Origin of the sequence: Streptomyces sp. NPDC006368, assembly GCF_040612535.1 — a bacterium.
GTDB lineage: Bacteria > Actinomycetota > Actinomycetes > Streptomycetales > Streptomycetaceae > Streptomyces.
Genome location: NZ_JBEXQK010000020.1, coordinates 1 through 56,532 on the forward strand (window position 1 = coordinate 1; position 56,532 = coordinate 56,532).

The 56,532-nt window shown below is 73.3% G+C and carries 51 protein-coding genes and 1 pseudogene (1 of these 52 only partly in view); 26 read left to right on the top strand and 26 right to left on the bottom strand.

All coding sequences use genetic code 11. The features are described 5' to 3' along the window. From ABZZ38_RS16990 to ABZZ38_RS17005, 4 genes are all read right to left on the bottom strand, one after another. Positions 1-286, bottom strand: a 286-nt coding sequence (locus ABZZ38_RS16990) for an ABC transporter ATP-binding protein (protein ID WP_356740454.1), incomplete at its 3' end; no start/stop codon positions are given. A 40-nt stretch (positions 287-326) separates the two neighbouring features. After that, on the bottom strand, positions 327-1,379 hold the full coding sequence (locus tag ABZZ38_RS16995) for an iron ABC transporter permease (RefSeq protein WP_356740285.1): 1,053 nt from the start codon (positions 1,377-1,379) through the stop codon (positions 327-329). A gap of 29 nt (positions 1,380-1,408) precedes the next feature. Beyond that, entirely contained in the window at positions 1,409-2,362 is a 954-nt protein-coding gene (locus ABZZ38_RS17000; protein WP_356740456.1) for an iron ABC transporter permease, read from the bottom strand. A gap of 8 nt (positions 2,363-2,370) precedes the next feature. Further along, positions 2,371-3,348: an ABC transporter substrate-binding protein gene (locus ABZZ38_RS17005; RefSeq protein ID WP_356740287.1), complete on the bottom strand. Its 978-nt coding sequence runs from the start codon at positions 3,346-3,348 to the stop codon at positions 2,371-2,373. Positions 3,349-3,493: 145 nt separating this feature from the next. On the opposite strand from ABZZ38_RS17005, the gene ABZZ38_RS17010 reads away from it, so the two are divergent. The 3 genes from ABZZ38_RS17010 (at position 3,494) to ABZZ38_RS17020 (ending at position 7,057) form a co-directional block, all read left to right on the top strand. Then, positions 3,494-4,708 (top strand): hypothetical protein, encoded by a 1,215-nt coding sequence (locus tag ABZZ38_RS17010; protein ID WP_356740458.1) that lies wholly within the window; start codon positions 3,494-3,496, stop codon positions 4,706-4,708. Positions 4,709-4,821: 113 nt separating this feature from the next. Continuing rightward, positions 4,822-5,583 carry a hypothetical protein gene (locus tag ABZZ38_RS17015; protein WP_356740289.1) on the top strand — a complete coding sequence of 254 codons (762 nt, stop codon included), beginning with the start codon at positions 4,822-4,824 and terminating at the stop codon, positions 5,581-5,583. Between the two features lie 502 nt (positions 5,584-6,085). Beyond that, a complete protein-coding gene (locus tag ABZZ38_RS17020; protein WP_356740291.1) occupies positions 6,086-7,057 on the top strand; it encodes a DUF4185 domain-containing protein in 972 nt (323 codons plus the stop codon). Between the two features lie 50 nt (positions 7,058-7,107). On the opposite strand, the gene ABZZ38_RS17025 is transcribed toward ABZZ38_RS17020, so the two are convergent. From ABZZ38_RS17025 to ABZZ38_RS17040, 4 genes are all read right to left on the bottom strand, one after another. Beyond that, on the bottom strand, positions 7,108-7,500 hold the full coding sequence (locus ABZZ38_RS17025) for a hypothetical protein (RefSeq protein WP_356740293.1): 393 nt from the start codon (positions 7,498-7,500) through the stop codon (positions 7,108-7,110). 278 nt (positions 7,501-7,778) lie between these two features. After that, positions 7,779-8,993: a hypothetical protein gene (locus ABZZ38_RS17030; RefSeq protein ID WP_356740295.1), complete on the bottom strand. Its 1,215-nt coding sequence runs from the start codon at positions 8,991-8,993 to the stop codon at positions 7,779-7,781. 141 nt (positions 8,994-9,134) lie between these two features. Then, complete coding sequence (locus tag ABZZ38_RS17035; RefSeq protein WP_356740297.1) at positions 9,135-10,271, bottom strand: hypothetical protein; 1,137 nt, start codon at positions 10,269-10,271, stop codon at positions 9,135-9,137. 10 nt (positions 10,272-10,281) lie between these two features. Then, complete coding sequence (locus ABZZ38_RS17040; RefSeq protein ID WP_356740299.1) at positions 10,282-11,025, bottom strand: GntR family transcriptional regulator; 744 nt, start codon at positions 11,023-11,025, stop codon at positions 10,282-10,284. A gap of 150 nt (positions 11,026-11,175) precedes the next feature. Between ABZZ38_RS17040 and ABZZ38_RS17045 the strand changes: the two genes are divergently transcribed. Together ABZZ38_RS17045 and ABZZ38_RS17050 are read left to right on the top strand one after the other, a co-directional pair. Continuing rightward, positions 11,176-12,054: a (2Fe-2S)-binding protein gene (locus ABZZ38_RS17045; RefSeq protein WP_356740301.1), complete on the top strand. Its 879-nt coding sequence runs from the start codon at positions 11,176-11,178 to the stop codon at positions 12,052-12,054. Positions 12,055-12,254: 200 nt separating this feature from the next. Continuing rightward, a complete protein-coding gene (locus ABZZ38_RS17050) occupies positions 12,255-13,385 on the top strand; it encodes a DUF2637 domain-containing protein (RefSeq protein WP_356740303.1) in 1,131 nt (376 codons plus the stop codon). A gap of 69 nt (positions 13,386-13,454) precedes the next feature. Here the strand turns inward: ABZZ38_RS17050 and ABZZ38_RS17055 are convergent, their stop codons facing one another. The 3 genes from ABZZ38_RS17055 to ABZZ38_RS17065 form a co-directional block, all read right to left on the bottom strand. Beyond that, positions 13,455-13,868, bottom strand: a complete 414-nt coding sequence (locus ABZZ38_RS17055; protein ID WP_356740305.1) for an ATP-binding protein — start codon at positions 13,866-13,868, stop codon at positions 13,455-13,457. Positions 13,869-14,093: 225 nt separating this feature from the next. Further along, positions 14,094-15,836 (bottom strand): pyruvate dehydrogenase, encoded by a 1,743-nt coding sequence (locus ABZZ38_RS17060; RefSeq protein WP_356740307.1) that lies wholly within the window; start codon positions 15,834-15,836, stop codon positions 14,094-14,096. 37 nt (positions 15,837-15,873) lie between these two features. Beyond that, entirely contained in the window at positions 15,874-17,268 is a 1,395-nt protein-coding gene (locus ABZZ38_RS17065; protein WP_356740309.1) for a protein phosphatase 2C domain-containing protein, read from the bottom strand. A gap of 439 nt (positions 17,269-17,707) precedes the next feature. Here ABZZ38_RS17065 and ABZZ38_RS17070 point away from each other — a divergent pair, with 439 nt between their 5' ends. After that, a complete protein-coding gene (locus ABZZ38_RS17070) occupies positions 17,708-18,694 on the top strand; it encodes a helix-turn-helix domain-containing protein (protein ID WP_356740311.1) in 987 nt (328 codons plus the stop codon). 98 nt (positions 18,695-18,792) lie between these two features. Then, the gene (locus tag ABZZ38_RS17075; protein ID WP_356740313.1) at positions 18,793-19,275 is read left to right on the top strand and encodes a DUF456 domain-containing protein; all 483 of its coding nucleotides are present in this window, start codon (positions 18,793-18,795) and stop codon (positions 19,273-19,275) included. A 221-nt stretch (positions 19,276-19,496) separates the two neighbouring features. Here the strand turns inward: ABZZ38_RS17075 and ABZZ38_RS17080 are convergent, their stop codons facing one another. The 5 genes from ABZZ38_RS17080 to ABZZ38_RS17100 all read right to left on the bottom strand — a co-directional run bounded on the left by ABZZ38_RS17080 (position 19,497) and on the right by ABZZ38_RS17100 (position 25,649). Beyond that, positions 19,497-20,846, bottom strand: a complete 1,350-nt coding sequence (locus ABZZ38_RS17080; protein WP_356740460.1) for an AlkA N-terminal domain-containing protein — start codon at positions 20,844-20,846, stop codon at positions 19,497-19,499. 91 nt (positions 20,847-20,937) lie between these two features. After that, the gene (rsgA, locus tag ABZZ38_RS17085) at positions 20,938-22,053 is read right to left on the bottom strand and encodes a ribosome small subunit-dependent GTPase A (protein ID WP_356740315.1); all 1,116 of its coding nucleotides are present in this window, start codon (positions 22,051-22,053) and stop codon (positions 20,938-20,940) included. Positions 22,054-22,375: 322 nt separating this feature from the next. Continuing rightward, the gene (locus ABZZ38_RS17090) at positions 22,376-23,650 is read right to left on the bottom strand and encodes a cation:proton antiporter (RefSeq protein ID WP_356740317.1); all 1,275 of its coding nucleotides are present in this window, start codon (positions 23,648-23,650) and stop codon (positions 22,376-22,378) included. 1 nt (position 23,651) lies between these two features. Further along, a complete protein-coding gene (locus ABZZ38_RS17095; protein ID WP_356740319.1) occupies positions 23,652-24,122 on the bottom strand; it encodes a TrkA C-terminal domain-containing protein in 471 nt (156 codons plus the stop codon). Between the two features lie 348 nt (positions 24,123-24,470). Next, positions 24,471-25,649, bottom strand: coding sequence for a YihY/virulence factor BrkB family protein (locus ABZZ38_RS17100; protein WP_356740321.1), 1,179 nt, complete (start codon positions 25,647-25,649; stop codon positions 24,471-24,473). Between the two features lie 17 nt (positions 25,650-25,666). Here ABZZ38_RS17100 and ABZZ38_RS17105 point away from each other — a divergent pair, with 17 nt between their 5' ends. From ABZZ38_RS17105 to ABZZ38_RS17175, 15 genes are all read left to right on the top strand, one after another. Continuing rightward, entirely contained in the window at positions 25,667-27,304 is a 1,638-nt protein-coding gene (locus tag ABZZ38_RS17105) for an acyl-CoA dehydrogenase family protein (protein ID WP_356740323.1), read from the top strand. Between the two features lie 279 nt (positions 27,305-27,583). Then, positions 27,584-28,912 carry a GAF domain-containing protein gene (locus ABZZ38_RS17110; protein WP_356740325.1) on the top strand — a complete coding sequence of 443 codons (1,329 nt, stop codon included), beginning with the start codon at positions 27,584-27,586 and terminating at the stop codon, positions 28,910-28,912. A 13-nt stretch (positions 28,913-28,925) separates the two neighbouring features. Then, complete coding sequence (locus ABZZ38_RS17115) at positions 28,926-29,492, top strand: GNAT family N-acetyltransferase (RefSeq protein WP_356740327.1); 567 nt, start codon at positions 28,926-28,928, stop codon at positions 29,490-29,492. Positions 29,493-29,669: 177 nt separating this feature from the next. After that, entirely contained in the window at positions 29,670-29,753 is an 84-nt protein-coding gene (locus tag ABZZ38_RS17120; protein ID WP_312846103.1) for a putative leader peptide, read from the top strand. A 127-nt stretch (positions 29,754-29,880) separates the two neighbouring features. Continuing rightward, positions 29,881-31,578, top strand: coding sequence for a nitrite/sulfite reductase (locus ABZZ38_RS17125; RefSeq protein ID WP_356740329.1), 1,698 nt, complete (start codon positions 29,881-29,883; stop codon positions 31,576-31,578). Positions 31,579-31,606: 28 nt separating this feature from the next. Continuing rightward, positions 31,607-31,786 carry a hypothetical protein gene (locus ABZZ38_RS17130; protein ID WP_356740331.1) on the top strand — a complete coding sequence of 60 codons (180 nt, stop codon included), beginning with the start codon at positions 31,607-31,609 and terminating at the stop codon, positions 31,784-31,786. Further along, positions 31,783-32,499: a phosphoadenylyl-sulfate reductase gene (locus ABZZ38_RS17135; protein WP_356740333.1), complete on the top strand. Its 717-nt coding sequence runs from the start codon at positions 31,783-31,785 to the stop codon at positions 32,497-32,499. The genes ABZZ38_RS17130 and ABZZ38_RS17135 overlap by 4 nt, the downstream gene beginning before the upstream one ends. Further along, the gene (cysC, locus tag ABZZ38_RS17140; RefSeq protein WP_356740335.1) at positions 32,481-33,059 is read left to right on the top strand and encodes an adenylyl-sulfate kinase; all 579 of its coding nucleotides are present in this window, start codon (positions 32,481-32,483) and stop codon (positions 33,057-33,059) included. Before ABZZ38_RS17135 ends, cysC begins: the two co-directional genes overlap by 19 nt. 94 nt (positions 33,060-33,153) lie before the next feature. Further along, on the top strand, positions 33,154-34,092 hold the full coding sequence (gene cysD / locus ABZZ38_RS17145) for a sulfate adenylyltransferase subunit CysD (protein WP_356740337.1): 939 nt from the start codon (positions 33,154-33,156) through the stop codon (positions 34,090-34,092). Between the two features lie 2 nt (positions 34,093-34,094). Next, the gene (locus tag ABZZ38_RS17150; protein WP_356740339.1) at positions 34,095-35,426 is read left to right on the top strand and encodes a GTP-binding protein; all 1,332 of its coding nucleotides are present in this window, start codon (positions 34,095-34,097) and stop codon (positions 35,424-35,426) included. 229 nt (positions 35,427-35,655) lie between these two features. After that, the gene (locus ABZZ38_RS17155; RefSeq protein WP_356740341.1) at positions 35,656-36,765 is read left to right on the top strand and encodes an aliphatic sulfonate ABC transporter substrate-binding protein; all 1,110 of its coding nucleotides are present in this window, start codon (positions 35,656-35,658) and stop codon (positions 36,763-36,765) included. Between the two features lie 37 nt (positions 36,766-36,802). Next, a complete protein-coding gene (locus tag ABZZ38_RS17160; RefSeq protein WP_356740343.1) occupies positions 36,803-37,594 on the top strand; it encodes an ABC transporter ATP-binding protein in 792 nt (263 codons plus the stop codon). Continuing rightward, positions 37,581-38,471 carry an ABC transporter permease gene (locus tag ABZZ38_RS17165; protein ID WP_356740345.1) on the top strand — a complete coding sequence of 297 codons (891 nt, stop codon included), beginning with the start codon at positions 37,581-37,583 and terminating at the stop codon, positions 38,469-38,471. The genes ABZZ38_RS17160 and ABZZ38_RS17165 overlap by 14 nt, the downstream gene beginning before the upstream one ends. A gap of 8 nt (positions 38,472-38,479) precedes the next feature. Beyond that, a complete protein-coding gene (locus tag ABZZ38_RS17170; RefSeq protein ID WP_356740347.1) occupies positions 38,480-39,217 on the top strand; it encodes a sirohydrochlorin chelatase in 738 nt (245 codons plus the stop codon). 44 nt (positions 39,218-39,261) lie between these two features. Then, positions 39,262-40,110 carry an aldo/keto reductase gene (locus ABZZ38_RS17175; protein WP_356740349.1) on the top strand — a complete coding sequence of 283 codons (849 nt, stop codon included), beginning with the start codon at positions 39,262-39,264 and terminating at the stop codon, positions 40,108-40,110. Here ABZZ38_RS17175 and ABZZ38_RS17180 read toward each other — a convergent pair. From ABZZ38_RS17180 to ABZZ38_RS17210, 7 genes and pseudogenes are all read right to left on the bottom strand, one after another. Beyond that, the gene (locus ABZZ38_RS17180; protein WP_356740351.1) at positions 40,100-40,465 is read right to left on the bottom strand and encodes a nuclear transport factor 2 family protein; all 366 of its coding nucleotides are present in this window, start codon (positions 40,463-40,465) and stop codon (positions 40,100-40,102) included. The genes ABZZ38_RS17175 and ABZZ38_RS17180 overlap by 11 nt on opposite strands. Continuing rightward, positions 40,458-41,009, bottom strand: coding sequence for a DUF1697 domain-containing protein (locus ABZZ38_RS17185; RefSeq protein ID WP_356740353.1), 552 nt, complete (start codon positions 41,007-41,009; stop codon positions 40,458-40,460). The genes ABZZ38_RS17180 and ABZZ38_RS17185 overlap by 8 nt, the downstream gene beginning before the upstream one ends. An 83-nt stretch (positions 41,010-41,092) precedes the next feature. Then, positions 41,093-42,286: a S8 family serine peptidase gene (locus ABZZ38_RS17190; protein ID WP_356740355.1), complete on the bottom strand. Its 1,194-nt coding sequence runs from the start codon at positions 42,284-42,286 to the stop codon at positions 41,093-41,095. 366 nt (positions 42,287-42,652) lie between these two features. Beyond that, positions 42,653-43,002 (bottom strand): annotated as a pseudogene (locus tag ABZZ38_RS17195) (nucleotide disphospho-sugar-binding domain-containing protein); the annotation flags it as partial. Between the two features lie 57 nt (positions 43,003-43,059). After that, entirely contained in the window at positions 43,060-44,358 is a 1,299-nt protein-coding gene (locus ABZZ38_RS17200) for an extracellular solute-binding protein (RefSeq protein WP_356740357.1), read from the bottom strand. Then, the gene (locus tag ABZZ38_RS17205) at positions 44,358-45,200 is read right to left on the bottom strand and encodes a carbohydrate ABC transporter permease (RefSeq protein ID WP_356740359.1); all 843 of its coding nucleotides are present in this window, start codon (positions 45,198-45,200) and stop codon (positions 44,358-44,360) included. Before ABZZ38_RS17205 ends, ABZZ38_RS17200 begins: the two co-directional genes overlap by 1 nt. Continuing rightward, positions 45,197-46,186, bottom strand: coding sequence for a sugar ABC transporter permease (locus tag ABZZ38_RS17210; RefSeq protein WP_356740361.1), 990 nt, complete (start codon positions 46,184-46,186; stop codon positions 45,197-45,199). The genes ABZZ38_RS17205 and ABZZ38_RS17210 overlap by 4 nt, the downstream gene beginning before the upstream one ends. Positions 46,187-46,347: 161 nt before the next feature. Here ABZZ38_RS17210 and ABZZ38_RS17215 point away from each other — a divergent pair, with 161 nt between their 5' ends. Beyond that, positions 46,348-47,199 (top strand): aminoglycoside phosphotransferase family protein, encoded by an 852-nt coding sequence (locus tag ABZZ38_RS17215; RefSeq protein WP_356740363.1) that lies wholly within the window; start codon positions 46,348-46,350, stop codon positions 47,197-47,199. Between the two features lie 38 nt (positions 47,200-47,237). On the opposite strand, the gene ABZZ38_RS17220 is transcribed toward ABZZ38_RS17215, so the two are convergent. Both ABZZ38_RS17220 and ABZZ38_RS17225 read right to left on the bottom strand, forming a co-directional pair. Continuing rightward, positions 47,238-47,951 (bottom strand): 3'-5' exonuclease, encoded by a 714-nt coding sequence (locus ABZZ38_RS17220; RefSeq protein WP_356740365.1) that lies wholly within the window; start codon positions 47,949-47,951, stop codon positions 47,238-47,240. Positions 47,952-48,113: 162 nt separating this feature from the next. After that, positions 48,114-49,358, bottom strand: coding sequence for an SAV2148 family HEPN domain-containing protein (locus ABZZ38_RS17225; RefSeq protein WP_356740367.1), 1,245 nt, complete (start codon positions 49,356-49,358; stop codon positions 48,114-48,116). 390 nt (positions 49,359-49,748) lie between these two features. On the opposite strand from ABZZ38_RS17225, the gene glgX reads away from it, so the two are divergent. Together glgX and treY are read left to right on the top strand one after the other, a co-directional pair. Further along, positions 49,749-51,869, top strand: coding sequence for a glycogen debranching protein GlgX (gene glgX / locus ABZZ38_RS17230; RefSeq protein ID WP_356740369.1), 2,121 nt, complete (start codon positions 49,749-49,751; stop codon positions 51,867-51,869). Positions 51,870-52,201: 332 nt separating this feature from the next. Next, entirely contained in the window at positions 52,202-54,541 is a 2,340-nt protein-coding gene (gene treY, locus ABZZ38_RS17235; protein WP_356740371.1) for a malto-oligosyltrehalose synthase, read from the top strand. Positions 54,542-54,551: 10 nt separating this feature from the next. Here the strand turns inward: treY and ABZZ38_RS17240 are convergent, their stop codons facing one another. Further along, positions 54,552-55,109, bottom strand: coding sequence for a DUF1707 and FHA domain-containing protein (locus ABZZ38_RS17240; RefSeq protein ID WP_356740373.1), 558 nt, complete (start codon positions 55,107-55,109; stop codon positions 54,552-54,554). Between the two features lie 172 nt (positions 55,110-55,281). Here ABZZ38_RS17240 and treZ point away from each other — a divergent pair, with 172 nt between their 5' ends. Continuing rightward, a protein-coding gene (gene treZ / locus ABZZ38_RS17245; protein WP_356740462.1) for a malto-oligosyltrehalose trehalohydrolase crosses the window boundary here: on the top strand, positions 55,282-56,532 show its 5' portion. 495 nt of this gene lie beyond the right edge of the window; 1,251 of the gene's 1,746 nt are visible here — the first part of the coding sequence; its start codon is at positions 55,282-55,284; the stop codon falls past the right edge of the window.

Genomic DNA, 56,532 nt, shown 5'->3' on the forward strand with positions numbered 1-56,532 from the left:
CGGGTACGGCGGGGGCCTGCTGGTGCAGCAGGGCGACCCGGCGGGCGGCGGCGCGGCGCGACAGCCGCCCCAGGTCGTCGCCGTCGAGCACGACCCGCCCGGCCGCGGGTTTCAGCAGCCCCGCGCACAGCCGCAGCAGGGTGCTCTTGCCGCAGCCGTTGAGGCCGACGAGGGCGACCGACTCCCCCGCGCCCACGTCCAGATCGACGCCCGACAGCACCTCACGGCCCGGGTACCCGAAGCGCAGCCCTTCGGCGCGTACCGCGCCCTTGACCGCGTGGTCCACCACAACGCTCACGCCCACTCCCGCTTCCACTCCAAGCTCCTCACTCCCACTCGTCGCCCGCGGTGCGCCGGCGCGCCACGAGCAGCAGCAGCGCCGCGCCGACGCAGGTCGTCAGCGCCCCGACGGGTACGCTCAGCCGGTCCGCGTCCAGGACCCGCGCCGCCACCTGGGACACCCACTGGGCCGCCGCGTCCGCGCCGCCCACCACCACCGAGCCCAGCAGCGCCGCGCCGGGCAGCGCCACCCGCAGGTCGGCGCCGAACAGGGCGAGCGCCAGGTGCGGCACCAGCAGCCCGACGAACCCCAGCGCCCCGACCGCGGAGACCGCCCCGGCGGTCAGCGCCACGGCGCACACGAGCGCGGCGACCCGCGCCCGGCCGGTGTTCAGCCCGGCCGCCGCCGCCTGTTCGTCGCCGCAGCGCAGCAGGGTCAGCGGCGCGGCGAGCCCGCAGGCCGCCGTCGCCCAGAGGGCCGCCCAGGGCCACAGCAGGTGCCAGTGCTCCCACACGCGGCCCTCGGTGGAGCCGACCAGCCACTGGACGACGCTGCCGAGTTCGCCGGGGGCGACCAGCAGCACCATGGCGGTCAGCCCGGCGAGCACCGCCGAGACGAGCACGCCGTGCACGGCCATCTGCGCGGGATCGCCCTTCTGGCGCCCGGCGAGCAGCCACAGCAGCCCCGCCCCGGCGAACCCGCCCAGGCAGGCGGCGGTCACCACCGCCGCCGGGGACTCCCAGCCGGCCAGGCCCAGACCGGTCGCGGCGACCGCGCCGAGGACGGCGCCCGGGGTGACGCCGGTGACCTCGGGGCCGGCGAGCGGATTGCGCAGCGCCGACTGGAGGACCGTGCCGGCCAGCCCGAGTGAGGCGCCGGCGACCAGGGCCACCAGGGTGCGCGGCAGGCGCAGGTGGAGGACGACGTGCCGGGCCGTGGGGTCGCCGCCGCCGCCCAGCACCTCCCAGACGCCGGAGGCGGGCACGGCCCGTCCGGCGACGAGCCCGGCCCCGGCTGCGGCCACGGCGGCGACGGCCAGCAGCGGGAGCAGCAGGGCTCCCCTCCGCGCGGACGTCGCCACCCCGGCAGGTCGCGTCATCGCCGGGCGCCCGGGGCTTCGCGTGTACGTCACCGCCGTGCCCCCGCCTTCAGCAGGGCGACGCCGGCCGGGACCCCCAGGAGGGCCGTCCACGCGCCGACCGGGGTCTCGATCGGCGCGAGGACGAGCCGGGCCGGCTGGTCCGCGCACACCACGACCAGGGCGCCCCAGACCGCCGACCACGGCAGCCAGCCCACGGCGTCCGCGTCCGGGCGCAGCCGCCGCGCCAGGTGCGGCGCCAGGAAGCCGGCCCACGCGACGGGGCCGCACACGGCGACGACCGGCGCGATGAGCAGGACGGAGATCGCGAGCGCGGCGAGCCGGGCGCGCCGTACCCGTACCCCCAGGGCCTGGGCGTCGTCGTCGCCCAGCCGCAGGACGCTCAGCACGGGCGCGCAGAGCACGAGGGCCGGTACGGCGACGACGAGCCAGGGCCACAGGCCGGTCACGTCGTCCCAGGTGCGGGCGGAGAGGGAACCGAGCAGGTAGCGGTAGATGAGCTGGAGGTCGAGCTGGTCGGCGAGGACCATCAGGACGAGCAGCGCGGCCTGCAGGGCGGCGGTGACGGCCGCTCCGGTGAGGAGCACGGCCGAGGGGCTGCGCCCGAACCCGGCGGCGAGCAGCGTCAGTGCGCCACCGGCCGCCGCCCCGATGAGCGCGAGCAGCGGCTGGGCGGCGAGCGGCACGGACAGGGTGAGGACGAGCGGGGCGGCGACACCGAGCGCGGCGCCGCTGGAGACGCCGAGCATCTCGGGGACGGCGAGCGGGTTGCGCAGGGCCTCCTGGAGGACGAGCCCGGCGGCCCCCAGACAGGCCCCGGCGACGAGCGCCAGGACGAGTCGGGGGAGCCGCAGTTCGGTCACGATGACGCCCGCGATGCCGTCGCCGCCGAGCGCGGTCGGCGGCACGTACGGCGTGCCGAGGCAGAGGGCGCACGCGGTGACGGCGAGGAGGATCGCGCCCACGGCCGTGGCGTGGCGCAGGGAGGTGGTCACTTCAGCGCGGCCGTCGCCTCGTCGAGCACGATGCCCAGCGACCGGGTGCCGCGGCCCTTGGCCCAGACCTCGGAGTCGACCTCGTGGACGTCGCCGTTCTTCACGGCCGGGATGCGCGACCAGAGCGGGTTGCGTGCCAGCTTGTCGGAGAGCTTGCCGTCGGAGGCGCCCCCGAAGGAGAGGGTTTCGACGAACATCACGTCGACGTCGCGGGTGAGGATCTCCTCCATGCTGTAGGTGCCGTCGACGCCGCGGCTCTTCCACGGGTAGTCGGCGATCTTCGGGAGGAGTCCGGCGGTGACGTCGTTGCCGGGGGTGGCGACGCCGAAGTTCTCGTCGCTGCCGAAGATGATCAGCGCGGTCTTGTCGCTCCGGGCGCTCTCGGCCTTGGCCAGCTTGGCGCGGAAGGCCTTCTCGGCGGCCTCGCCCCGGGCGGTGCGTCCGGTGAGGGCGGCGAGGTCGCGCAGGTAGCGGACGCTGTCCTCCCAACTGCCGGGCTGGACGGGCCAGAAGACCGTCGCGCCCTTGAGCGCGGGCGCCAGCTTGCCGTGCGTGTCGGCCAGGCCGATCACGAGGTCCGGCTTGTACGAGAGGATCGCCTCCGCCTCGGGCGCGAGGAAGCCGCCCGGTACGACGGGGATCGCGGCGGCCTTCTCCTTGCCGAGGAACTTCGGGTGGGCGAGCAGGCGCGAGTTGGTGGCCGCGGGCGTCATGCCGAGCTCGGCGAGCATGTCGTCGCAGAGCGCGACGAGGCAGACGACGCGACGCGGGACGGCCTTGGTGGTGACGGTGACGCCCTTGACGTCGGTGAGGGAGCGGGCCGCGGTGATGGGTTCGACCGTCAGGTCGGTCTTCGCCGCCGCCTTGTCGCTCTCCCCGGCCGGTTCGGCGGTGGTTCCGCAGCCGACGAGCAGCGTCCCCATGACGGCCGCGGCCGCCCAGCGGCGCACGGTCCCCAGAATCCTGCGTGACATATGGCTCTCGGTTCTCCGTCTCGGTCCCGGGGCGGCGGGAGGCGTGCGGCGAAGGCGCCCCGGGATCGGCCCCTGCCGCACAGATGCGCCACATGATAATCATTATCAATAAATGAACGATCCCACCACCCCTTCGGAGCCCGTCATGCCTCTCCCGCCGCGCCTGCTGGTGGCCGATCAAGTAGCAGGATCGATACGGGTGTTGAACCTGCCCGACGGCCGGGAGGCCGGCGTGGTCGAAGGCCGTCACCTCGCCGAGCACGCCGGCTTCCTGGCCCTCCCGGGCGACCGGTGGGCCTTCGTGGACGACCTCGCCGGCGAGCTGGTCGTCCTCGACCCGTACGGACCGGACGCCGGCCGCCCGCTGATCGCGGCGACCGCGCCCGTGGCGACCCCGGCCGAACACCTGGCGGCCGACCCGTCGGGGCGCCGGCTCGCGGTCACGACCGGCCTCGGGCGGAGCTGGGAGCCCTGGTCGGACCTGCTGACGGCGGTCGACCTCGACACCGGGAGGGCCGTCCGCGTCCGCACCCGGGCCGGCGAACCGGGCGTGACCCTGCTCGACGGGCCCGGCGGCCCCCTCGTCGTCCTGCGCCACCGCGAGCCCGGCACCCTCACCGCGTACCGCTACGCCGACCTCATCGCCGCCCCGCCCGCGTGCCCGGCCCTGCCGCCCGCGTACGAGACGGACCTGCCCGACCACGACGGGCACGGCGACGCCCACGACCCGCGCACCGGACGGCTGTTCGCCGCCGCGGGCTCCGGGGTGCACCGCGCCCGCCGCGACGGCGACCGGCTCGTGACCGAGGAGCCGCTGCCGTGGGCGGGGCCCGGGCGCGGCTACTACCTGCGCCTCGACCCGGTCCGCCGGGTGCTGTGGTCCTGTGTGCGCGGCGGGCCCACCGACCCCGGACGGTGGCCGGAGTGGACCAACGACGCCTGGTCCCACGCCCTCGACACCGGCCGCACCGACCGCGTCCCGCTCGGGCCCGGCCTGGTCTTCCGGCTCGCGATCGCCGCGCACCACGTGGCGTACGCGCGCGTGCACCCCGACGGGGACGAGCTGATCCTGCTCGACCGCATGGAGCCCCGCGTCGTCGCCCGGCGCCCGCTGCCGCCCATGGACGGCGCGCCGAAGCCCGGCGGTACGCCCTGGGACGGGGTGCAGCGCCGGGCGATCGCCGCCTCACCCGGCGCGCCGCTCATCGCCGTCACCCGGGGCGGGCATGGCGTGGTTCACCTTTTCGACGGAACCGAACCCGTCGCCGCGCTGACCGTCCCGACCCCGCTCGACGACGGCGGTCACCTTGCGCTGATCGCCCCGGGGGACGGCGCGGACGGCGATCCGGTGGGCCGCTGATTGTGAATCAATTCACCTGACCTCTTGGCCGGGTGTGCCGATCCGTGCTGAGATTCGCTCGGACTCAACAGCTCGATGGCGCGCTCGGGGAGGGCAATGTGGCGCATACCGCCATGTCTGGTTCCGGAACAGCCGAAAGCGACGATCCCCTCCAGACCGCGGTATGGCGGCTGCGCTCCCGCGGCTGTTGGACCGACGCGGCCGCCCTCCTCGCCACTCGGGCGACCGACCCCGCGGTGGCGCTCCAGCGCGCGTCGCTGCTGATCGAACGGTGCCTGTACACCGAGCAGGGGTGGCCGGAGGCGGAGGACGCCCTGCGCGCGGCGGAGGCGCTCGCCCAGGAGGACGAGGAGCGCGGCGCGGCGGCCTGCGAGCGCGGCTACCTCGCGTACGCGTCGACGCTGCTGGGTGTACGGGACCGGGCCGACGAGGCCCGCGCGGCGCTCGGCCGCGCCGCCGCGCTGATCGACCCGAGCGCGCCGGGCCGCCCGCTGCTGGATTTCCGGCGCGGCCTGGTCGCCCAGAACCTCGCCGACTCGCCGCAGGCCGCCCGCGCCGCCTACCGCCGCGCCCACGAGGGCGCCGCCGCGCGGGACGACCGGCTGCTGCTCTCGTTCACCTGGCGGCACCTGGCCGGACTGGCGCTGCGGGAGGGCGACTTGGCGGAGGCGCGGCACGGCTTCACCGAGTCGCTGCGGCTGCGCGAGGAGCTCGGCTACCTGGTCGGTACGGCACCGGCGCTGGCGGCGCTCGCGGAGGCGGAGCCCGAACCGGAGGCGGCGCGGCTGCGCGAGGAGGCGCGGCGGCTGTTCCGGCTGCTGGACGGTGTGCCGACGTGGCTGGCGGCGCAGCTGGCACCGCAGGCAGCCGCCTGACCGGCGTCGCCACGGCCGGGCGTTGCAAGGGCATCCAGCGCCGGCACCGGGACGAGTTCCCGTGCGCCAACGGCCCGGTGTTCCGCAACCCGGGGACGAACCGCTGGTCCCCTCGGTGCTTCCGCAGCGCCGCGATTCGGTCGTGGTACGGGGGATGACCATGGGAGGGCCCGGAGCTGCGTCTCCGGGCCCGCCTCTCACGTGCGGTGGCGCGGAGCGGCTACAAACGGTGCATCAGGTTCCGGACGGGGCCCGGAAGACCATCGGAGGGATCTTGGCTGCACCTCGGGCACGGCACGGCCCCCTGTTCCGTCGCCGCGGCGGAGGGTCGCCGGTCCCGCCCGACGAACGACGGGCCCCGCCGGCGCGCATGAGCCGGGCGGGATTCCTGAGAGGGGCCGCCACCGCCGGAGCGGCGCTTCTCGGCGATTCCCTGCTCGGCGCCCCCGCGCACGCGGCGCGTGCCCGTCCCGCGGCCCGTGCGCCACGCGAGGGAGACAGCATGCTCAACGTCACCAAGGTCGCCGATCTGACCGGCCCCGGCATCACCACACGGTTCCGCATGGAGGCCACCGACCTGGGCGTGCCCGTCCGCGTACCCGACGGCCGGCTCCTGTTCGTCTTCGGTGACACCTTCGAGGAGGCCAGGGTCGGCGGTGGCTGGTGGCGCTCGCCGGTGGCGCTGTACGGGCATCTCGGCGCCCCGGGCGGCCAGGTGGTCTGGACGGGCGCGGTGGGCGGACGCCACGCCCGGCAGCTCTGGCCGTACGACCACAACGGGCCCGAGTACTCCACCGTGGTGCCGTCCGATGTGATCACCCTCGGCGACACCGTGTACCTGCACGCCATGGTGAACAAGGGGCTCGGCACCGTGGTGCGCACCGAGATCTGGCGATCGGACGACTCGGGCGCGACCTGGGTCCACACCGGCGCCGTGTTCCCCCCGGGCCTCCACGGCGGCATGTTCCAGCTGCTCACCTGGGCGCTCGGCGACGACGGTCACGTCCATGTCCTGTCGACCGGTTTCCAGCGCGACAAGCCGGTCATCCTGCACCGGGTGCGCCCGGAGCGGCTGACGGACCCCGCCGCGTACGAGCCCTGGGGACTGGCCGGCGGCAGCTGGGCCTGGGGCAACCCGCCCACGCCGGTCCTGGACGGGCGGTTCGGCGAGATGTGCCTGCGCCCCCTCGACGGCCGGTGGCTCCTGACCTGGTTCAACGAGGGGGACTACCGCATCGACGGCCTGGTCGCGGACCATCCCGCGTCGGACCTGCGCGCCGCGCACCGCCGCACGCTGCTGTGGGGCACGGCCTGGGGCCAGGAGGACGACACCCATGTGGCGCAGTTGTACGGCGGCTACGTCATCCCCGGCTCCACGCTGGACGACCTCCACCTGTCGGTGAGCCAGTGGAACACGGCGGCGGGCTGGCCGTACCGGGTGACGCAGTTCCGCGTCCGGGGTTTCGCCCGCTGACACCCGCGGAGCCATGCGTCGTGGGCCCGGCCTCTGTTCTTCGGGGCACGTCACGCGTGGATTCCGGATCTCACGTCGTGATCACCGCGGGGAGGGCTGACGTGGACCGGGGGACGCTCGTCGCGGCGGTCAGCGGTGGGTCTCTGGCCATTTCCGGCACCCTTCTGGCGGAACACCTGCGCCATCGCCATGAGGACGACCGCGGGGCCGGTGAACGGCGGCGGGCCGTGGACATCGAGTTCATCACCGCCGCTGAGGCATGCCACGCCCGGTTGCGCCGGATCGCCCAGGCCCCCGGCGCCGAAGCCGGCCTGGACGGGGCCACCCGTGCGGCACTGAGCGATGGAGCGATCCACGAGGCGCGCGAACGTCTGTTCATCGACGCGACCACCACCGTCGCCAGTGCCGGGCAGGCGATGTTCGAGCGGCTCCGCGCTCTTCAACGCGTGGTCGCGGCGGGCGCCGAGCCGACGTCACCCCCGCCTTCCACGCGGCCTACCACTCCTACATCGGCAAGGTCTGGGCCTACCGGGTCGCGGTGCGCCAGGAGCTGGAGGGCCAGTCCCTCTCGCCCGCGGCGTTCGGATGGGACAGGTGGGACGGCAGGGACCGATGCCCCATGTGCCGGGGGTCGGTCGTCACCGGTACGTGAACGTCGCCACCGGTAGGTGCGCGCGGTGTTCCCGCACAGCCCGTGCCCCGGGGACCGTCATGGGGACCGTCAGCCGTCGACCGCCGTCGTGATGTCGGCGGGGGACTTGCCCTTCGCCCCGGTGCAGGACAGTGCGAGGTCCTCGTCCGCGCGGGCGGTGCGCTCCAGGGCGTCGGAGAGGCAGCTCTGGAGGGCCTGCTGGCCGTAGTGGTTGGGGTGCAGGGACTCGGCCTGCTCGGAGGCCGGGAGTGCGGTCCTGGAGCGCTCGAAGTAGCGGGCCCACTGGGCGTCGGCGGCCGACGGCAGGTAGACGTGGCCGCGCGTGGTGACCTCCGCCTGGTGGGTGTCCTTGTGGCAGACCTCGTGGCCGCTGTTGATCCGCCGTACGTCGAGGAAGCCGACCTTCTGGGCCGTGGCGGCCTTCTTCAGCGCGGCCGACAGGGCGGGGTAGACCTGGGTGTCCAGCCACGCGAGGTCGCGGTTGTAGAAGGGGCAGCCGAAGGTGCCCCAGCGCGTCCAGCTGTTCTCGTCGCCGACCGTCGTCGCCGGGTCGCCCGGGGCGAGGGTGGCGGGGTAGCTCTGGAGGATGATCCGGGCCGACGAGCCGGCGTCGGCCAGGACGGCCTTGATCCGTCCGACCGTGTCGGCGGCGTCCTTCTCGACGGACTCGACGCTTTTGAGCATGGGTCCGGTGATCGAGGGATTCACCGAGCAGTACGCGTTCGTCTTCCACGACTCGGCGCACTTGCGGATGGTGTCGGGGAGGGCGGCGCCGCCGACCGAGAGCACCACGTGGCCGACCTTGATCTGCGGCATGGCCAGGAGGTCCTTGAGCTGCTCCAGCTGGGGCCGCTCGCTCTTGTACGGGTCGCTCAGCACGTTCTTGGTCTGCGCGCCGGAGCAGGCGAGGTTGGCCGTGAACTCCACCTCGCCGTGCGGGCTGGGTGCCTGCTTCGCGGCGAGGATCTCGGCCGTGTCCGAGCGGTGGCACCCGGCCTCGCGGGGAGGGTAGATCGAGTCGAGGGTGAGCCCGTCGGCCTTCACCCGGTCCGTGGCCGCCTTCGCCTCGGCCGGTACGCCGCCCTTGGACCAGTCGCCCTCCGCGTTCCCCTTCCACCGGGCCGCTTCACCCGCGATGAAGCTGTCGCCCATGGCGACGGCGTACACGTCGTCCGTGTTCCGCGCGGAGGCGGGGGCCACCGCCGTGAGGGCGGTCAGGGAGGCGGGGAGCACCACCAGGGCGCAGAGCGCGGCGGTGCGGTGGCGGCGTTTCGGGGAGGGCATGGGCGGCGTCCCTTCGGGGCGGGGTCGGGTCGACTGGATCCTGACCACCGCGACACCCTCAGTGTGACGCACAGACGTCCGCTCACTCGCACGAGCGTTCCCGGCGCCTGCGTCCGGCGTAAGGCGTGGACGTGAGGCCCGTCAGCTGGGGCTCAGGGCCAGCAGCGCGTCGTCCAGTCCGACGACGAGGGCCCCGTCACCGGTCACGGCCACGGCGCGGATCCGCGGGCCGGGGCGGAAGGTCAGTGCCTCGCCCGTGCCGAGGCGGCGGAGCTCGGCCAGGCCGTCCGCCCAGGCGACCGCCAGCAGCCCGTCCGCCGTCGCGTGCAGCGCGACCACGGGGTGGCGGCGCTCGGTCACCGGCGCCCGGTCGGGCGTCCGGCCGGGCCGCCAGGCCCGTACCGTGCCGTCCGCGCCGCCGCTGTACGCCACGGTGGGCGCCGTCACGGTGGGCGCCCCCGCCGTGGTCGCCGTCAGGGCGGTGACCCGGCCGGAGTGCAGCGCCTCCTGGTGGACGCCGTCCAGGCCGAAGGCGTGGACCGTGCCCGTCCGGTCCCCGGCCAGGATCCTGCCCCCGCCCGCCGCGAGGGCGGTGGCCGGGTGCCGGGCGAGGGTGGCGGTCACGGCCCGTGTCAGCGGTGTCGGTGCCCCTTCGCGTACGTGCGGACGGCCCCGCTCGTCCAGGACCAGGCGCGTGCCGTCCGCGAGGCACGCGACGGCCAGGGCGCGTTCGGCCGGTACGACGAGCCGGCCGCCGCGCGTCGTGGTCAGCGCGGTGCACGGCCGGCGGGTCGTCCGGGCGAGGCTCCAGGGCGCTCCGGCGGACAGTTCGGTCAGCGCCGGGCGCAGGCGCGGATCCGCCGTGTCGTCCAGGGCGGTGAGGAGGACGAGGGCGCGGTCGGCCGGGTCCTGGTCGCGGATGACGGACTGCCCGGCACGCAGCCACGCGGCGCGCAGGCCGCCGTGGCCGTCGTCGTGGCCGTCGTCCGCCTCGTACGCCGCGGTGGTCGACACCGGGTCGGCCGCGCACACGGCGGCCGGGTCGTCGAGGTCCGCCGGGCTGACGGGTTCCGGAGGCGCGGGCGGCGGTCCGGTGAGGTCGACGCGGATGTGGCCGAGGTCACGCAGGGCGGCGGCCAGTTCGGCGGCCTCGGGCGGCAGCCGCACCCGTACCGCGCGCGGCGGGGCGGCCAGCAGGGCCGACAGGAGTTCGCCGGGCGTCCCGGCGACCACGCCCAGCTGGTTCGCCAGCGCCCAGACGGCGCCGCGCACGCCCATGCCGGTCCCGTCAGCCTTTGGCGCCGGTGAAGTGTTCGCGTACCAGGGACTGCACCACCGGCAGATCCCGGGCGATCAGCGCGTCGAGCAGGGCGCCGTGTTCGGCCGCGTCCGCGACGAGGTCGGCCCGGCGGGTGGGCGGCCGGCCGGTGAGCGGCCACTGGGAGCGGCGGTGCAGGTCGTCGGCGAGGAGGACGAGCTGTTCGTTGCCGGCCAGGGTGAGGACGGCGCGGTGGAAGGCGCGGTCGGACTCGGCGTAGTGGGCGCGGTCGCCGCGGGCGGCGGCTGCCGCGGTGGCCTCGGCGAGCGGGCGCAGCTCGCTCCAGCGGGCGGCGGGCACGGTGCGGGCGAGCCGCAACATGACGGGGACCTCGATCAGGGCGCGGATCTCGGCGAGCTCGGCCAGTTCGCGCGGGGTGCGCCGGGAGACGCGGAAGCCGCGGTTCGGGACGACTTCGACGGCGCCCTCCAGCGCGAGCTGCTGCATCGCCTCGCGGACGGGGGTGGCGGACACGCCGAAGCGCGTCCCGAGGGCGGGCGCCGAGTACACCTCGCCGGGGATCAGTTCGCCGCTGACGAGGGCCGTGCGCAGGGCGTCGAGGATCTGGCCGCGGACGGAGTGCCGCTGCACGAGCCGGGGGCCCGGCGCGGGGGGTTCGCTGTGGGTGTGCTCGCCGCGCGCTTGTTCGGGGACGCGGCCCGCGGCATGCGGCTGTGACGGCTCGGCCGTCCCGCGCGCTCTGCCCTGCTCCACTCGGGTCCTCCTGGTGCCTGGTGCCAGGGCCCGGCTCGTGGTGGTAGGGGCCCCCGTGCACCATAGGCGCACGGAGGCGCAGTTCAAATACGGATCAGATCGGGTAAGGTAAGGCTTACCTGCAAACGATCGTGATTCGGTGGTCCCTGCATGACCGTCCCCGCCGTGCTCCCGGCTCCCGCTTCCGCCCCGGCCTCCACGGCCCCGCCGTCCCCCGTCGCGGACTCCTACGCCCGCCTCGCCGAGGTCTTCCCGGGGCTGCGGGTGCGTGTGCTGGCCGAGCGTGAGACGGAGCCGCGCGGCGAGGGCTGGGTGGGGGCCGACGAGCTCGCGAGCGGCGGGCCGGCCCTGGACGCGTTCCTCGCCTGGGACGACGCGCAGGTCCAGCAGGACTACGGACAGCGGGCCCGCCCCGATGTCGTCGCCAGCTTCGGCCTGCACCGGTACGCCTGGCCTGCCTGCCTCCTCGTCACCGTGCCGTGGTTCCTGCACCGCCGCGTCCCCCGGGTACCCGTCGCGGACGTGGCCTTCCAGCGCGCGATGGGCCGGATGACCGTACGGGTGCGGGAGTTCGCGTGCCTGCCCGGTGACCCCGCCGCCGCGCTGCCCGGCGCCCGGGTCGTACCGGACGAGGAGGCGCTGCGCGCCGAGGTGCGGGCGGCCGTCGCCGCCCACCTGGAGCCGGTGCTGGAGGGGTTCGGGCCGCGGATGCGGCGCGGGAAGCGCGCCCTGTGGGGCATGGCGACCGACGAGATCGTCGAGGGGCTCTGGTACGTCGGCCACCTGCTGGGCGAGGAGCGGCGCGCGATGGCGGAGCTGTCGCTGCTCCTGCCGGGGTCGGGCACGGCCAAGCCGTACGTGGGCACGGCGGGCTTCCGTGAGCTGACGGGGCCGGGCGGCGAGGCGCTGCCCACCCGTGACCGGGCGAGCTGCTGCCTCTTCTACACCCTGCGCCCCGAGGACACCTGCGTCACCTGTCCGCGTACCTGCGACGCCGACCGCGTACGCAAGCTGAGCGCATCCGCGTAACTTCCACGCCACCCGGACGGGTGGCGAGGGTCGAACACAACTCCCCCCATTCATACGGTGGTTCGAGCGGAACCCACCCATTCGTGCGCCCCGCGCCCCCGATGGCGTCCTCTTGCTCCGAAAGCCCATGACGGCCGCGGGCGTTCGGCCACTATGGCGGCCGAACGCCCTACCGCAAGCGATGACGCAAGGGACACCGCATGAGACTGACCGACATATCGCTGGACTGGCTGCTTCCGGGCGTCGTGATGCTGGTGGGGATCGCGGCGGCGGTGGCGGTGCTCAGGCGCGGCAAGCGCGCCGGTGACAAGACAGCGGCCGACGACACCCGGGAACGCGGCGAGGAGCGGCGCCGGCGCAAGGAAGCGGTCTACGGCACCGCCTCCTACCTCCTTCTCTTCTGCTGCGCGGCGGTCGCCGCCGCGCTCTCCTTCCACGGCCTGGTCGGCTTCGGCCGGCAGAACCTGAGCCTGTCCGGCGGCTGGGAGTACCTGGTCCCGTTCGGCCTCGACGGCGCGGCCATGTTCTGCTCGGTCCTGGCGGTGCGCGAGGCCAGCCACGGTGACGCGGCGCTCGGTTCGCGCCTGCTGGTGTGGACGTTCGCCGGCGCCGCCGCCTGGTTCAACTGGGTGCACGCGCCGCGTGGCGCCGGTCACGCGGGCGCGCCGCACTTCTTCGCGGGCATGTCGCTGTCGGCGGCCGTGCTGTTCGACCGGGCGCTGAAGCAGACCCGGCGGGCCGCGCTGCGCGAGCAGGGACTGGTCCCGAGGCCGCTGCCGCAGATCCGGATCGTACGGTGGATCAGGGCGCCCCGCGAGACGTTCGGCGCCTGGTCGCTCATGCTGCTGGAAGGCGTACGGACGCTCGACGAGGCGGTCGACGAGGTGCGCGAGGACCGGCGGCAGAAGCAGCAGACGCGGCTGCGGCGGCGCGAGCAGGAGAAGCTGGAGCGGGCGCGCCTGAAGGCGTTCAACCGGCAGCACCGGGCCTGGGGCCTGGGGCGCGGTGGCCGTCAGATCGACGTCCAGGGCGTGAACCCCGCGCACGTCGAGGTCCACCAGGCCATGAACGCCACGAACCGCTCGTCCGGCTCCGCCTCGGCCGCGGTGGGAGCATCCGTCGCGGAGCCCGCCATACCCGATGCGGAACCACTGCCTCCACGATCCCGGCCCTCCCTTCAGGCCGTGCGGGACACTGAACCGCGCACCGCCGAGCGGCGTACGGACGAACCGCGCCTGGTGGACCTCACGGCGGAGGACGACACCCAGGCTCTCCCCCGGCTCGACTCCCTGGAGGAGAAGCTCAAGCACCTGGAGCAGCAGTTCGGCTGATGTCCGGAGCTCGGGTGATGTCCGGAGTCCGGGTGGTCCCGGGGGCGGGCCCGTCGGCGCGACACCGCGTCAGACGGGCTCGCCGGACAGTTCGAACCAGACCGTCTTGCCCACCCCGTGGCTCAGTACGCCCCACGCGTCGGCGAGGGCTTGCACCAGCACCAGCCCTCTGCCGTGGGTGCTGTCATCGCCCACCGGCTGGTACGGCCGGGGCGGCGCCCCGTCGAAGTCCCGCACCTCCACCCGTAATCCGGTCCCCGGGCCGGCCGTGGCCGTCACCACGGCGCCCTGCCCGGTGTGGATCAGCGCGTTGGTCACCAGTTCGCTCGCGAGCAGCTCCGCCGCGTCGGCGGAGCCCGGTTGGCCCGACCGCCGCAGCAGCTCGCGCAGACCGTGCCTCACCTCCCGTACGGCCGCGAGGTCCTCACCCCTCACGTGCCTGCGCCACTGCGCGGGTCGTGCCGCTGCCTGACGCCCACTCATAGTCCCCACCCGCACGTCATCGACCCTTTCCTCGAACTGGTTCACGGGATGCATGCCCCTGCCCGCCTGGGGCCACGCCTGCGATTCGAAGGCGAGGGGGGCGGTCGAGGGGGCGCACCGGGGTAGTCCGTCAGCGTGTGGGGAGCACGACACGGTGGAGGGGGCGCGGCGGCCCACGGCCGGGGGACGGGCGGGGCCGGGCGGTGGTCAGTGCCCGGGGGAGGGTCACGGGCGGGGGAGGTTGCGCAGGTTGGAGCGGGCCATCTGGAGCATCCGGCCCACTCCCCCGTCCAGCACGATCTTGCCGGCGGAGAGCGCGAATCCGGTCACCATGTCGGCGCTGATCTTCGGCGGCATGGACAGGGCGTTGGGGTCGGTGACCACGTCGACGAGCGCCGGACCCTTGTGCGCGAAGGCGCCCTTCAGCGCGCCCGCCAGGTGCTTGGGCTTCTCCACGCGCACGCCGTACGCGCCGGCCGCGCGGGCGATGGCCGCGAAGTCGGGGTTGTGGTTGTCCGTGCCGTACGACGGCAGGCCCGCCACCATCATCTCCAGCTCCACCATCCCGAGCGAGGAGTTGTTGAACAGGATCACCTTCACCGGAAGATCGTGCTGCACCAGGCTCAGGAAGTCGCCCATCAGCATGGAGAACCCGCCGTCGCCCGACAGGGTGACCACCTGCCGCCTGCGGTCGATGAGCTGGGCGCCGATCGCCTGCGGCAGGGCGTTGGCCATCGACCCGTGACTGAACGAGCCGATGATCCGCCGCCGCCCGTTGGGGGTGAGGTAGCGGGCGGCCCAGACGTTGCACATGCCCGTGTCGACGGTGAAGACGGCGTCGTCGTCCGCCATCTCGTCGAGGACGGACGCGACGTACTCCGGGTGGATCGGGACGTGCTTGTCCACCTTGCGGGTGTAGGCCTTCACGACGCCTTCCAGGGCGTCGGCGTGCTTCTTCAGCATTCTGTCGAGGAACTTGCGGCTCTTCTTGGCGCGCACCCGCGGAGTGAGGCAGCGCAGCGTCTCGCGCACATCTCCCCAGACGGCGAGATCCAGCTTGGAGCGGCGGCCGAGGTGCTCGGGCCGGATGTCCACCTGGACGATCTTGACGTCGTCGGGGAGGAAGGCGTTGTACGGGAAGTCCGTGCCCAGGAGCATCAGCAGGTCGCACTCGTGGGTGGCCTCGTAGGCGGCGCCGTACCCGAGGAGACCGCTCATGCCGACGTCGTACGGATTGTCGTACTGGATCCACTCCTTGCCGCGCAGGGCGTGCCCCACCGGGGCCTTGACGCGTTCCGCGAACCGCATCACCTCGGCGTGCGCGCCCTTCGTGCCGCTGCCGCAGAAGAGGGTCACCTTGTCGGCGTCGTCGACGAGCCGGACGAGCGCGTCGATCTCCGCGTCCCCCGGGCGGACGGTGGGGCGGGCCGTCACCAGGGCGTGCTCGGTCGGCTTCTCGGGGGCGGGCAGCGAGGCGACATCTCCGGGCAGGGCGACGACGCCGACACCGCCACGGCCGACGGCGTGCTGGATCGCGGTCTGGAGCACCCGGGGCATCTGCTGGGGGCTGGAGATCAGCTCGCAGTAGTGGCTGCACTCCTGGAACAGCCGGTCGGGGTGGGTCTCCTGGAAGAAGCCGAGGCCGATCTCGCCGGAGGGGATGTGCGAGGCGAGGGCGAGGACGGGCGCCATGGAGCGGTGCGCGTCGTACAGGCCGTTGATGAGGTGGAGGTTGCCCGGGCCGCAGGAGCCGGCGCAGGCGGCGAGCCGGCCGGTGAGCTGCGCCTCGGCGCCGGCCGCGAACGCGGCGGTCTCCTCGTGCCGCACCTGCACCCAGTCGATGCCGCGGGTGCGGCGGATGGCGTCGACGACGGGGTTCAGGCTGTCACCGACGACTCCGTACAGCCGCTGGACGCCTGCGCGGACGAGGAGGTCGACGAACTGTTCCGCCACATTCTGTTCGGCCATGGTCCATCCATCTCACGACCGGCGTGATCGCGCCTCCTCACGCCTCCCACAGGGCCACGGCCGTACGGTCATCGGCGTATCCCTTCACCCGTAGCCCCGCGTCCGCGAGGAACTGTGCCGGCCCGGGCGGCTCTCCGCTCCCCCACCGTTCGGCGAGCTCCTTGGCGAGCGCCGGCTCCCAGCGCATCGGCCCGGCCAGGCCGGGGCCGGCGAGCAGCAGCGTGTCACCGGGGCGGGCGACGGAGGCGCGGAAGCGGAACGGCTCGGCGGGGGGCGGGACGGGCGGCTCGACGTACGGCGAAGGGGGCGTCGTGATGCCCAGGTCCATGGTCAGCCGGTCGTCCTCGACGGAATCGGCGGACGCGGCGGGCCCGGCGGACGCGGCGGGCCCGGGGGGTGGCCCGGCCGGCGGTGAGCCGTACCCGACGACGGCTTCGCCCGTGAGGGCCCCGGGCTCCGGGGGTTGCGGCTCGATGTCCTGCCAGACGCCCTCGCGCAGCCGGAAGAGCCCGCCGTCGCCGACACCGAAGAACACCCGGGTGCGGCAGGCGGGGTCGGCGGTCAGCAGCAGGCAGCGCAGCCCCGAGGTGTACTCGTCGGGCGGCAGGCCGAGTTCGGCGGCGCGGGCGCGTAGCTTGCCGTAGGAGCGGTCGGTGAGGCGCTGCAGACCGGACTTGAGGTCACCGCGGCGGCCTGCCCTGATGTCCTCGCTGAGCCGGGCGTGGCTGCGGCCGACGGCATCGCCGATCCAGCGGCAGGCATCGGCGGCGGCGCGGTGCGCGCCCTCGGCGGTACGGGCGCCGGTGGCGACGGCGACCAGCACGAGGGCGGCCTCGCCGGTGCCGAACCGGGCGGTGAGCAGCGCGTCCCGTCGGGGCTCGCCCCGGTACCGCGCGGAGTCGCCGCGGATGGACGCGGCGCGCAGGGTGTACGTGCCGTAGCGGGCCCCGTCGAGCACGGTGTCGGCGACGAGCTCGCCCAGCTCCCCGGCCCGGGCGGGCGGTAGGGCGGTGGGTTCCGCCTCGTAGGTGGGGGGCCGGTCCCCGACGTATTCGGCGTGCGGGGCGCGCTGCCGGGGCGCACGGGATGACGACAAGTCAGGCGGCGTCGGCGGCATGGGACTTACCGGCTGTGGCGGTTGCGGCGGTTGCGGCGGCGGTGCGCTGGGAGCCGCGCGCGGGGCCGGCGGCGTCGGTGGTGTCGGCGGGCGCGCGGGGAACGTCCGGGGGCCCGAGCGGCCGTCCGGGGGCTGCCAGGGGGCGCGGTCCCGGGGAGCCGGCCGCGGCGGCGGGGTCACCGTGCCGGAGGCCGAGTCGAACCGGTCGTCCAGGGTGTCGCCGGTGGCGGCCGGGGCCGTGTCCGGGGCGGTGTCGTCGTACAGCCTGTCCCACCAGTCGTCGCCGGTGGCGGGCGTCTCCCCCTGTGGGCTCATGCCCTTAATTGTCCACCGCAAGGGGCGTACGAAAACGGGGCATCCGGAAAAAGTGGCCCGCCGGGCGACCCCACCCCCCACGGGAAGGACGCCCGGCGGACCGGCGTGATCGACGCGCGTCGTACGCGCGGACCACGGTCCGGGTGGCGAAAGTCGCCTGGTCGTCCGCCAGTTGTGCGGTGCGCGGCGTGACGGGGTGTCCGCCGGTGGGCGGGACCCTGAGCGTAAACGGTTTCGCCGGGCGGTGAGCGGGGCGTCCACGTGGTGGGCGTCGCCGCGGGAACGCCTCCCCGGTGGCGGCTTCGGTGCCGGAGTGGTTTCGGGGCCGGGGTGACGGCATCTTGGCGGAGTGGCGGGTGGGGCGGGGATGATGGGTGCGGCGGGTTCGCGCCGTGGCCTCTTTCCGCCACGGCCGCTGTGACGAGGGGTGGGTTCGTACGTGCTCGCAGCGATAGGACTGGACGAGCGGCAGGAGTCGGCGTACCGGGCGCTGGTGGCGCTGGGCGCGGCCGAGGTGGCGGATCTCGCGCACCGGCTGGCGCTGCCGGAGCCGGACACCGAACGGGCGCTGCGGCGGCTGGAGTCGCAGGGCCTGGCCGCCCGGTCGCCGGCGCGTGCCGGACGCTGGGTGGCCGCCCCGCCCGCGGCGGCGCTGAGCGCGCTGTTGGCCCGGCAGCGGCACGAGCTGGAGCAGGCCGAGCTGGCGGCGGCGAAGCTGGCGGAGGAGTACCGGGCGGAGGCCGCGGAGCCGGCCGCGCACGACCTGGTGGAGGTGGTGACGGGCGCGAGCGCGGTGGAGCACCGGTTCCGGCAGCTCCGGCTGGGCGCGACGCGCGAGGTGTGCGCGCTCGTCACGGGCCGGCCGGTGGCGGCGACGGGCGCGGACGACGGCGTGCGGGAGGGCGCGGCGGCCGGGGGCGTCGCGCACCGGGTGGTCGTCGAGCGGGAGGTGCTGGAGCGGCCCGACGGGGTCGCCGGGTTGTCGGCGGCGCTCGGCCGCGGGGAGCGGGTCCGCGTGGTGGACCGGGTGCCGACGCGACTGGTGATCGCGGACCGGGGCCTGGCGATCGTGCCGTTGACGGGCGACCGGGGCCCGGAGCCCGCGGCGCTGGTGGTGCACGCGAGCGGGCTGCTGCGGTCCCTGGCGAGCCTCTTCGAGGCGGTGTGGCGCGAGGCGCTGCCACTGCGGCCGGGCGCGGGCGGCGGGGTGACGCGGGGAGCGGCGCCGGGCCCGGACACGACCGACCTGGAGATCCTCTCGCTGCTGCTGGCGGGCCTGACGGACGCGAGCGTGGCCAAACAACTGGACCTGGGCCTGCGCACGGTCCAGCGGCGCGTGAAGAGCCTGATGGAGACGGCGGGCGTGACGACCCGCCTGCAACTGGGCTGGCACGCGTACGAGCGCGGCTGGGTCGCCCGGACCTGAGTCGCGTCTTCGGAGCGCCCGGGATCCTGCCCGGCTCACGGGGCCGCCGCCGGCCCGGACGACCTGCGGGAACGGGGCGGGTCCGGCAGGCTGGACGCGTGGGTGAATGGCAGCTCCTGATGGTCGGGACGGTGATGCTGCTCGGCCTGTTCGGCGTGCTCCTCCCCGGTGTGCCGGGCTCCTGGCTGGTGTGGGCGGCCGTGGCGTGGTGGTCGCTGCACGAGAAGAGCGCTCTGGCCTGGTGGGTGCTCGTCGGTTCGACCGCCGTGCTGCTGCTGACCCAGGTCGTCGTCTGGCAGCTGCCCGCCCGTCGGCTGCGCGGTGTGGGTATCACGCGGCGGATGGTGGCGTACGCGGGGGTGGGGGCGCTGCTCGGGTTCGTCCTGCTGCCGGTGATCGGCGCCGTGCCGGGCTACATCGGTGGTATCTACCTCTCCGAGCGGCTGCGGCTCGGCGGCCACGGGCCCGCCATGACGTCGACGCGGACGGTGATGCGGGCGGTGGGCGGGAGTGTGCTGGTGGAGCTGTTCGCGTGCCTGCTGATCGTCGGCGCGTGGATGGGCGCCGCGCTCGGCGGCTGACGCGCCGACGGCGGCACCGGGACCGCGGAGCGGGGTCCCGGCCCGGTCCGCACGCCGATGGGCGGGCCGTCCCCGGGCGCCCGTGCCGAGGGTACGTCCGGGTGCGCGGCGTCGACATCGGGGCGAGGCGGGGCTGCCCACCGGCCCGGGTGAGCGCGGCACACCTCAGCGAGGACGTGATCCCGCGTCCATCCGAAGACGGTCGTCAGCCGGGGTCTCGGCTACCAGGAGCCGACCGCGTCCGCGTAGCGCGCGGCGTAGGAGCGCCAGGGCCGCCACTCGTCGCGGTCGGCGCGCTCGTCGGGTGCCACGTCCGGGTCCCCGAGGGCCCGCATGCGGATCAGCGCGGCGGTCCGCGCCGTCACTCCGGGCAGTGCGCGCAGCGCCTGTTCGGCCGCGTCGCGGTCGGCGCCCGGGTCGAGCCGCAGACCGCCCCCGGCGAGCGCGGTGGCGAGCGGTCCGGCCTCGGGGTGGCCGGTGAGCGCGGCGGGCTCGGGGAAGAGGTGGGTGAGGCCGCCGCACGGGGTGTCGAGCGGCGTGCCGTACGCCTCGACCAGCCGCCGCGTCCCGGCGCGCCCGACCACGGCCCGCACCGCGAACTCCTCCGGCTCGGCGGCTCCGGGCGAGCGCAGCCCGGGGCGCGCGGCCACGCGGGGCGCGAGGATCTCGTCGGCGCCGAGCCGCTCGGCGACCGCGTACGGGTCGGCGTCCAGGTCGAACAGCCGGCGCAGCCGCTGTACGGCGGTGGTGAGGTCGCGCAGGTCGGTGAGGTGGACGCGGGCGTCCAGCCACGGGCCGGACGACCGCTCGTCGACGGCGGCGACGCCGGAACCGTACGGCAGGCGCAGTGTGCGCCGGTAGATGCGGGTGCCGGGCGTGCCCACCACCTCCTCGACCTGCGCGACGGCCTCGGCCGCGAGCAGGTCGAACACCTCCCGGGCGGCGTACGGGCCCCGGTACGCCAGCCGCAGCGGGATCCCGCCCGCCCCCGGGGCCGTACGGCCGCGGCATTCGGCGCGCAGCCCGCTCGGGGTGCGCGCGTAGATCTCTCGGATCGTGTCGTTGAACTGCCGCACGCTGGCGAACCCGGAGGCGAACGCGATCTCGGTGACCGGCAGGTCGGTGGTCTGCAACAGCACCCGCGCGGTGTGGGCGCGCCGGGCGCGGGCCAGCGCGACGGGCCCGGCGCCGAGTTCGGCGGTGAGCTGGCGCTGCACCTGCCGCGCGCTGTACCCGAGCCGGTCGGCGAGGCCGGGGACGCCTTCGCGGTCCACCACCCCGTCGCCGATCATGCGCATGGCGCGGCCGACGACATCGGCGCGTACGTTCCAGGCGGCGGAGCCGGGCACGGCGTCGGGTCTGCACCGGCGGCAGGCCCGGAAGCCGTGCCGCTGGGCGGCGGCCGCGGTCGGGAAGAAGGTGACGTTGCGCCGTTTGGGTGTGACGGCCGGGCAGCTGGGCCGGCAGTAGATGCCGGTGGTGCGGACGGCGAAGAAGAACTCCCCGTCGAACCGCGCGTCGCGGCTGCTCACCGCCTCGTACCTGGTGTCCTCGTCCCTCACGCACCCCAGTGTCCGACACCGCCCCTCCCCCGGCTGGCGGGTTTCGGACACCACGCTGAGCGCGCTGCCCGAGTGGCGCGCCCGGGGCGCGTCGGCGGTGTCAGCGCAGCCGCCCCCGCTTGGCCTGCAACGCGGCGCGGCCCTCGGCGCTTATCCGCTTCCAGTCCTTGAGGATCTCGGTGCGCAGACGGGCGTCGGTCTTGGCGACGATGCGCTGGTTCTCACGGAGCAACTTGCGGTAGCTCTCCAGCCGCCGCTCCGGCAGGGCGCCGTCCTCGATGGCGGCGAGGACCGCGCAGCCCGGCTCGGCCCGGTGGGCGCAGTCGTGGAAGCGGCACCCTTCCGCCAGTTCCTCGATCTCCGGGAAGACCTGGCCGACGCCGGTCCCGGCGTCCCACATCCCGACGCCCCGCAGCCCGGGGGTGTCGATCAGGACCCCACCGCCCGGCATGAGGAGGAGGTTGCGGGTCGTCGTGGTGTGACGGCCCTTGCCGTCGACCTCACGGGTGGCCCGGACGGCCATGACGTCCTCGCCGAGCAGCGCGTTGGCGAGGGTGGACTTGCCCGCGCCGGAGATGCCGAGCAGCACGCTCGTGCCGCCCGCCACGACGGCGGAGAGGACGTCGAGGCCCTCTCCGCCGACGGCGCTGACCGGCACGACGGGCACACCCGGCGCGGCGGTCCCGACGTCCTGCACGAGGTGGGCCAGGCCGACCGGGTCGGGCACCAGGTCCGCCTTGGTGAGCACGACGAGCGGCTGGGCGCCGGACTCCCAGGCCAGGGCGAGGAACCGTTCGATCCGGCCCAGGTCCGGCTCGACGGCGAGCGACACCGCGATGACCGCGTGGTCGACGTTCGCGGCGAGGATCTGCCCCTCGGAGCGGTTGGAGGAGGTGGAGCGCACGAAGGCGGTACGGCGCGGGAGATACGCGCGGACGTACCGGGGGGTGCCGTCGGTTTCGACGGCACCCCAGTCGCCCGTGCAGATGACCCGCAGCGGATCGTGCGGAGTCACGAACGAGGTGTCGGCGCGGACGGGCCCGTCGGCGGTGACCATGTCGCACTGGCCGCGGTCGACCCGGACCACCCGGCCGGGGACGAGCCCTCGGTCGGCGTACGGCGCGAACTCCGCCTCCCACACCGCGTCCCAGCCGTAGGGGGCCAGGGGGTGCGGCGCGGAAGCGTGGGCGGAGGTGGAAACGGAAGACGAAGACAAGGGGAAACCCTTACGAAAGGGTGGCCCCGGCGGCAGGACGCGCGCGTGAGAGCGTCAGCCGGCGGCCACGGGAGTGGACATGACGCGCATCTGGTCCAGGGCAGCGCCCTGCGCAGTGACAGCCATCGGTCACACCTCCCGTCCATCGCTCTTACAGCTCTTGCGGCACGCTTACAGCTCTTCCGGCACGAACGGTTTCACCCTAGGGCAGCTCCACGCACCCGTGCCAATGCTTTTTTTCCCCGTCACCCGTGATCGCTCCACTGCGCCGGGGCCGGGCGAAGCCGGACCATCATGGCCATGGAGGGCGGCGGCGCCGTGCTCATCGAGCCTCAGCCGGTCCGCTGACCTCCACGCCCTCCCTGAGCTGCTCGTGTCCCGGGGGCGGGTCCGTACGGTGTTCGGCGTGTCCGGGGCCGCCTGAGCGGCCCGAGTGACCGGGGCGCCGGAGCCGACGGGCCCGGCCCAGCGCCGGTTCGGTCCAGCGGGCGGCGATCGGGCCGAGGACGACCAGGATCAGGACGTACGCCGTGGCGAGGGGGCCGATCCGCGGTTCGCTCGCCACCGCGAGGCCCGCGATGACGATGGAGAACTCACCGCGGGCGACTAGCGCCCCGCCCGCGCGGAGGCGCCCGCGCGGGCCGATGCCGGCGCGCCGGGCCGCGTACCAGCCGGTGGCGATCTTGGTCAGGGCGGTGGTGCCGGCGAGCAGCAGCGCGGGCAGCAGCACCGGCGGGATGGCGGCGGGGTCGGTCGACAGGCCGAAGAAGACGAAGAACACCGCGGCGAACAGATCGCGCAGCGGGGTGAGCAGTTCACGCGCGCCCTCGGCGACCTCGCCCGACAGCGCGATGCCGACGAGGAACGCGCCGACCGCCGCCGAGACCTGGAGCTCCTGGGCGATCCCGGCGACGAGCACCGTCAGTCCGAGGACGACGAGGAGCAGCATCTCGGGGTTGTCGGAGGAGACCGCGCGGCTGAGCAGGCGGCCGTGGCGGAGGGCGACGTACAGGACGAGGCCGATCGTGCCGAGCGCGATGAGCAGGGTGATGCTGCCGCCGGCGAGGCCCACGCCGGCCAGCAGGGCGGTGAGGAGCGGCAGGTAGACGGCCATGGAGAGGTCCTCGATGACGAGGACGCCGAGGATGACGGGTGTTTCGCGGTTGCCGAGCCGGCCGAGGTCGGTGAGGACCTTGGCGATGACGCCGGAGGAGGAGATCCAGGTGATGCCGGCGAGGGCGACGGCGGCGACCGGGCCCCAGCCGAGGAGGAGCGCGGCGGCGGCGCCGGGGGTCGCGTTGAGGACGAAGTCGACGGCGCCGGAGGGGTATTGCGTCTTGAGGCTGTCGACGAGCTCGGTGGCGCTGTATTCGAGTCCGAGCAGCAGCAGGAGCAGGATGACGCCGATCTCGGCGCCGACGGCGACGAAGTCCTCGCTGGCGTTGAGCGGGAGGAGCCCGCCATGCCCGAAGGCGAGGCCGGCCAGGAGGTAGAGGGGTATCGGGGAGAGGCCGATGCGTCCGGCGAACCTGCCTATCAGCCCGAGGGCGAGGATGACCGCTCCGAGTTCGATGAGGAGCGCGGCGGTGTCGTGCATGTCATCCTCCGGCGATGATCGCGGCGAGGGCGTCCACGCCGTCGCGGGTGCCCACGGCGACGAGGGTGTCCCCGATGGCCAGCCGGAAGTCGGGGCCGGGTGAGGGGTGGGCGCTCGTGCGGCGCAGGACGGCGACGATGGAGGCGCCGGTGCGGGTGCGCGCCCGGGTGTCGCCGAGCAGCCGCCCCGCGTACGGGGAGCGGCTGTGGACGGGGATGTGCTCGGTGACCAGGTCCAGGCCGGGCGCGCGGAGGGAGTCGAGCGGCGCGGGGTCCACCAGGTGGGCGAGCGCGGTCGCCTCTTCGGGGGTGAGGGGCACCGACGCCTGGCAGGTGTCGGGGTCGTCGGCGCGGTAGAAGCCGAGGAAGCGGCGGCCGTCGTGGTGGACGACGACCGAGATGTGCTGGCCCGCTTCGGTGGTGAGGTCGTACTGCGTGCCGACGCCGGGCAGTGGGGTGCGACGGATTCCCATGATCCCCTCCGGAGCTCTCACGGGGACACCAAGCAAAGGATCTTCTTTACCTTAACATTACGTTGCCTTGCGGAGGGCGGCCCGGGGCGGCGGGTGGAGGCCTCCGGGCTTCCGCGCGGTCGCCCTGGACGAGGGGTGCTCCTCGCTCGCGGAGGCGGTCGGGGACGCGGCGGCGGCTCGTGACGGCGGGGCCTTCCGGGTGAGGGCGATGACCTCCGGACCTGCCCGATCGACTGCCGTTCGCACGGTGGCGGTGGTGCGCGCGTCCGAGCCGGGGCCCCAGTGCGCCCGCGCGTCCGCGTCCGCGCCCCAGTCCGATTCCGAGCCCGCGCCCCACTCCGAGGGGAACTAGGGCCGCTCCTCCCCCTCCCTGTCCTTGCCCTTGCTCTTCTCCCTTTCCCTGTCCCTGTCCTTCTCCTTCGGCGTGTGCAGCCGCGCCACCACGTCGTCCGGCGGCAGGAATCGCGACCAGCGCTCCGGGAACTCCGACGGCATGTCCGGGTCGTCGTCGTCCAGTCCCTCAACCGCCGCCTTGGCGCGGGCCACCAGGGCGGCGGCCTCGGCCGTGCGGACGCGCTCGGTCTCGGCGCGGGCGGCGGCCGTCGTGGCGGCGGGCCAGACGCGGTCGATCGCCGCGTTCACCGCCGCGCCGACCAGGACCGCGAAGGCCGAGATGCCGATCCACAGCAGGACCGCGATGGGGGCGGACAGGGAGCCGTAGATCGTGGGGCCCTCGACCGTACTGGTCAGGTAGATGCGCAGCAGGAAGCTGCCGAGCACCCACATCGCGAGGGCCACCAGGGCGCCGGGGACGTCCTCGATCCAGGGCGAGCGGACCGGGACGGACACGTGGTACAGCGTGGTGAGGAAGGCGATCGACAGGAGGATGACGACGGGCCAGTACAGGATGGCGACGACTTCCGTGCCCCACGGGATCAGCTCGACCACCCGGTCCGGTCCGACCACGGCCAGCGGCAGGACCACCGCGCCGATCAGCAGCGCCACGATGTAGAGGACGAAGGCCAGCAGCCGGGTGGCGACGATGCCGCGGCGACCGTCGAGGCCGTACATCACGGTGATGGTGTCGATGAAGACGTTGACGGCGCGCGAGCCCGACCAGAGGGCGATGGCGAAGCCGATCGAGATGACGTCCGGGCGCCCGCCCTGGGTGACGTCCTCCAGCAGGGGTTTGGCGATGTCGTTGACGCCCCGGTCGGACAGGACCGTGCCCACGGCCGCGAGGATGTTCTTCTCGATGGAGGCGACCGTCGTCGTGTCGGTCCAGTCGTCGATGTAACCGAGCAGACCGAGCAGGCCCAGCATCAGGGGCGGCAGCGACAGGAGGGTGAAGAACGCCGCTTCGGCGGCGAGGCCGAGGATGCGGTACTCGATGCACGAATTGACGGTGTCCTTCAGGAGCAGCCACGCCATCTTCCGCTTGGAGACGTTGCGGTAGAGGGCCCGGGCCCGGTGAAGTCTGCCCGGTGACCGCGGGTGCCACTGGGGTGTTTCCTTTGCTGCCTGCACCTCCTTACCGTATCCGCATGGCAGCCACCACCCACACAGTGACCAACCAGCCTCCGCCCCTGGTCGGGTACGACGTCTTCAGCGCCGATCACGCGCTGACGGAAGCCGTGGAACGTCACCTTCCGCTCGAACTCCTCGACGAGGTCCGCGGGGAGCTCTCCAAGCTGGGCACCACCGCCGGGTCCGCGCAGGCGCAGGAGTGGGGGTTCCTCGCCAACGAGAACCCGCCGAAGCTGCGCACCCACGACCGGTACGGCCACCGGATCGACCACGTCGACTTCCACCCCGCCTGGCACCGCCTGCTGGGGCACGCGGTGACGAACGGGCTCACCAACGCCTGGGGCCGGCCGGGCGGCCATGTGCGGCGCGCCGCCGGGTTCCTCGTGTGGACGCAGACCGAGGCGGGGCACGGCTGTCCGCTGTCGATGACCCACGCCGCGGTGCCCGCGCTGCGGACGGACCCGGCGCTCGCCGCCGAGTGGGAGCCGAAGCTGACCTCGCAGGTGTACGAGGGCGAGGAGCTGCGGACCGCCGCCGAGAAGGGCGGCGTGCTCTTCGGGATGGGCATGACGGAGAAGCAGGGCGGCAGCGACGTACGCGCCAACACGACGGCCGCCACGCCGCTGGACGCGGAGGGCGAGTACGTCCTGACGGGCCACAAGTGGTTCTGCTCGGCTCCCATGTCCGACGCCTTCCTGGTGCTGGCGCAGGCCCCCGGTGGGGTGACGTGCTTCCTGGTGCCGCGCGTGCTGGCGGACGGTTCGCGGAACGTGTTCCGGATCCAGCGGCTGAAGGACAAGCTGGGCAACCGGTCGAACGCCTCGAGCGAGGTGGAGTTCGAGGGGACGTGGGCGCGGCGGGTCGGTGAGGAGGGGCGCGGGGTGCGCACCATCATCGAGATGGTGGCGGCGACCCGGGTGGACTGCGTCATCGGGTCGGCCGCGCTGATGCGGCAGGCGGTGGCGCAGGCCGTGCACCACGCCGCGTACCGGAGCGCGTTCGGCGGCGTTCTGCTGGAGAAGCCGCTCATGCGCAACGTGCTGGCCGATCTGGCGCTGGAGTCGGAGGCGGCGACCACGCTGGCGATGCGGCTGGCGGCGGCGTACGACTCCGGGAGCGAGCAGGACCAGGCGTTCCTGCGCCTGGCGGTGCCCGCGGCCAAGTACTGGGTGACGAAGCGGTGCACACCGACGACTGCGGAGGCGCTGGAGTGTCTCGGCGGCAACGGTTACGTGGAGGAGTCCGGGATGCCGCGGCTGCTGCGCGAGTCGCCGCTGAACTCGATCTGGGAGGGCTCGGGCAACGTCCAGGCGCTGGATGTGCTGCGGGCGCTCCAGAGGGAGCCGTACGCGCTGAACGCCTTCCTGGAGGAGGTCGGGCAGGCGCGCGGCGCGGACCACCGGCTGGACGGGGCGATCAAGGACCTGCTGACGGACCTCGCCGACCTGGACGGCATCGAGGCGCGGGCCCGCCGGCTGGTCGAGCGGATGGCGCTGGTGCTCCAGGGGTCGTTGCTGGTGCGGTGGGCGCCGGCGGCGGTGGCGGACGCGTTCTGCGCGTCGCGGCTGGGAGGCGACTGGGGGACGGCGTTCGGGACGCTGCCGCACACCCTGGACCTGGGGGCCGTGGTGGAGCGGGCCCGGGCGGTCGTCTGACACGAGAGCGAGGGCGGGCGCGGGCCGTGTGTCCAGAACGGCCCGCGCCCGGGGAGAGTGGGGTGGTGCTGCGCCGACACGGCACCAACCCATCGCCGTACCGGAGCGCCGTCGCCGGGTCCGGTACGACACCACTTTCGCGCAGGAGCGGGGTCGTTCGCGAGAGTTGCAAGGGGTTGCAGCGAGGTGGGGGGTATCGGTGCGCGACGCCCATGACGGCGGGGGGAGAATGGGGTGACGTATACCAGCCACCGTGTGCGGTGCAGCGGGGAGGGACCGGTGCGCGAGGCGACTGTCGACATGGCGCGGCTCGCCGCCATGGACGCGCGGGAGGCGGCGCTGCTGCTCAAGGGGGTGCGGGACGCCACGCTGAAGGGCGGGCGGCCCCCGCTGGCGCCGCGCGCCGACATACGCGAGTCGTGGCAGCGGATGCTGCGCAAGGGCATCGATCCGGACAAGGACCACCGCTCCCGGCTGCTGTCGGCGGTGGAGCTGGAGCACCGGCGCAGCGCCTCGCCGCTGGCGGAGTTGTTGCCGCTGCTGCGTGAGGGGCTGGTGTCGGCGTCGGGCTCGTACTCGGGTTCGCCGCAGCACATCATGGTCGTCGCGGACGCGGACGGCCGGGTGCTGTGGCGGGAGGGCAGTCCGGCGGTGCTGCGGAAGGCGGACGGGCACGGGTTCGAGCCGGGCGCGGACTGGACGGAGGCGACCGTCGGGACGAACGGGGTGGGCACCCCGCTGGTGACCCGTCGCCCGGTGCAGGTGCACTCGGCGGAGCACTTCGTGGCGACGCACCACTCGTGGACGTGCGCGGGCGCGCCGATCACCGATCCGCGCGACGGGCGGCTGCTGGGCGCGGTGGATGTGAGCGGGCCGCTGGCGACGATGCACCCGGCGACGCTGATGCTCGTCAGCTCGGTCGCCAAGCTGGCCGAGGCCGAGCTGCGCAACCGGCACTTCACGGACCTGGAGCGGCTGCGCTCGGTGGCGGCGCCGGTCCTGTGCCGGGTCGGGGGGCGGGCACTGGCGGTGGACGGCCACGGGTGGCCGGCGGCGGTCACGGGGATGCCGCCGGTGGACCGGCTGGCGCTGCCGGGCGGGTTCGGCGCGGGGCGGGTCCTCGTGCCGTCGCTGGGCCGGTGCGTGGTGGAGCCGCTGCCCGGGGGCTGGCTGCTGCGGCTGGAGGACGGGAACGCCGAGGCGGCGGTCGACGTGCCGAGCCGTGCGGTGCTGGACGTCAGCCGGCCGCGCCGCTGGTCGCTGGAGGTGACGGGCGGGGCGGGCGGCTGGACGCAGGAGCTGAGCCCCCGCCACGCCGAGCTGCTGTACGTGCTGGCGCGGCACCCCGACGGCCGGAGCGCGGCGGACCTGGCGGCAGACGTCTTCGGTGACCGTACGCGCACGGTGACGGTCCGCGCGGAGATGTCCCGGGTACGCCGCACGCTGGGCGGGCTGCTGGCGCACCGCCCGTACCGCTTCCGCGAGGAGGTGGAGGTGACGGTGGTCCTCCCGGCGGACCCGGGTGACCTGCTGCCGCACTCGACGGCCCCGGCGGTGGTGGCGGCGCGGGGCGGGCGGCGCGGCTTGGGGCGCGGGCCGGAGGCGTGATTCGCTGGACGGTATGAGCATCGCCGTGACCACCTGGTCCCTGGAACAGACCTCGCCCGACGATCTGCGGCCGGCCGCCGAGCCGGACGGGGACATACGTGTCGTCCGGGCCGAGGTGCCCTCCCCCGAGTTCAGCCGGTTCCTCTACACGGCGGTGGGCGGCGACATCCGCTGGACGGACCGGCTCGGGCTGACGTACGCGCAGTGGCGGGAGATCGTCGACCGGCCCGGCGCCGAGATCTGGGTGGCGTACGAGAAGGGGACACCGGCGGGGTACGTGGAGCTGGACCCGCAGGACGACGGGGTCGTCGAGATCGTCTACTTCGGGCTGATCCCGGCGTTCCGGGGGCGGCGGATCGGCGGGCACCTGCTGTCGTACGGCACCGCCCGCGCCTGGGACCTGGCGGACCGCTGGCCGGGCCGTACGCCGACGAAGCGGGTGTGGCTGCACACCTGCTCGCTGGACGGCGAGCACGCGATGGACAACTATCTGCGTCGTGGCTTCACGCTCTTCGACACCGAGGTGACCGAGGAGCCGGACACCGCGCCCCCGGGGCCCTGGCCGGGCGCCCGCCCCTGACGGCGCGCACCTTCGGTGGGGGTGCCCCCGGGGAACACAGGGGCAGCCGGTCCGCGGAGGGCGCCCCAGCGGGCTCTTTGAGTGACCCATGACACACTTGTCCACAATGCGGGACACTCCCGTCCACATCATGGACAAAGGTGGACTGGGTCCAAAGTCCCATGCCAGGCTTCCGTCATGTCTCGAGCTGGAATTGCCTTGGTGAGTCGGCGGCACGTCGACCTCGGCCGCATGTCCAGCGCCATCTGTCCGGTGAGCTGAGCAAGCCAGCGCCACCGCGACCCCCGATCTTCCGCACCCCACTGCGCACCGCCGCGCCACCGCCAGTTTCCGCGCGCGCGTGTGCAGGTCAGAGCCGCCCTCCTGCAGTCCCGAAGGACGTATCGTCATGGCCTCCACCCCGGAAAAGCCCGCCCCCGCCACGCCCCGCCGCAAGGCCGGACGGCACCGTGGCGAGGGTCAGTGGGCCAGGGGCCACTTCACGCCCCTCAACGGCAACGAGCAGTTCAAGAAGGACGATGACGGTCTCAATGTGCGGACACGCATTGAGACGATCTACTCCAAGGCCGGCTTCGACTCGATCGACCCCAACGACCTGCGCGGCCGCATGCGCTGGTGGGGCCTCTACACCCAGCGCAAGCCCGGGATCGACGGCGGCAAGACCGCGATCCTGGAGCCGGAGGAGCTGGACGACGAGTACTTCATGCTGCGCGTCCGCATCGACGGCGGCCGGCTGACGACCCAGCAGCTGCGGGTCATCGGCGAGATCTCGCAGGAGTTCGCGCGCGGCACCGCGGACATCACCGACCGGCAGAACATCCAGTACCACTGGATCCGCATCGAGGACGTCCCCGAGATCTGGAACCGCCTCGAAGAGGTCGGGCTGTCCACGACGGAGGCGTGCGGTGACACCCCGCGTGTCATCCTCGGCTCGCCGGTCGCCGGCATCGCCGAGGACGAGATCATCGACGGCACCCCCGCACTGGAGGAGATCCAGCGCCGGATCGTCGGCAACAAGGAGTTCTCGAACCTCCCCCGCAAGTTCAAGTCGGCGATCTCCGGCTCGCCGCTCCTCGACGTGGCGCACGAGATCAACGACATCGCCTTCGTCGGCGTGAACCACCCCGAGCACGGCCCCGGTTTCGACGTCTGGGTCGGCGGCGGCCTGTCCACCAACCCGAAGATCGGTGTGCGGCTCGGCGCGTGGGTCCCGCTCGACGAGGTCCCCGATGTGTACGAGGGCGTCATCTCGATCTTCCGCGACTACGGCTACCGCCGACTGCGCAACCGCGCCCGCCTGAAGTTCCTGGTGGCCGACTGGGGCCCCGAGAGGTTCCGCCAGGTCCTGGAGGACGAGTACCTGAAGCGCGCGCTGATCGACGGGCCCGCGCCCGAGCAGCCCGTGCGGCAGTGGCGTGACCACGTCGGCGTGCACCGGCAGAAGGACGGCCGGTTCTACGTCGGGTTCGCACCGCGCGTCGGCCGCGTCGACGGCGCCACGCTCACGAAGATCGCCGACGTGGCGGCGGCGCACGGCTCCGCCCGGCTGCGCACCACCGCCGAGCAGAAGATGATCGTGCTCGACGTCGAGGAGCCCCAGGTCGAGTCGCTGGTGGCGGGCCTGGAGGCGCTGGACCTGCAGGTCGAGCCGTCCCCCTTCCGGCGCGGCACGATGGCCTGCACCGGCATCGAGTTCTGCAAGCTGGCGATCGTCGAGACGAAGGCCCGCGGCGCGGCGCTGATCGACGAGCTGGAGCGCCGCATCCCGGACTTCGACGAGCCGATCACCATCAACATCAACGGCTGCCCCAACGCCTGCGCCCGTATCCAGGTGGCGGACATCGGTCTCAAGGGCCAGCTGGTGCTCGACGACGACGGCAACCAGGTCGAGGGCTACCAGGTCCACCTGGGTGGCGCGCTCGGCCTGGAGGCCGGCTTCGGCCGCAAGGTGCGCGGCCTGAAGGTCACCTCCGCCGAGCTGCCCGACTACATCGAGCGGGTCCTCAAGCGCTTCGAGGCGGAGCGCGAGGACGGCGAGCGCTTCGCCACCTGGGCGGCGCGCGCCTCGGAGGAGGCGCTTTCGTGAGCGCGGCGAGCGAGACGAAGGACATGGCATGAGTGAGCGCGCGGCGCCGTTCCACTGCCCGTACTGCGGCGACGAGGACCTGCGGCCGAACGAGACCGGGCACGGCGCCTGGGAATGCGCGGCCTGCAACCGAGCCTTCCAGTTGAAGTTCCTCGGGCTGCTGTCCCGGGGGCTTCGGCGCGACGACGGTGGAGGGGAAGCGATATGACGAAGACTCAGGTAACGGAGGACCGCACGGCGGAGGACCTCAGGGCGCTCGCCGAGCAGGCGGGCCGGGACCTCGAGGACGCGTCCGCGCCGGAGATCCTGAAGTGGGCGGCCGACACCTTCGGCAAGCGCTTCTGCGTCACCTCCTCCATGGAGGACGCGGTCGTCGCCCACCTCGCCTCCCGTGTCTTCCCCGGCGTCGACGTCGTCTTCCTCGACACCGGCTACCACTTCCCCGAGACCATCGGCACCCGTGACGCGGTCGACGCCGTGATGGACGTCAACGTCATCACGCTGACCCCGCGCCGGACGGTCGCCGAGCAGGACGCCGAGTACGGCCCCCGGCTGCACGACCGCGACCCCGACCTGTGCTGCGCCCTGCGCAAGGTCAAGCCACTGGAGGAGGGGCTGACCGCGTACGCCGCGTGGGCGACCGGGCTGCGCCGCGACGAGTCCCCGACCCGGGCGAACACCCCGGTCGTCGGCTGGGACGAGAAGCGCCGCAAGGTCAAGGTCTCGCCGATCGCCCGCTGGACCCAGGACGACGTGGACGCGTACGTCGCCGAGCACGGCGTACTGACGAACCCGCTGCTCATGGACGGGTACGCCTCCGTCGGCTGCGCGCCCTGCACCCGCCGGGTGCTGGAGGGCGAGGACGCGCGCGCCGGCCGCTGGGCGGGCCGGACCAAGACGGAATGCGGGCTGCACGGCTGATGACGACCACTCAGGAGACACAAGTGACGACCGGAGCCACCATCTGGCTCACGGGTCTGCCGAGCGCCGGCAAGACCACGATCGCGTACGAGCTGGCGGGCCGGCTGCGCGCCGATGGGCACCGCGTCGAGGTGCTGGACGGCGACGAGATCCGCGAGTTCCTGTCGGCGGGCCTCGGTTTCAGCCGCGAGGACCGGCACACCAACGTGCAGCGGATCGGCTTCGTCGCCGAGCTGCTGGCGTCGAACGGCGTGAAGGTCCTGGTGCCCGTCATCGCCCCCTATGCGGACAGCCGTGAGGCGGTGCGGGCGCGCCACCGGCGGCAGGGCACCGCGTACGTCGAGGTGCATGTCGCCACGCCGGTCGAGGTGTGCTCCGTACGCGATGTGAAGGGCCTGTACGCCAAGCAGGCGGCGGGCGAGATCAGCGGGCTCACGGGCGTGGACGACCCGTACGAGGAGCCGGAGACCCCGGACCTGCGCATCGAGTCCCAGAACCAGACCGTGCGGGAGTCCGCCGCCGCGGTCCACACGCTGCTCACCGAAAGGGGCCTGCTGTGAGCGACGCGCACGACGCGGCCGGCTGGCCGCAGACCACCACGATGGCAGCACCTTCGCGCCGGGCAGGCGGAGAAGCGAACGAAAGGGCCGCAGCATGACGACGAGCGTCAACGTCGTGGGTGAGGGCACCGGCACCCCGTACGCCCTGACCCACCTGGACGCCCTCGAATCCGAGGCGGTGCACATCTTCCGCGAGGTGGCGGGCGAGTTCGAGCGGCCGGTGATCCTCTTCTCCGGCGGCAAGGACTCCATCGTCATGCTGCACCTGGCGCTGAAGGCGTTCGCCCCGGCCGCGATCCCCTTCTCGCTGCTGCACGTGGACACCGGGCACAACTTCCCCGAGGTCATCGAGTACCGCGACCGCACGGTGGAGAAGCACGGGCTGCGGCTGCACGTCGCCTCCGTGCAGGAGTACATCGACGCGGGCAAACTGCGCGAGCGCCCCGACGGCACCCGCAACCCGCTGCAGACGGTGCCGCTGACCGAGGCGATCCAGCAGCACCGCTTCGACGCCGTCTTCGGCGGCGGGCGCCGCGACGAGGAGAAGGCACGCGCCAAGGAGCGGGTGTTCTCCCTGCGGGACGAGTTCTCCCAGTGGGATCCCCGCCGGCAGCGCCCGGAGCTGTGGCAGCTGTACAACGGCCGCCACGCGCCCGGCGAGCACGTGCGCGTCTTCCCGCTGTCGAACTGGACCGAGCTGGACGTGTGGCAGTACATCGCCCGGGAGAACATCGAGCTGCCCGCGATCTACTTCGCCCACGAGCGGCCGGTGTTCCGGCGTGACGGCATGTGGCTGACCGCCGGAGAGTGGGGTGGCCCGAAGGACACCGAGACGGTCGAGACCCGCCTGATCCGGTACCGGACCGTGGGTGACATGTCCTGCACGGGCGCCGTCGAGTCCGACGCCACCACGCTGGACGCCGTGATCGCCGAGATCGCCGCGTCCCGGCTCACCGAGCGGGGCGCGACGCGCGCCGACGACAAGCTGTCCGAAGCGGCGATGGAAGACCGCAAGCGCGAAGGGTACTTCTAGCCATGACCAGCACCACCGAGCAGCTCAGCGCCACCACGCTGCTGCGTTTCGCGACGGCCGGGTCCGTCGACGACGGCAAGTCCACCCTGGTGGGCCGGCTGCTGCACGACTCCAAGTCGGTGCTGACCGACCAGCTGGAGGCCGTGGAGCACGCCTCCCGCTCCCGTGGCCAGGAGGCGCCCGACCTCGCGCTGCTGACGGACGGTCTGCGGGCCGAGCGTGAGCAGGGCATCACCATCGACGTCGCCTACCGCTACTTCGCCACGCCCCGGCGCCGGTTCATCCTGGCCGACACGCCCGGGCACGTGCAGTACACCCGCAACATGGTCACCGGCGCGTCCACCGCCGAGCTGACGGTGATCCTCGTCGACGCCCGTAACGGTGTCGTCGAGCAGACCCGCCGGCACGCCGCGATCGCCGCCCTGCTGCGCGTCCCGCACGTCGTCCTCGCCGTCAACAAGATGGACCTCGTCGAGTACGCCGAGCCGGTCTTCGCGAGGATCGCCGAGGAGTTCACGGCGTACGCCCTGGAGCTGGGCGTCCCGGAGGTCACCGCGATCCCGATCTCCGCGCTCGCCGGGGACAACGTCGTGGAGGCGTCCTCGCACATGGACTGGTACGGCGGCCCGACGGTGCTGGAGCACCTGGAGACCGTGCCGGTCAGCCACGACCTGACGAGCTGCCACGCGCGCTTCCCCGTCCAGTACGTGATCCGCCCGCAGACCGCCGAGCACCCCGACTACCGGGGGTACGCCGGGCAGATCGCGGCCGGTACGTTCCGCGTCGGCGAGCGGGTGACCGTGCTGCCCTCCGGGCGTACGTCGACGATCACCGGGATCGACCTGCTGGGTGAGCAGGTGGACGTGGCGTGGACCCCGCAGTCGGTGACCCTGCTGCTGGCGGACGACATCGACATCTCGCGCGGTGACCTGCTCGTGCCCAGCCACGACGCGCCCGCCACCAGCCAGAACATCGAGGCGACCGTCTGCCACGTCGCCGACCGGCCGCTCGCGGTGGGCCAGCGGGTGCTGCTCAAGCACACCACCCGCACCGTCAAGGCGATCGTCAAGGACATCCCGTCCAGGCTGACGCTGGACGACCTGTCCCAGCACCCGGCGCCCGGCCGGCTGGTCGCCAACGACATCGGCCGCGTCGTCGTCCGCATGGCCGAGCCGCTGGCGATCGACGCGTACGCCGACTCGCGCCGCACCGGTTCCTTCCTGCTCATCGACCCGGCCGACGGCACCACGCTCGCCGCGGGCATGGCGGGCGACGCCTTCGCCACCGCCGAGGCGCCGGTGGCCGTCGCGGACGACGAGGGCTGGGACTTCTGAGGTGACCACCATCGACGTCTATGCGACCTTCGCGAAGGAGGGCGGCCGGATCGGCAGCGGCGCCGTCGGCGCGGGGACCGGGGGTGTCGCACGATGTGTCAGCTGACGCCGCGTCCGCTCCCGCGCCACCCGCACCGCCGAAGACAGCCATCTGCCCACTTCCCGGCCACGCCCCTGACGACGATCAGGAGGACGTGAGCACCGGGCCCGACGAGAGGAACACCCTCCCGTGCCTGCCACTTACCGCACCACCACCCTGCGCCGCGGTCTCGCCGCCGCGGCGGCGCTGCCACTGTTGATCGGTGCTCTCGCCTCCTGCGGTTACGGCTCCAAGGCCCCCACGGAGACCCGGGTGGAGGCCAAGGGCGAGAAGCTTTCGGCCGACGAGGTGCGGCTCGGGTACTTCCCGAACCTGACCCACGCCACGGCCCTGGTGGGCGACCAGGAGGGCATCTTCCAGAAGGAGCTGGGCGGCACCCGGCTGAAGGTCTCCACCTTCAACGCCGGCCCCTCCGAGATCGAGGCGCTCAACGCCGACTCGATCGACATCGGTTTCATCGGTCCCTCCCCCGCGATCAACGGCTACACCAAGTCCAAGGGCAAGAACCTCCGCATCATCGGCGGGGCGGCCTCCGGCGGGGTGAAGCTGGTCGTCAACCCGGACAGGATCAAGACCCTGGCGGACGTCAAGGGCAAGCGGATCGCCACGCCGCAGCACGGCAACACCCAGGACGTCGCGTTCCTCAACTGGGTCTCGGAGCGGGGCTGGAAGGTCGACGCGCAGAGCGGCAAGGGCGACGTCTCCGTGGTCCGTACGGACAACAAGGTGGCCCCCGACGCCTACAAGTCGGGCTCGATCGACGGCGCGTGGGTGCCGGAGCCGACCGCGTCCAAGCTGGTCAGCGAGGGCGCGAAGGTGCTGCTCGACGAGTCGGTGCTGTGGCCGGACAAGAAGTTCGTGATCACCAACATCATCGTGTCGCAGAAGTTCCTCACGGCGCACCCGGACGTGGTCGAGGCGGTGCTGCGCGGCTCGGTGCGGACCAACGCGTGGATGAACGCCAATCCGGACAAGGCGAAGGCGTCCGCGAACGCCAAGCTGAAGGCGCTCACCGGCAAGCCGCTCGGCGACAAGGTGATCGACCCGGCGTGGCCCTCCATCCGGTTCACCGACGACCCGCTGGCCGCCACGCTCCAGGCGCAGGCCGATCACGCGGTGGAGGCGGGCCTGCTGAAGAAGCCCGATTTGAAGGGCATCTACGACCTGAAGCCGCTCAACAAGGTCCTCGAGGCCGAGGGCAGGCCCGAGGTCCCCGACGCCGGTCTCGGCGTCAAGTAACCCGCTCCCGTACGACCGATCCCAGGAGGTGACGACCATGGCCACCACGTTCGCCAAGGCCGAGGACCGTGCCACGGTGTCCACTCACGCGGCCCGGCTCGCGCACGTATCGAAGTCCTTCACCACCCCGGCCGGACGGCAGCTCGTCCTCGACGACATCTCGCTCGACGTCGCGCCGGGTGAGTTCGTCACCCTCCTGGGAGCCTCCGGCTGCGGCAAGTCCACGCTGCTCAACCTGGTCGCGGGGCTCGACCGGCCGTCCGCGGGGTCGATCGACACCCCGGGCGGTCGGCCGGCCCTGATGTTCCAGGAGCACGCGCTGTTCCCGTGGCTGACGGCGGGCAAGAACATCGAGCTGGCGCTGCGGCTGCGCGGCGTCGCGAAGAACGAGCGGCGCGCCGAGGCCGAGCGGCTGCTGGAGCTGGTGCGGCTGAGCGGCTCGTACGGCAAGCGGGTGCACGAGCTGTCGGGCGGTATGCGGCAGCGGGTGGCGCTGGCCCGGGCGCTCGCCCAGGACAGCGACCTGCTGCTGATGGACGAGCCGTTCGCGGCGCTGGACGCCATCACGCGCGACGTGCTGCACGACGAGCTGACCCGGATCTGGCGCGAGACGCGACTGTCGGTGCTGTTCGTCACGCACAACGTGCGCGAGGCGGTGCGGTTGGCGCAGCGCGTGGTCCTGCTGTCGTCCCGGCCCGGCCGGATCGCCCGTCAGTGGGAGATCGACATCCCGCAGCCGCGCCGTATCGAGGACGCCGCCGTGGCGGAGCTGTCCGTCGAGATCACCGAAGAACTGCGTGGGGAGATCCGCCGTCATGGCCAGCACTGATACGACGACCGCCGCGAAGGCGGATGATCTCGCCGGCCTCGAGGCGGGTCTCGACGCCCTCGACGCCGTGCACGTGGCGCGCACCCCGGTGCGGGACGTCCTGCTGAAGAAGGTCCTGCCGCCGGTGGTGGCGGTCGCGCTGGTGCTGGTGGTGTGGCAGCTGCTGGTGTGGGCGAAGGTCACGGACGAGTTCAAGCTGCCGCCGCCGTCCGCGGTGTGGGACAGCCTGACCACCATGTGGCTGGAGGGCACGCTCCTCGACGTGCTGTGGACCAGCGTGTCGCGGGCGCTGCTCGGCTTCCTCATGGCCCTGGCCATCGGTACGCCGCTGGGGCTGCTCGTCGCCCGGGTGAAGTTCGTGCGGGCGGCGATCGGCCCGATCCTCTCCGGCCTCCAGTCGCTGCCGTCGGTGGCGTGGGTGGCGCCCGCGGTCCTCTGGATCGGCCTCAACGACTCGATGATGTACGCGGTGATCCTGCTGGGCGCCGTGCCGTCGATCGCCAACGGCCTCGTCGCGGGCGTCGACCAGGTGCCGCCGCTGTTCCTGCGGGCCGGGCGGACGCTCGGCGCGACCGGGCTGCGGGGCGCCTGGCACATCGTGATGCCGGCCGCGCTGCCGGGCTACCTGGCCGGTCTGAAGCAGGGCTGGGCGTTCTCCTGGCGGTCGCTGATGGCCGCCGAGATCATCGCCTCCTCGCCCGATCTGGGCCTGGGGTTGGGCCAGTTGCTGGAGAACGGCCGCAACAACATCGACATGCCGGGCATCTTCCTGGCGATCATCCTCATCCTGGTCGTCGGCATCGCCATCGACCTGCTGATCTTCAGCCCGCTGGAGCGCACGGTGCTGCGCCGGCGCGGTCTGCTGGTGAAGAGCTGAGCCACGCCATGAACCGTCCCGTCCTTCTCGTCATCGCCCACGGCAGCCGCGACCCGCTCCACGCCGCGACCGTCCACGCCCTGGTGCGGCGGGCCGCCGGCCTGCGGGCGGGGCTGCGGGTGGAGACGGCGTTCCTGGACTTCAACGTCCCGTCGGTGCCGGCCGTGCTGGAGCGGCTCGCGGCGGAGGGGGTGCGCGAGGTGATCGCCCTCCCCCTCCTGCTGACCCGCGCCTTCCACGCCAAGGCCGACATCCCGGCCGTCCTGCGCGAGGCCCCGGCGTCCCTGCGGATCCGGCAGGCGGACGTCCTCGGCCCGTCGCCGCTGCTCGTGGCGGCGGTGGAGCGGCGGCTGTACGAGGCGGGGCTCGCCCCCGCCGACAAGGGCTCGACCGGGGTCGTCCTGGCCGCGGCGGGCTCCACCGACCCGGAGGCGATCGCAGTGATCGCTGAAATGGCGCGGGAGCTGCGGCGCACCGGTTGGTGCTCCGTGCGGCCTGCGTTCGCCTCCGCATCCCTTCCCCGCACCGAGGACGCGGTGCGGGCGCTGCGCGCCGACGGCGTACGCCGGGTGGCGGTGGCGCCGTACGTCATCGCGCCGGGCCGTCTGCCGGACCGGATCGCCGAGGGCGCCGCCGGCGCGGATGTCCTCGCCGCCGTGCTGGGGCCGTCACCGGAGCTGGCGCGGCTGCTGCTGGAGCGGTACGACGGGGCGGCGCGCGCCGAGGAGCGGGTGGCCGCCGCTTAGGCCCATCGGGCCTGCGCCGAGAGGGGCGCGGTTACAGTCCGGTCATGATCTCGGACACCTTCGCGCTCGGTGGCGACCTGCCCGTACGCAGACTCGGTTTCGGTACGGCGCAGTTGACGGGACGCGGCTACTGGGGGCCGCGCGGTGAGCGGGCGGACGCGGTGGCGCTGCTGCGGCGGGCGGTCGAGCGGGGGGTGACCCTCATCGACACGGCCGACAACTACGGGCCGGGCCTCGCCGAGGAGTTGGTCGCCGAGGCGCTGCACCCGTATCCGGCGGGTCCGGTCGTGGCGACCAAGGGCGGTGTGGTCCGGACGAGCGACAGCGCCTGGCACATCGAGGGGCGTCCGGAGCGGCTGCGGGCGATGTGCGAGGCGAGCCTGCGGCGGCTGCGTACGGACACGATCGATCTGTACCAACTGCACCGGCTGGATCCCGCGGTGCCGATGGAGGACCAGCTCGGGACCCTGATGGAGCTGCGCCGGGAAGGCAAGATCCGCCACATCGGCCTGGACACGGTGTCCGCCGCGCAGGTGGAACAGGCGCTGACACTGGCGCCGGTGGTCTCCGTGCAGAACCGTTTCAACCTCCTGGACCGGGGAGCGGAGGAGGTCCTGGCGCTGTGCGAGGCGCGGGGTGTGGCGTTCCTGCCGTGGTTCCCGCTCGCCAACGGAGCCCTGACCGGTGCGGAGGCCGCCGAGCTGGACGGTGTCGCCGCGCGTCACGGCGCGAGCAGGGGTCAGATCGCGCTGGCGTGGCTGCTGCACCGCTCCCCCGTCCTGCTGCCCACGCCGGGCACCGGGTCGCTCGCGCACCTGGACGAGAATCTGGACGCCGCCTCCGTACGCCTGGACGCGGCCGATCTGGCGCGGCTGGACGGGATCAGTCCGTGAACGGCGTGCCCTGGTGGAAGTAGAGCAGCCAGCCCCGGTCGGTGCGCAGCCACAGGGAGCTGCGGTGCGTGCGGCGGCCCCCCGATTCGGTGTCGAACGTCAGGTGCACCACGTCGTCGGCGAGCTGCGTGCCGCGCATGGGCGAGGTGGTGAGGGCCCGGGGCGGCGGGGCGTCGTCCGCGGTGATCGCGGCGAGCAGGGAGGTGCGGTCCCAACGGCGGCCGGAGGCGCCGAACTCGTGGAACTCCGGGTGGAGCAGCTCCTCGAAGAACGCGGGGGTGGTGCGTACCGCCGGGTCGAGCAGGCGCAGCTCCCCTTCGATGGCGGCGGCGACGGCGGGCGTCGGGTCAGCCACGGGTCAGCTCCACCAGCTTGACGACGGTGTTCCAGTTTCGGGTGGTGGCGACGATGCCCTTGGTGAGGGCGGGGCGGGAGAGCGCGTCGGCGAGTCCGGAGCGGCCCAAACCGTCCGGGGCGTAGAGGTACAGCGCCCGGTCGCCGAGCCGGAAGTCCTCGGGGAGGAAGGCAGCCCGGTCCAGCGCGGCGAACCGCTCCGGGCCGACCGGCTCCGAGAAGTACGTGACGTGCAGTTGCTTGGCCTCGAGCTCGGCGGCGGGGAAGGGACAGGCGTCGGCGACGGCGCGCAGGTACGGGGCGCCGCGGACGAGGCAGTCGACGCGGAAGCCGAAGTGCTTCTCGATGGCCTGCTCCACCTCCGCGCGCAGCTCGTCCTCGCCCGCGCGGGACGCGGTGGCGAAGGCCGCGTTGCCGCTCTGCAGATAGGTCCGTACGTCGCTGTGGCCCAGGTCCGTGAGGACGGTGCGGAGCTCCGCCATGGGGACTCTTCTGTGGCCGCTGACATTGATACCGCGCAGCAGTACGGCGTACCTCGTCGTCATGGTCACACGATAGGACGGCCGCCGCGCCCCGTGGGGGAGGGCACGGCGGCCGCCGGTCCGGTGGGACCGCGCGCGGGGTGGGCCTACTCGACGATCTTCAGCAGCTTGTTGGCCGTGCCGCCGGTGGGGTTGGAGATCCTGCCGGCGGTGGCGCCGTCGGTGAGGGCCTTGGCGACCTGCTCCGGGGTGGCGTCCGGGTGGCCCGCCAGGTAGACGGCGGCGGCGCCGACGACGTGCGGGGTCGCCATGGACGTACCCGAGATGGTCCTGGTGCCCTCGTCGCTGTCGTTCCAGGCCGAGGTGATGTCGGAGCCCGGGGCGTAGACGTCCACGACGGAGCCGAAGTTGGAGAAGGCCGACTGCTGGTCGTCCTTGGTGGACGAGGCCACGGTGATGGCCTCCGGGACGCGGGAGGGGGAGCCCTGCCCGGCGTCGCTCGACTCGTTCCCGGCGGCGACGCCGAAGGTGACGCCGGAGGCGATGGCCTTGCGGACGGCCTCGTCGAGGGCCTCGTCGGCGCCGCCGCCGAGGCTCATGTTGGCGACGGACGGGCCCCGGTGGTTCCTGGTGACCCAGTCGATGCCGGCGACGACCTGCTCGGTGGTGCCGGAGCCGTTGTCGTCGAGGACCCGTACGGCGACGATCTTCGCCTTCTTGGCGACGCCGTGCGCGGCGCCCGCGATGGTGCCCGCGACGTGGGTGCCGTGTCCGTTGCCGTCGGTGGCGTCGTCGTCGTTGTCGACGGCGTCGAAGCCGGAGACGGCGCGTCCCTGGAAGTCCTTGTGGCTGACGCGTACGCCGGTGTCGATGACGTACGCGGTGACGCCCTCGCCCGCCTTGTCGGGGTAGGTGTACGCACCGTCACCCGCGGTGTCGGCCTGGTCGACGCGGTCGAGGCCCCAGGACGGCGGGTTCGCCTGGGTGGCGCTGATGGTGAACTTCTTGTTCTGGACGACCTTGGCGACGGCCGGGTCGGCCGCGAGCCGCCTGGCCTCGGCCTGGGAGAGCCCGTTCGCGGAGAAGCCGTTGACGGCGGAACTGTAGCTGCGGCGCAGGGTGCCGCCGTACTCCTCGGCGAGCTTCGCCTTGTCCGCCTTCTCGTCCAGCAGGACGATGTAGCTCCCGGCGACGGCGCCTTCGGCACCCAGGCCGTACACGGTGCCCTCCGCGGGCGCGGGGGCCGCACCGGCGTAGGACGGGCTCAGGACGGCCACTCCGGCGACGGCGGCTATGGCGGCGGTGAGCTTGAGGCCGCGGGCGCGGTGGTGAATGGTCATGAAGAGGGGTCTCCTCGTCATCTTTTGTGGGGGGAATGGCCCCCGGACGGAAGATTTCCGGGGACTGATCCAAAACCCTGACCGATTGACGCGCCCGGATCAAGACCTTCATACGCCTGTGACTTACTCAACAAGTGTTCGTAATAAGAAAACGGACGCGAACCGGCAAGCCGGGCAGGCCCGTTGACGCCCCGGCCGGTGTGGGACCCCGGGGTGAGAACCGGGCAATCGAGCCAACGGCCGGTCGCGGCCCCCGTGTTGGATGCGGCCCTGGCGAACCCCCCGGCCAGGTGGGCGCGTCGGCGACCGTCCACAGGCGTATCGGCGACGCGGGCCCCTTCCACTACCGACGCCGGGCGGACGGGGTCACGCGCCGCGCGGCACCGGCCCCAGCTCCGCCTCGATGAGGTCCGCCGCCCGCCGCGCGCCGCCCTCGGTGGCCACGCGGAGGCGGATCCCCGTCGCCCGGCGCGCGACCTCGGGGTTCTCGACGAGGCCGAGGACGGCCTCCCGCAGCGTGTCGGCGGTGGCGTCGGCCATCGGGAGGTGACGGGCCACGCCGAGGGACGCCGGCGCGTCGGCGTTTGCCGAACCGGTCGACGGCCTGCGGTACGGCGACCATCGGCGTGCCCGCCGCGAGGCCCTCCTGCCCGTCGCCCCGCGCCCGCGTGCGCGAGGAACGCGTCCGTCTCGCGCAGGATCGCCAACTGTGGGACCCGGCGGTGCACTGCCACCGTAACGAGACGAGGCGTCTCGCGTAACCGGTGCGGGGCTCAGCGCTGATAGCGCGCCAGGACCCGGTTGCCGTCCTCGACCAGCCGTTTCTCCAGCTCGGCGACGTCGATGGCGCCGCTGTAGTACTCCTGGAAGGCGGGCGTGGCCACCTTGTCCTTCCACTCCGGGTAGCCGCGCACCGACTGCGCGGGCGCCGGGCGGAGGTCCTTCGCCAGCGCCACGCCCGTCGCCCAGCCGTCCCGCGCCGTGCGCAGCGACGGGTCCCCCAGCGCCTGCGTGCCGGTCGGCAGCATCCAGTCGCCGCGCGCCAGGCGCACCATGTTGCGCGGTCGCAGCAGGAAGTCGATGAACCGCGCGGCTTCCTTCTTGTGCGGGCTGTCCTCGGCGATCGACAGGGTCTGCGGGCTCACCCCCTGCGCGAGCCCCTCCTCCCCCGCGGGCGCGGGCAACACCGTCCACTCGAACCCCTCGGGCGCCTGCTGCGCGATCTGCTGCCGGTACGAGAAGCCGAGCGGGACCATCGCGTACGTGCCGCCGAAGAAGCCCGGCAGCGTGTCGGAGCCTCCCATGCCGAGGGTGGAGCGGGGCGCCGTGCGGTCGGTGTTGATCTGGGCGTGGACGGTGCCGGGCATGACGGCGTCACCGCCGGTGAAGCGGACGCGGACCTTCCCGTCGCCGTCGCGGTGGAAGAGCCGGCCGCCGGCCGACAGGCCCAGGTTGAGCGAGACGGAGACCGGCTCCTTGAGCGGCCAGGCGACGGCGTGCCCGCCGTCGCCCATCGTGGCCGTGAGCCGGCGTGTGACCTGCCGGAACTCCGCCCAGGTCCAGGGCCTTTCGGGGGTGGGGACGCGGACGCCGGACGAGGTGAGGATCTTCCTGTTCGCCATGATGACGCGCGGTTCCTGGAGGAACGGCACGCCGTACACCCCGTCCCCGAACGTGGTGGCCTCCCAGCTTCGCGCCGGGATGTCCGCCTTCAGCCGGGCGGACAGCAGGCCGCGCAGGTCGGCGAGGTAGCCGCCGTACGCGAAGTCGGCGAGGTCGTCGGAGGCGTCGTGGATGATGTCGGGCGCCTCGCCGCCCTCGAAGGAGGTGAGGAGCTGGTCGTGGACGCTGTCCCAGCTGCCCTGGACGTACCGCACCTGGACGTCGGGGTGGGCCGCGTTCCACTCCGCGACCAGCTCCTTGTTGGCGTCGACGGACTCCTTCTGCCAGGCGAGCGACTGGAAGCGCAGGACGATCCTTCCGGGGGTGTCCTCGCCGCTCCCGCCACCGGAGCAGCCCGCCACCAGCAGGACGAGTGCGGTGACCACGGCGGCCACGCGTCGTGCGCGCATCAGGACTTCACCGCCCCGGCGAGCGTGCCGCCCGTGATGCGTTTCTGGATGACCGCGAAGACGACCAGCGAGGGAAGCGTGGCCAGGAACGCCGCCGCGGCGAGCGGGCCGAGGTCGGCGGCGCCCTCGGCGCCGATGAAGTGGGTGAGGACGACGGGCAGCGTCTGTTTCTCCGGGGTCTTGAGGAGGACCAGCGCGAAGAAGAACTCGTTCCAGGCGGTGATGAAGGCGAAGAGCGCGGTGGCGACGATGCCGGGCGCCAGCAGGGGCGCGGTGACCGAGACGAGCGTACGGAGCCGGCCCGCCCCGTCCACGGCTGCGGCCTCCTCCAGCTCGGCCGGCACAGCCCGTACGTAGCCGGTCAGCATCCACAGCGCGAACGGCAGCGACCACACCACGTACACCAGGACCAGCCCGAACAGGGTGTTGATCAGGTGCAGGTTCTTCAGGACGAGGAAGAGCGGGATGATCACCAGCACGAAGGGGAACGCCTGGCTGACCACGACCCACCCGGTGGCGGCGGCGGAGAGCCTGCCGCGGTGCCGGGCCATGACGTACGCCATGGGGGTCGCGAGGGCGACCGCGATCAGGGAGGCGCTGAGGGCCGCGAGGAGGCTGTTGGCGGCGGCCTGGAGCAGGGGCTGCTCGTCGAAGGCCTGCCGGAAGTTGGCGAGCGTGGGGTCCTCGGGGATCCAGGTGGGGTGCAGGGAGCCGAGCTCGCGGGCGGGTTTGAAGGCGGTGGAGATCAGCCAGAGGAAAGGGAAGGCGAGGAAGAGCAGATACCCGAGGAGCGCGAGGTACTGGCCGGCCCGGGCGGGCCCGCGGGCGCGCAGAGCGTTCATCGGTCCTGTCCTCCCCTCAGCCGGGCCACGAGACGCAGGGCGAGGGCGAGGGAGATCGCGGCGACCATCACACAGCCCATCGCCGCCGCGTAACCGAATTGCCCGTACCGGAAGGCCTCTTCGTACGCGAAGAGCATGGGCAGGCGGGTGCGTCCGCCCGGGCCGCCACTGGTCAGGACGTACACCAGCGCGAAGGCGTTGAAGTTCCAGATGAGGTTGAGCGCGGTGATCGCGAGGGCGACGGGCCTCAGCGCGGGCCAGGTGACGGTACAAAAACGGCGCCACGCGCCCGCGCCGTCGAGTGCGGCGGCCTCGTGGAGCTCCCGCGGGGTGTTCTGGAGGCCGGCGAGCAGGGTGACGGTGGTCTGCGGCATGCCCGCCCAGACGCCGACGAGGATGACGGCGGGCAGGGCGGTGACGAGCCCGGTGAGCCAGGGCCGGCCGCCGCCGAGGCCGAGGTCGCGGAGGGTTTCGTTGAGGACGCCGGCGTCGGGGTGGTAGACGAGCCGCCACATGATGCCGACGACCACCTCGGGCATGGCCCAGGGGATGATGGCGAGGGCCCGCGCCAGCCGGCGGAAGCGGAGGTGCTGGTCGAGCAGCAGGGCGAGGCCCAGCGCGAGGACGAACTGCGGGACGGTCACACCGACCGCCCAGACGAGGCCGATGCGGAACGATTCCCAGAACAGCGTGTCGTGCAGCAGGTCCTGGAAGTTGAGTCCGCCCACCCACTGGGTGGGCCGGGTGCGCCCCGACTGCGCGTCCGTGAAGGCCAGGGCGATGCCGTAGAGCAGCGGGCCGACGCTGAGGACGAGGATGGGGATCAGAGCGGGCAGGACGAGGAACCAGGCGCCGTGGTCTCCCGGCCGGTGACCGGGTCCGCCGCCACTTCGGTTTCTCCCGGTTGTCCGGGGTTTCCCCGCTTCGTCGGTGTGCTCTTCTCCGGCTGTCCCGCCGGACCGCGCCGTCGCGGTCGTCCATGTCACGGAACAGCCCCCTCGGTGAAGGTGACCCGGCCTGGCGTCATCGTCCTGACGGTCCGTCGGTTCGTCAAGCAGGTGCGCGTCGTCACGCGGGAGCGGGTCGTCGTCCGGGAGCGGGCGGATGCGAGACTGTGCCGGATCGGCACGGGCACGGAAGGAACACGATGGACGAGGCGCGGGCGCGGGACGTCCTGGACGCCGCCGGCGTGGAGCCGGGCGCGGCACTGCTGGCGCTGGGCGAGAACGCGGTCTTCGCCGCCGGTGACCGGGTGGTGAAGGTGGGCCGCGGGGCGGAGCTGCTGGAGCGGGCCGAGCGCGAGGTGGCCGTCGCCTCCTGGCTGGAGGAGGCCGGTGTCCCCGCCGTACGGGCGGCGGAGCCCAAGCCCCGGCTGGTGCACGGCCACCCGGTGACCGTCTGGCACCGGCTGCCCGACGCCGTACGCCCGCCCGAGCCGAAGGACCTGGCTCCGCTGCTGCGCCTGGTCCACGGGCTGCCCGAGCCGGCCTTCGGCCTCCCGCGCCGGGAGCTGCTGGGGGGCGTCGAGCGCTGGCTGCGTCTCGCGGGTGACGCGATCGACCCCGCGGACGCGGCGTACCTGCGGGAGCGGCGCGACGGCTTCGCCGCCGCCGCGGCGGCGCTGACCCCGCGACTGACGCCGGGCCCGATCCACGGTGACGCGCTGCCCCGCAACGTCCATGTCGGCCCGGACGGCCCGGTCCTGGTCGACCTGGAGACGTTCGCGTCGGACCTGCGGGAACACGATCTGGTGGTGCTCGCGCTCGCCCGGGACCGCTACGGCCTCGCCCCGGCGGCCCACGACGCGTTCACCGCGGCGTACGGCTGGGACGTGCGCGAGTGGGAAGGCTGCGCCGTGCTGCGCGGCGCCCGGGAGACGGCCAGCTGTGCCTGGGTGGCGCAGCACGCCCCCACGAACCCCAGGGCGCTGGCCGAGTTCAGGCGCCGGGTGGCGTCACTGCGGGAGGGCGACCCGGAGGTGCGCTGGTACCCGTTCTGACCCTCACCGCTGCCCGACACCGCTGTCCGACCGGCCGGTCAGCGGCTCCGTGGTATGACCGGCCACGCCGGCTCGACGACCGCCGTCGGGTTCGCCGTCCGGCGCAGGTACACCTGGAGCGAGACCGCCTGCTCGGCAGCCGCGCGCACCTGGAGGTCATGCAGGTCCGCCGGCGACATCGTCGCGACGGGCCGGTGCCTCTCCGCCATGCGCCGCACCACACGGGCGGCGGCCACCGCGTCCGCCGTGGCGTCGTGCGCCTCGTCGAGCGTCACGCCGTAGTGGGCGCAGAGCGCCTGGAGGGCGCGCCTGCCCCTCCGGTACTTGTCGACGTGCTTGTCGATCACCAGCGGGTCGATGACGGGTGACGGCACATCGCCCAGTCGCTCGCTGATGGACGCGACGCCGTGCCTCCGGCACTCACGGTCCAGTAGGGACAGGTCGTAGGGCGCGTTCATCACCACCAGCGGCACCCCCGAGCGCAGCACGTCGGCGACGGCGCGGGCGATGTCCTCGACCGCCGAGGCCGCGGGTGCCCCGTGGGTGCGGGCGTGTACCGTCGAGATGCCGTGGATCGCGGACGCCTGCTCGGGTATCGCCACGCCGGGGTCGAGCAGCCAGGTCCGTTGCTCCGAGACGGTTCCGTCCGGCTCCAGTCGCACCAACGCGGCGGTGACGATGCGGTCGGTCTCGACGTCGGTACCCGTGGTCTCCAGGTCGAATCCGACCAGCGTCTCCCGGTGCCAGCCCATGCTGTACCTCCTTGTGGTGCGGTGGTGCGTCCCCCGTGCGGTGCACTCTCCCCTGGTGGGTCTTCACCCTCCCACGCACCACTGACAATCGGCCCCGCCCACCGTTCCGCACGGCCCCGCCCGGCCCCGGCCGCGGTCAGAAGACCGGGGCCGGGGCCGCGGTCAGGAGACCGGCCGGGAGTCCGCCCACACCGACTCGAACTCCTCGCGGTACGTCTCGAACAGCCCGTGGTCGGGCTCCGCCCCGGAGGAGGTGACGACCGGGCGTCTGCCGCCGCGCAGCACCAGTACGGGCGCCTCCATGCCACGGGCCCGGCGCAGATAGTTCTGGATGACGCCGACCCCGTCCGGCCCGTCCCCGTCCACGAGGTACGCGGTGAAGCGGGGCGTTTCGTCGAAGACCTGGATCTCGAAGGCGCCGGGGTCGCGCAGCCGGGAGCGCACCCGCCTCATATGGAGGATGTTCATCTCCACCGAGCGGCTCAATTCACCCTTTTTGATCCCAAGTTCCCTTTCGCGGCGTTTGACGGCACTGCTCGCCGGATTGAGGAAGAGCAGCCGTATCCGGCAGCCGGATTCGGCCAGCCGCACCAGCCGCCGCCCGGAGAAGTTCTGCACCAGCAGGTTCAGGCCTATGCCGATGGCGTCGAGGCGCCGGGCCGCGCCGAAGAGGTCCTCGGCGGGCAGCTGCCGCTGCAGCCGCACCCGGTCGGGGTGGACGGAGACCACGTCCGCGTACCGGTCGCCGACGAGGTCCTCCACCGCGTCGACCGGCAGCCGGTGGGCGGACGGCACGCCCGCGCCGCTGCCCAGGATCTCCAGGAGCCGGGCGGACGCCCGCTCCGACTGGTCGAGCACGGTGCGCGAGAGCGCCCGGTTGCGGGAGACCACGTTGCGGGTGACCTCCAGCTCGTCGAGGGCGAGCTCCACCTCGCGCCGGTCGTCGATGTAGGGCTCGAAGCACGGCCAGTGCTGGATCATCAGCTCGCGCAGCTGGGGCAGCGTGAGGAAGCTGAGCACATTGTCGTCGGCGGGGTCCAGGAGGTAGCCCTTGCGGCGGGAGACCTCGCGTACGGCGACGGCGCGCTGCACCCACTCCTGCCCGGCGGGCCCGGCCGCGGCCACCACCCAGTCCTCGCCGTGGACCGGCTCGTAGATGGGGCGCAGGACGGCGGCCACCACGGCGCGCAGCCGCTGTTCGACGAGGTTCAGCCAGATGTACGCACGTCCGGCCCGCTGGGCGCGGGTGCGCACCTCGCTCCAGGCCTCCGCGCCCCAGTCCAGCTCCGCCCCGATCTCCATCGGCCGGGCGAGTGAGACCGCGCCGGGCGGGACATCAGCGGGGTCAGTGGAGTCCCCCTCATGACCTGAGTCACCTGGGGGCAGCTCCAGCCCTCCCGAGCTCACCCGCGCACCGCCTTCAGTTCTCCGGACCACCCGTCTGCAACGATCAAGGAAGGGTACTCCGGTAGGGGGACGCGGTGCAGCCGGATCCCCAGGCCTCTTCCCCAACCTCCGTGGTCCTCGCGGCGGTTCCGGACGACGGGATGGGCCGGAGTGAGCGGATTCATAGTGGTTGCGTCCCCTCGGCGGGCCGGCCGGCCCCGGCGGAGGGCGGTACGGGCCGGCCCCGGCGCCCCGGGCGACGCGCCGGAACGCGAAGTTGACCCGGGCGACCGGACACCCCCGGACAGACCGGACACGGGCACCGCAGTCCTAGGAGCTCGCACCACTTTCATGGAGGATCGGACTCGAACAACCCCCTTAAGCCGGATCAGAAGTGGAAGAGTCTTATCTATGCAGGTCTGGCCGGGACAGGCGTATCCGCTCGGCGCCACGTACGACGGCGCCGGGACCAACTTCGCGGTCTTCTCCGAGGCCGCCGACCGGGTCGAGTTGTGCCTTCTGCACGACGACGGCTCAGAAACCGCGGTGGAGCTGCGCGAAACCGACGCGTTCGTACGGCACGCGTACCTGCCCGGCGTGATGCCGGGCCAGCGGTACGGGTTCCGGGTCCACGGACCGTACGCGCCGGAGCGCGGGCAGCGCTGCAACTCCGCGAAACTCCTTCTCGACCCGTACGCGCGGGCGGTCGCGGGCGCCATCGACTGGGGCGAGGCGGTGTACGGCTACCACTTCGGCAGGCCGGACTCCCGCAACGACCTCGACTCGGCGCCGCACACGATGACGTCCGTCGTCGTGAACCCGTACTTCGACTGGGGCGACGACCGCCCGCCGCGTACCGACTACCACCGGACGGTGATCTACGAAGCACATGTGAAGGGGCTGACGATGCTCCATCCGGCCCTGCCGGAGGAGCTCCGCGGTACGTACGCGGGCCTCGCCCACCCCGCCGTGATCGAGCACCTGACCGAACTGGGGGTCACGGCGCTCGAATTGATGCCCGTGCACCAGTTCGTCAACGACCACCGGCTGGTGGACTCGGGGCTGGCGAACTACTGGGGCTACAACACCATCGGCTTCTTCGCCCCGCACAACGCGTACGCCTCCTGGGGCGACCGGGGCCAGCAGGTGCTGGAGTTCAAGTCGGCGGTGCGCGCCCTGCACCAGGCGGGCATCGAGGTCATCCTGGACGTCGTCTACAACCACACGGCCGAGGGCAACCACCTGGGGCCCACGCTCTCCTTCCGCGGCCTGGACAACGCCTCGTACTACCGGCTCGCGGACAATCCCCGGTACTACATGGACACCACCGGCACCGGGAACTCGCTGCTGATGCGCTCGCCGCACGTGCTCCAGCTGATCATGGACTCGCTGCGGTACTGGGTGACCGAGATGCACGTCGACGGGTTCCGCTTCGACCTGGCGGCGACGCTCGCCCGCCAGTTCCACGAGGTGGACCGGCTGTCGTCGTTCTTCGACCTGGTGCAGCAGGACCCGGTGGTCAGCCAGGTCAAGCTGATCGCCGAGCCCTGGGACGTCGGTGAGGGCGGCTACCAGGTGGGCAACTTCCCGCCCCTGTGGACCGAGTGGAACGGCAAGTACCGGGACACGGTGCGTGACCTGTGGCGCGGGGAACCGCGCACGCTCGCCGAGTTCGCGTCACGGCTCACCGGGTCGTCGGACCTCTACCAGGACGACGGGCGGCGCCCGCTCGCCTCGGTCAACTTCGTGACCTGCCATGACGGCTTCACGCTGCGCGACCTCGTGTCGTACAACGACAAGCACAACGAGGCCAACGGCGAGGGCAACCGGGACGGCGAGAGCCACAACCGCTCCTGGAACTGCGGCGCGGAGGGCGAGACCGACGACGAGGGCGTGCGAGAGCTGCGCATGCGCCAGATGCGCAACTTCATCGCCACGCTGATGCTGTCCCAGGGCGTGCCGATGCTGAGCCACGGCGACGAGTTCGGGCGGACGCAGGGCGGCAACAACAACGCGTACTGTCAGGACAGCGAGATCGCCTGGGTGCACTGGCCGGAGCCGGAGTCCGAGGAGGCCGCGTCACTGCTGGAGTTCACCCGTTCGATGGTCTGGTTGCGGCGTGACCACCCGGTCTTCCGGCGGCGCCGCTTCTTCCACGGCCGGCCGGTGGAGGGCACGCGCGACGAGCTGTCGGACATCTCCTGGTTCACCCCCGAGGGTGAGGAGATGCACGCCCGGGACTGGCAGGCGGCACACGCCAAGGCGCTCTCCGCGTTCCTGAACGGCAGCGCGATCTCCGAGCCGGGCCCGCGCGGGGAGCGGATCGCGGACGACTCGTTCCTGCTGATGTTCAACGCGAGCGCGGAGGACCTGGAGTTCGTCGTGCCGGTGAACCACGGGCGGCAGTGGCAGGTGGTGGTCGACACGGCCGTCCCCGAGGGCATCGAGCCCGGCCAGGGCGCGAAGGTCGCCGCGGGCGACCGGCTCACCCTGATCGGCCGCAGCCTGACGGTCCTGCGACGGCCCGCGTAGGCCTGCCGCTCGTAGGGCCCGCACGGGGAGCGGGGAAGGTCACGCGGCCTGCCGGGCCGCGTGACCTTCCCCGCACCCGTCACCGGTGGGGCGCCCGACGCGCACGAGGACGGTGTGGGCCGCCGGCCGGCGCGGTCCCCCACCGAACGGGTCCCGGCGGGCACAGGGCGGTGGGCAGTCGGCCGACGAGCGACAGCCGGGGGCAGCACGCGACCCAGCAGGCCACTGACGTCGCGTCACGTACCGAACACGGTGCGAACATCACGTGGCGTCAGGCGTAAATCGCATGAGGTGATGACAGAGAAGCCGCCCAACCGGGTACGTACGTTCGCATGACGCCCAACGCGACCTATCGGCTTCAGATCCAGCCGGACTTCCCCTTCTCGGCCGCCGGGGAAGCGGTGCCCCACCTCGCCTCGCTGGGGGTGTCGCACCTGCACCTGTCGCCGGTCCTGGAGGCGGTCCCCGGCTCGACGCACGGGTACGACGTCACCGACCACAGCCGGGTGCGGGAGGAACTGGGCGGCGAGGAGGGCCTGCGCGCCCTCGCGCGCACCGCCCGCGCGCACGGCCTCGGTCTGGTGGTGGACCTGGTGCCCAACCACATGGCGGCCTCGCCACGCCACAACCGGGCGCTGTGGGAGGTGCTGCGGGACGGCCCGGAGTCCCCGTACGCCCGCTGGTTCGACATCGACTGGGCGGCGGGCGGCGGCAAGGTGCTGCTCCCGGTGCTCGGCGGCCGGATCGGGGACGAACTGGGCCGGATGCGCGTCGCGGACGGCAGACTGACGTACGGCGAGCAGGAGTTCCCGCTGCGGCCCGGCACGGAAGCGCTGGCGCTGCCGGAACTGCTGGACGCCCAGTGGTACCGGCTGTGCTGGTGGCGGTTGGCCCGCACGGAGCTCAACTACCGGCGCTTCTTCACCATTTCCGATCTCATCGGGGTGCGGGTGGAGGACGCCGAGGTGTTCGCCGCGACCCACGGGAAGATCCTGGAGCTGGTGCGCGACGGGGTCGTCGAGGGCCTGCGCATCGACCACCCCGACGGACTGGCCGAGCCCGAGGCGTACCTGCGGCAGCTGCGCGAGGCCACGGGCGGGGCCTGTTGGACGGTGGTGGAGAAGATCCTCACCGGGGAGGAGCGGCTGCCCGCCGGATGGGCGGTCGCGGGCACCACCGGGTACGACGCCCTCCACCGTATCGACGGGCTCTTCGTCGACGAGGAGGGCGCGGTGGAGCTGGCCGGCCTGTACCGGCGGTACGCCCATCCCGCCGGGGACCGCGGCGGTGACTGGGAGGCGACGGCGCGGCGCGCCGCGTACAAGGTGGTGACGCACGAACTGGCGGCCGAGGTGGCGTTCCTGACGTCGGCGGCGGCGCGGATCTGCGCCGCCGACCCGGCGCTGCGCGACCACGCGCCGTGGGCGCTGCGCGCGGCGATCCGGGAGCTGCTGATCCGGGTGCCGGTCTACCGGCCGTACGGGCCGGGTGCGGAGGACGTCCTCACCGCCGATGCGGCGAGGGGCGCGAAGGAGACGTTCACCGTCCCGGAGGAGGCGGCGGCGGTCGACGTCGTACGGGACCTGGCGCTGGGGCGGCTCGGGGAGGGTCCGGACCAGCGGGCTTTCCTGACGCGGTTCGCGCAGACGTCGTCGGCGCTGCGGGCGAAGTCGGTCGAGGACACCGCCTTCTACCGGTACACGCCGCTGATCTCGGCGAACGAGGTCGGCGGGGATCCCGGCAGGCCCGCGGTGAGCCCGGAGGCCTTCCACGCGTACTGCGCGCGGCTGGCCCGTGACTGGCCGGCCACCGGAACGGTGCTGTCCACGCACGACACCAAGCGGAGCGCGGACGTGCGGGCGCGGATCGCGGTCCTGTCGCAGTGTCCGCAGCGGTGGGCGAAGCTGCTGGACGACGTGGCGGGGACGGCCGCCCCGGACGGGCAGCTGGCGTGGGTGGCGTGGCAGACGGCGTTCGGGATGGGGTCGCCGGAAGGCTCCGTCGACGCCGGCCGGCTGGAGGGCGCGCTGTTGAAGTCGGCACGGGAGGGGGGGCTGCACACCAGCTGGACGGAGCCGGACGCGGGCTACGAGCGGGCCGTCGCGGAGTTCACGGCGGCGGGCCCGGCCGGGGCGTCGCAGTACACCGTGGGACTGCTGGCCCGGGAGCTCGATCCGTACGCCCGGGCGAACGTCCTGGGCGCGGCGCTCGTCCACCTCACCATGCCGGGCGTGCCGGACCTGTACCAGGGCACCGAGCGGGAGTACCTGGCGCTGGTCGACCCGGACAACCGGGACCCGTTCCGCGCGGGCGCGCCCGACGCGAAGACGGCGCTCACGCGCGCGGCGCTGCGGTTGCGGCGCCGGCGCCCGGACGTGTTCGGCGCGTCGGGGACGTACGTGCCGCTGGACGCGACCGGCCCGGCGGCGGCGCACTGTCTGGCCTTCTGCCGGTCCGGGCAGGCGGTCACGGCGGTCACCCGGCTGTCGCTGCGGCTGGCGGAGGCGGGTGGCTGGGGCGACACGTCGCTGACGCTGCCGGAGGGGCTCTGGTACGACGCCCTGGACGGGCGGGAGTTCAGCGGGCCGGTGGCGCTGGCGGAGCTGTTCGCCGCCCGGCCGGTGGCCCTGCTGAGCCGCGAGCCGCAGGCGCACGCGGCGCCGGAGTCGTGAACCGAGGTGGTCAGCGGGTGGAGCGCGCCATGAGGCGGAAGCTCATCCGGCCGAAGGCGACCAGGTCGCCGGCCCGGACGACGACCGTGCCGGTGACGCGGCGGCCGTTGACGGTGGTGCCGTTGGTGGAGCCGAGGTCGCGCAGCACCCACTGGCCGCCCATCAGGCTCAGTTCGGCGTGCAGGCGGGAGACCGTCTCGTGGCTGAGCCGCAGCCCGTTGGCCGGATCGCGCCCGATGCGCAGCGGGTACGGGCCGGGCTCGGGCAGCAGCAGCTTCGGCAGCCGCTCGGCCTGCCACGCCCGCCCCAGCTGCGCGGTGAACGCGGACATCCGCTCGACGGCCCCGAAGAGCCGCTTCGACCAGCGGCCTTCGGGGCGCAGGTCGTCGGTGAGCGCGGCCAGTTCGTCGGGGCGGCGGGCGACCAGGGCCAGCTCCATGCGCCGCAGGAAGGTGTCGTGCGACAGCCTGCCCTGCGCGGCGCCCTCCCGGAGCATCCCGAGCGCACGGTCCCGGTCGGCGTCGGACAGCCGGGCGGGGTACGTGTGGAACTCGGAAGGGGACGTCACACGAGTGATTGTCGGTCCGGCCCGCCCGAAGTGTCCAGACGTGGCCCGCGGCATGTGACGGAGCGCGCGCACGCGCCGCGACGCGGCCGCCGCTTTCGGCCGAGTGGCGTGCTTCGTGTTCCCGATCTTGCCAGGATGGAAGGTACCGGGGGACGACGACGAGGGGAACGCCATGCTGTTCGAGGTGTGGGCGCCGAAGGCGGAGGAACGGGTCGAGCTCCAACTGGAGGGTGAGCGGCGCCCATTGGAGCGCGACGCGCGGCGGGACGGCTGGTGGGCGGTCGATGCCGAGGCGGGAGAGGGCGCGCGGTACGGCTTCGCGCTGGACGGCGGGCCGGTGCTGCCCGATCCGCGGTCGCGCCGCCAGCCGGACGGTCCCGACGGTCCGAGCGCGGTGGTGGACCACGCGGCGTACGCGTGGCGGCACCCGTCGCCGTCGCGCGGGCTGCGCGGCGCGGTGCTGTACGAGCTGCACATCGGTACGTACACGCCCGAAGGCACGCTCGACGCGGCGGCCGGGCGGCTGGGCCACCTGGTCGACCTGGGCGTGACGCACGTGGAACTGATGCCGCTGTGCCCCTTCCCCGGCCGGCACGGGTGGGGGTACGAGGGGGTGTCGCTGTGGGCCGTGCACGAGCCGTACGGGGGGCCGGAGGCGCTCAAGCGGTTCGTCGACACGGCGCACGGTCTCGGTCTCGGCGTGGTGCTGGACGTGGTGCACAACCATCTGGGCCCGTCGGGCAACTACCTGCCGGCCTTCGGCCCGTACTTCACGGACACCCACCACACGCCGTGGGGTGCGGCCGTCAACCTGGACGCGCCCGGTTCGGACGAGGTCCGCGCGTTCCTGCTGGGCAGCGCGCTGGCCTGGCTGCGGGACTACCGAATCGACGGGCTGCGGCTGGACGCGGTGCACGCGCTCGCCGACACCCGGGCGCTGACCTTCCTGGAGGAGCTGTCGGCGGCCGTGGACGAGCTCTCCGCCGAACAGGGCCGCGAGCTGTTCCTGATCGCCGAGTCGGACCTGGGCGACCCGCGCACGACGAGGCCGCGCGAGGCGGGCGGCCTGGGGCTGCACGCCCAGTGGAACGACGACTTCCACCACGCGCTGCACACCACGCTCACCGGCGAGTCGCAGGGCTACTACGCCGACTTCGCGCGCGCCCCGCTCGGCGCCCTCGCCAAGACGCTCCAGCACGTCTTCTTCCACGACGGCACGTACTCGACCTTCCGGGGCCGTAGGCACGGCCGGCCCGTCGACCGTGAGCGGACGCCCGCGTACCGCTTCCTCGCGTACGCCCAGACCCACGACCAGGTCGGCAACCGGGCCACCGGGGACCGGCTGGCGGCGTCCTGCTCTCCCGGGCTGCTCGCCTGCGCGGCGGCGCTGGTGCTGACCGGGCCGTTCACGCCGATGCTGTTC

Coding starts and splice junctions, on each gene's coding strand:
- ABZZ38_RS16995 (WP_356740285.1), bottom strand. CDS start 1,379: ATGACGCGACCTGCCGGGGTGGCGACGTCCGCGCGGAGGGGAGCCCTG.
- ABZZ38_RS17005 (WP_356740287.1), bottom strand. CDS start 3,348: ATGTCACGCAGGATTCTGGGGACCGTGCGCCGCTGGGCGGCCGCGGCC.
- ABZZ38_RS17010 (WP_356740458.1), top strand. CDS start 3,494: ATGCCTCTCCCGCCGCGCCTGCTGGTGGCCGATCAAGTAGCAGGATCG.
- ABZZ38_RS17015 (WP_356740289.1), top strand. CDS start 4,822: ATGTCTGGTTCCGGAACAGCCGAAAGCGACGATCCCCTCCAGACCGCG.
- ABZZ38_RS17020 (WP_356740291.1), top strand. CDS start 6,086: ATGCTCAACGTCACCAAGGTCGCCGATCTGACCGGCCCCGGCATCACC.
- ABZZ38_RS17030 (WP_356740295.1), bottom strand. CDS start 8,993: ATGCCCTCCCCGAAACGCCGCCACCGCACCGCCGCGCTCTGCGCCCTG.
- ABZZ38_RS17035 (WP_356740297.1), bottom strand. CDS start 10,271: ATGGGCGTGCGCGGCGCCGTCTGGGCGCTGGCGAACCAGCTGGGCGTG.
- ABZZ38_RS17045 (WP_356740301.1), top strand. CDS start 11,176: ATGACCGTCCCCGCCGTGCTCCCGGCTCCCGCTTCCGCCCCGGCCTCC.
- ABZZ38_RS17050 (WP_356740303.1), top strand. CDS start 12,255: ATGAGACTGACCGACATATCGCTGGACTGGCTGCTTCCGGGCGTCGTG.
- ABZZ38_RS17055 (WP_356740305.1), bottom strand. CDS start 13,868: ATGAGTGGGCGTCAGGCAGCGGCACGACCCGCGCAGTGGCGCAGGCAC.
- ABZZ38_RS17060 (WP_356740307.1), bottom strand. CDS start 15,836: ATGGCCGAACAGAATGTGGCGGAACAGTTCGTCGACCTCCTCGTCCGC.
- ABZZ38_RS17065 (WP_356740309.1), bottom strand. CDS start 17,268: ATGAGCCCACAGGGGGAGACGCCCGCCACCGGCGACGACTGGTGGGAC.
- ABZZ38_RS17090 (WP_356740317.1), bottom strand. CDS start 23,650: ATGCACGACACCGCCGCGCTCCTCATCGAACTCGGAGCGGTCATCCTC.
- ABZZ38_RS17095 (WP_356740319.1), bottom strand. CDS start 24,122: ATGGGAATCCGTCGCACCCCACTGCCCGGCGTCGGCACGCAGTACGAC.
- ABZZ38_RS17105 (WP_356740323.1), top strand. CDS start 25,667: ATGGCAGCCACCACCCACACAGTGACCAACCAGCCTCCGCCCCTGGTC.
- ABZZ38_RS17115 (WP_356740327.1), top strand. CDS start 28,926: ATGAGCATCGCCGTGACCACCTGGTCCCTGGAACAGACCTCGCCCGAC.
- ABZZ38_RS17120 (WP_312846103.1), top strand. CDS start 29,670: ATGTCTCGAGCTGGAATTGCCTTGGTGAGTCGGCGGCACGTCGACCTC.
- ABZZ38_RS17125 (WP_356740329.1), top strand. CDS start 29,881: ATGGCCTCCACCCCGGAAAAGCCCGCCCCCGCCACGCCCCGCCGCAAG.
- ABZZ38_RS17130 (WP_356740331.1), top strand. CDS start 31,607: ATGAGTGAGCGCGCGGCGCCGTTCCACTGCCCGTACTGCGGCGACGAG.
- ABZZ38_RS17135 (WP_356740333.1), top strand. CDS start 31,783: ATGACGAAGACTCAGGTAACGGAGGACCGCACGGCGGAGGACCTCAGG.
- cysC (WP_356740335.1), top strand. CDS start 32,481: ATGCGGGCTGCACGGCTGATGACGACCACTCAGGAGACACAAGTGACG.
- cysD (WP_356740337.1), top strand. CDS start 33,154: ATGACGACGAGCGTCAACGTCGTGGGTGAGGGCACCGGCACCCCGTAC.
- ABZZ38_RS17150 (WP_356740339.1), top strand. CDS start 34,095: ATGACCAGCACCACCGAGCAGCTCAGCGCCACCACGCTGCTGCGTTTC.
- ABZZ38_RS17160 (WP_356740343.1), top strand. CDS start 36,803: ATGGCCACCACGTTCGCCAAGGCCGAGGACCGTGCCACGGTGTCCACT.
- ABZZ38_RS17165 (WP_356740345.1), top strand. CDS start 37,581: ATGGCCAGCACTGATACGACGACCGCCGCGAAGGCGGATGATCTCGCC.
- ABZZ38_RS17170 (WP_356740347.1), top strand. CDS start 38,480: ATGAACCGTCCCGTCCTTCTCGTCATCGCCCACGGCAGCCGCGACCCG.
- ABZZ38_RS17175 (WP_356740349.1), top strand. CDS start 39,262: ATGATCTCGGACACCTTCGCGCTCGGTGGCGACCTGCCCGTACGCAGA.
- ABZZ38_RS17185 (WP_356740353.1), bottom strand. CDS start 41,009: ATGACGACGAGGTACGCCGTACTGCTGCGCGGTATCAATGTCAGCGGC.
- ABZZ38_RS17190 (WP_356740355.1), bottom strand. CDS start 42,286: ATGACCATTCACCACCGCGCCCGCGGCCTCAAGCTCACCGCCGCCATA.
- ABZZ38_RS17200 (WP_356740357.1), bottom strand. CDS start 44,358: ATGCGCGCACGACGCGTGGCCGCCGTGGTCACCGCACTCGTCCTGCTG.
- ABZZ38_RS17205 (WP_356740359.1), bottom strand. CDS start 45,200: ATGAACGCTCTGCGCGCCCGCGGGCCCGCCCGGGCCGGCCAGTACCTC.
- ABZZ38_RS17215 (WP_356740363.1), top strand. CDS start 46,348: ATGGACGAGGCGCGGGCGCGGGACGTCCTGGACGCCGCCGGCGTGGAG.
- ABZZ38_RS17220 (WP_356740365.1), bottom strand. CDS start 47,951: ATGGGCTGGCACCGGGAGACGCTGGTCGGATTCGACCTGGAGACCACG.
- glgX (WP_356740369.1), top strand. CDS start 49,749: ATGCAGGTCTGGCCGGGACAGGCGTATCCGCTCGGCGCCACGTACGAC.
- treY (WP_356740371.1), top strand. CDS start 52,202: ATGACGCCCAACGCGACCTATCGGCTTCAGATCCAGCCGGACTTCCCC.